The organism is Comamonas sp. GCA5, from assembly GCF_036541385.1.
GTDB lineage: Bacteria > Pseudomonadota > Gammaproteobacteria > Burkholderiales > Burkholderiaceae_C > Comamonas > Comamonas aquatica.
This window is the reverse complement of the sequence record NZ_JAZHFR010000024.1, coordinates 1-45,906: the sequence shown is the minus strand read 5'-3', so window position 1 is coordinate 45,906 and position 45,906 is coordinate 1. Positions and strand designations below refer to the sequence as shown.

56 protein-coding genes and 2 pseudogenes are annotated in these 45,906 nt (G+C 59.9%); 36 read left to right on the top strand and 22 right to left on the bottom strand.

The genetic code is table 11. From position 1 onward, the window contains the following. Positions 1–162 precede the first annotated feature (162 nt). The 10 genes from SJH88_RS08255 to SJH88_RS08210 all read right to left on the bottom strand — a co-directional run bounded on the left by SJH88_RS08255 (position 163) and on the right by SJH88_RS08210 (position 4,922). Positions 163–468: an IS3 family transposase gene (locus SJH88_RS08255; RefSeq protein ID WP_043008792.1), complete on the bottom strand. Its 306-nt coding sequence runs from the start codon at positions 466–468 to the stop codon at positions 163–165. A 159-nt stretch (positions 469–627) separates the two neighbouring features. Next, complete coding sequence (locus SJH88_RS08250) at positions 628–960, bottom strand: hypothetical protein (protein ID WP_274754162.1); 333 nt, start codon at positions 958–960, stop codon at positions 628–630. Positions 961–997: 37 nt separating this feature from the next. After that, a complete protein-coding gene (locus SJH88_RS08245; protein ID WP_274754161.1) occupies positions 998–1,180 on the bottom strand; it encodes a hypothetical protein in 183 nt (60 codons plus the stop codon). Positions 1,181–1,208: 28 nt separating this feature from the next. Then, positions 1,209–1,919: a hypothetical protein gene (locus SJH88_RS08240; RefSeq protein WP_274754160.1), complete on the bottom strand. Its 711-nt coding sequence runs from the start codon at positions 1,917–1,919 to the stop codon at positions 1,209–1,211. A gap of 64 nt (positions 1,920–1,983) precedes the next feature. Beyond that, positions 1,984–2,886 carry a DUF2303 family protein gene (locus SJH88_RS08235; protein WP_274754159.1) on the bottom strand — a complete coding sequence of 301 codons (903 nt, stop codon included), beginning with the start codon at positions 2,884–2,886 and terminating at the stop codon, positions 1,984–1,986. A gap of 82 nt (positions 2,887–2,968) precedes the next feature. Next, positions 2,969–3,322, bottom strand: a complete 354-nt coding sequence (locus SJH88_RS08230) for a hypothetical protein (protein WP_274754158.1) — start codon at positions 3,320–3,322, stop codon at positions 2,969–2,971. 3 nt (positions 3,323–3,325) lie between these two features. Next, positions 3,326–3,496, bottom strand: coding sequence for a hypothetical protein (locus SJH88_RS08225; RefSeq protein ID WP_274754157.1), 171 nt, complete (start codon positions 3,494–3,496; stop codon positions 3,326–3,328). 13 nt (positions 3,497–3,509) lie between these two features. Then, the gene (locus SJH88_RS08220) at positions 3,510–3,680 is read right to left on the bottom strand and encodes a hypothetical protein (RefSeq protein ID WP_239224524.1); all 171 of its coding nucleotides are present in this window, start codon (positions 3,678–3,680) and stop codon (positions 3,510–3,512) included. Between the two features lie 37 nt (positions 3,681–3,717). Beyond that, positions 3,718–3,978: a hypothetical protein gene (locus tag SJH88_RS08215; RefSeq protein WP_260673730.1), complete on the bottom strand. Its 261-nt coding sequence runs from the start codon at positions 3,976–3,978 to the stop codon at positions 3,718–3,720. A gap of 386 nt (positions 3,979–4,364) precedes the next feature. Further along, positions 4,365–4,922 (bottom strand): DUF4124 domain-containing protein, encoded by a 558-nt coding sequence (locus tag SJH88_RS08210; RefSeq protein ID WP_274754156.1) that lies wholly within the window; start codon positions 4,920–4,922, stop codon positions 4,365–4,367. Positions 4,923–5,488: 566 nt separating this feature from the next. Between SJH88_RS08210 and SJH88_RS08205 the strand changes: the two genes are divergently transcribed. Together SJH88_RS08205 and SJH88_RS08200 are read left to right on the top strand one after the other, a co-directional pair. Further along, positions 5,489–5,947, top strand: coding sequence for a hypothetical protein (locus SJH88_RS08205; RefSeq protein ID WP_274754155.1), 459 nt, complete (start codon positions 5,489–5,491; stop codon positions 5,945–5,947). Positions 5,948–6,281: 334 nt separating this feature from the next. Further along, positions 6,282–6,404 carry a hypothetical protein gene (locus SJH88_RS08200; RefSeq protein ID WP_274754154.1) on the top strand — a complete coding sequence of 41 codons (123 nt, stop codon included), beginning with the start codon at positions 6,282–6,284 and terminating at the stop codon, positions 6,402–6,404. A gap of 41 nt (positions 6,405–6,445) precedes the next feature. Here the strand turns inward: SJH88_RS08200 and SJH88_RS08195 are convergent, their stop codons facing one another. From SJH88_RS08195 to SJH88_RS08180, 4 genes are all read right to left on the bottom strand, one after another. Beyond that, positions 6,446–6,823 (bottom strand): hypothetical protein, encoded by a 378-nt coding sequence (locus SJH88_RS08195; protein WP_274754153.1) that lies wholly within the window; start codon positions 6,821–6,823, stop codon positions 6,446–6,448. Then, complete coding sequence (locus SJH88_RS08190) at positions 6,765–7,349, bottom strand: helix-turn-helix domain-containing protein (protein ID WP_274754152.1); 585 nt, start codon at positions 7,347–7,349, stop codon at positions 6,765–6,767. The genes SJH88_RS08195 and SJH88_RS08190 overlap by 59 nt, the downstream gene beginning before the upstream one ends. Continuing rightward, complete coding sequence (locus SJH88_RS08185) at positions 7,315–7,758, bottom strand: hypothetical protein (RefSeq protein ID WP_274754151.1); 444 nt, start codon at positions 7,756–7,758, stop codon at positions 7,315–7,317. The genes SJH88_RS08190 and SJH88_RS08185 overlap by 35 nt, the downstream gene beginning before the upstream one ends. A 75-nt stretch (positions 7,759–7,833) precedes the next feature. Continuing rightward, positions 7,834–8,508 (bottom strand): S24 family peptidase, encoded by a 675-nt coding sequence (locus SJH88_RS08180; protein WP_274754150.1) that lies wholly within the window; start codon positions 8,506–8,508, stop codon positions 7,834–7,836. Between the two features lie 83 nt (positions 8,509–8,591). Here SJH88_RS08180 and SJH88_RS08175 point away from each other — a divergent pair, with 83 nt between their 5' ends. Next, the gene (locus SJH88_RS08175) at positions 8,592–8,849 is read left to right on the top strand and encodes a transcriptional regulator (protein WP_274754149.1); all 258 of its coding nucleotides are present in this window, start codon (positions 8,592–8,594) and stop codon (positions 8,847–8,849) included. A gap of 19 nt (positions 8,850–8,868) precedes the next feature. Here the strand turns inward: SJH88_RS08175 and SJH88_RS08170 are convergent, their stop codons facing one another. Both SJH88_RS08170 and SJH88_RS08165 read right to left on the bottom strand, forming a co-directional pair. Next, positions 8,869–9,180 (bottom strand): hypothetical protein, encoded by a 312-nt coding sequence (locus SJH88_RS08170; protein WP_274754148.1) that lies wholly within the window; start codon positions 9,178–9,180, stop codon positions 8,869–8,871. Positions 9,181–9,279: 99 nt separating this feature from the next. Beyond that, positions 9,280–9,531, bottom strand: a complete 252-nt coding sequence (locus SJH88_RS08165; RefSeq protein ID WP_239224553.1) for a hypothetical protein — start codon at positions 9,529–9,531, stop codon at positions 9,280–9,282. Positions 9,532–9,558: 27 nt separating this feature from the next. Here SJH88_RS08165 and SJH88_RS08160 point away from each other — a divergent pair, with 27 nt between their 5' ends. The 7 genes from SJH88_RS08160 to SJH88_RS08130 all read left to right on the top strand — a co-directional run bounded on the left by SJH88_RS08160 (position 9,559) and on the right by SJH88_RS08130 (position 15,758). Beyond that, positions 9,559–10,086, top strand: a complete 528-nt coding sequence (locus SJH88_RS08160) for a phage regulatory CII family protein (RefSeq protein ID WP_274754147.1) — start codon at positions 9,559–9,561, stop codon at positions 10,084–10,086. A 148-nt stretch (positions 10,087–10,234) separates the two neighbouring features. Next, entirely contained in the window at positions 10,235–10,621 is a 387-nt protein-coding gene (locus SJH88_RS08155) for a hypothetical protein (RefSeq protein ID WP_274754146.1), read from the top strand. Between the two features lie 22 nt (positions 10,622–10,643). Beyond that, complete coding sequence (locus tag SJH88_RS08150; RefSeq protein ID WP_274754145.1) at positions 10,644–11,738, top strand: YdaU family protein; 1,095 nt, start codon at positions 10,644–10,646, stop codon at positions 11,736–11,738. Continuing rightward, a complete protein-coding gene (locus SJH88_RS08145; RefSeq protein ID WP_274754144.1) occupies positions 11,728–12,546 on the top strand; it encodes a hypothetical protein in 819 nt (272 codons plus the stop codon). Before SJH88_RS08150 ends, SJH88_RS08145 begins: the two co-directional genes overlap by 11 nt. Positions 12,547–12,688: 142 nt before the next feature. Beyond that, positions 12,689–13,255, top strand: coding sequence for a hypothetical protein (locus SJH88_RS08140; RefSeq protein ID WP_274754143.1), 567 nt, complete (start codon positions 12,689–12,691; stop codon positions 13,253–13,255). After that, the gene (locus tag SJH88_RS08135; protein WP_274754142.1) at positions 13,252–15,321 is read left to right on the top strand and encodes a phage terminase large subunit family protein; all 2,070 of its coding nucleotides are present in this window, start codon (positions 13,252–13,254) and stop codon (positions 15,319–15,321) included. The genes SJH88_RS08140 and SJH88_RS08135 overlap by 4 nt, the downstream gene beginning before the upstream one ends. 80 nt (positions 15,322–15,401) lie before the next feature. After that, positions 15,402–15,758, top strand: a complete 357-nt coding sequence (locus tag SJH88_RS08130) for a Mor transcription activator family protein (RefSeq protein WP_274754141.1) — start codon at positions 15,402–15,404, stop codon at positions 15,756–15,758. 26 nt (positions 15,759–15,784) lie between these two features. Here the strand turns inward: SJH88_RS08130 and SJH88_RS08125 are convergent, their stop codons facing one another. From SJH88_RS08125 to SJH88_RS08110, 4 genes are all read right to left on the bottom strand, one after another. After that, positions 15,785–16,030, bottom strand: coding sequence for a hypothetical protein (locus SJH88_RS08125; RefSeq protein WP_274754140.1), 246 nt, complete (start codon positions 16,028–16,030; stop codon positions 15,785–15,787). A gap of 43 nt (positions 16,031–16,073) precedes the next feature. Next, entirely contained in the window at positions 16,074–16,625 is a 552-nt protein-coding gene (locus SJH88_RS08120; RefSeq protein ID WP_274754139.1) for a deaminase, read from the bottom strand. An 8-nt stretch (positions 16,626–16,633) separates the two neighbouring features. Further along, positions 16,634–17,221 carry a hypothetical protein gene (locus SJH88_RS08115; protein ID WP_274754138.1) on the bottom strand — a complete coding sequence of 196 codons (588 nt, stop codon included), beginning with the start codon at positions 17,219–17,221 and terminating at the stop codon, positions 16,634–16,636. Between the two features lie 83 nt (positions 17,222–17,304). Further along, positions 17,305–17,649, bottom strand: coding sequence for a hypothetical protein (locus SJH88_RS08110; RefSeq protein WP_274754137.1), 345 nt, complete (start codon positions 17,647–17,649; stop codon positions 17,305–17,307). 600 nt (positions 17,650–18,249) lie between these two features. On the opposite strand from SJH88_RS08110, the gene SJH88_RS08105 reads away from it, so the two are divergent. The 4 genes from SJH88_RS08105 (at position 18,250) to SJH88_RS08090 (ending at position 22,406) form a co-directional block, all read left to right on the top strand. Then, on the top strand, positions 18,250–19,314 hold the full coding sequence (locus tag SJH88_RS08105; protein ID WP_274754136.1) for a hypothetical protein: 1,065 nt from the start codon (positions 18,250–18,252) through the stop codon (positions 19,312–19,314). A 279-nt stretch (positions 19,315–19,593) separates the two neighbouring features. Further along, a complete protein-coding gene (locus tag SJH88_RS08100; protein WP_274754135.1) occupies positions 19,594–20,424 on the top strand; it encodes a Rha family transcriptional regulator in 831 nt (276 codons plus the stop codon). A 225-nt stretch (positions 20,425–20,649) separates the two neighbouring features. Next, positions 20,650–21,207 (top strand): hypothetical protein, encoded by a 558-nt coding sequence (locus tag SJH88_RS08095; RefSeq protein WP_274754134.1) that lies wholly within the window; start codon positions 20,650–20,652, stop codon positions 21,205–21,207. Beyond that, positions 21,207–22,406, top strand: coding sequence for a hypothetical protein (locus SJH88_RS08090; RefSeq protein ID WP_274754133.1), 1,200 nt, complete (start codon positions 21,207–21,209; stop codon positions 22,404–22,406). The genes SJH88_RS08095 and SJH88_RS08090 overlap by 1 nt, the downstream gene beginning before the upstream one ends. Here SJH88_RS08090 and SJH88_RS08085 read toward each other — a convergent pair. Continuing rightward, on the bottom strand, positions 22,403–22,534 hold the full coding sequence (locus SJH88_RS08085; RefSeq protein WP_274754132.1) for a hypothetical protein: 132 nt from the start codon (positions 22,532–22,534) through the stop codon (positions 22,403–22,405). The two genes, SJH88_RS08090 and SJH88_RS08085, sit on opposite strands and share 4 nt — an antisense overlap. A 398-nt stretch (positions 22,535–22,932) precedes the next feature. Here SJH88_RS08085 and SJH88_RS08080 point away from each other — a divergent pair, with 398 nt between their 5' ends. From SJH88_RS08080 to SJH88_RS07975, 22 genes and pseudogenes are all read left to right on the top strand, one after another. Next, positions 22,933–23,175: a hypothetical protein gene (locus SJH88_RS08080; RefSeq protein WP_239224609.1), complete on the top strand. Its 243-nt coding sequence runs from the start codon at positions 22,933–22,935 to the stop codon at positions 23,173–23,175. 92 nt (positions 23,176–23,267) lie between these two features. Beyond that, entirely contained in the window at positions 23,268–24,836 is a 1,569-nt protein-coding gene (locus SJH88_RS08075) for a phage portal protein (protein WP_274754131.1), read from the top strand. After that, entirely contained in the window at positions 24,833–26,221 is a 1,389-nt protein-coding gene (locus SJH88_RS08070) for a S49 family peptidase (protein WP_274754130.1), read from the top strand. Before SJH88_RS08075 ends, SJH88_RS08070 begins: the two co-directional genes overlap by 4 nt. A gap of 39 nt (positions 26,222–26,260) precedes the next feature. Continuing rightward, positions 26,261–26,647 carry a head decoration protein gene (locus tag SJH88_RS08065; RefSeq protein WP_274754129.1) on the top strand — a complete coding sequence of 129 codons (387 nt, stop codon included), beginning with the start codon at positions 26,261–26,263 and terminating at the stop codon, positions 26,645–26,647. A gap of 24 nt (positions 26,648–26,671) precedes the next feature. Next, on the top strand, positions 26,672–27,715 hold the full coding sequence (locus SJH88_RS08060) for a major capsid protein (protein ID WP_274754128.1): 1,044 nt from the start codon (positions 26,672–26,674) through the stop codon (positions 27,713–27,715). A gap of 6 nt (positions 27,716–27,721) precedes the next feature. Then, complete coding sequence (locus SJH88_RS08055; RefSeq protein WP_274754127.1) at positions 27,722–28,057, top strand: hypothetical protein; 336 nt, start codon at positions 27,722–27,724, stop codon at positions 28,055–28,057. Next, a complete protein-coding gene (locus SJH88_RS08050) occupies positions 28,044–28,454 on the top strand; it encodes a hypothetical protein (protein WP_274754126.1) in 411 nt (136 codons plus the stop codon). The genes SJH88_RS08055 and SJH88_RS08050 overlap by 14 nt, the downstream gene beginning before the upstream one ends. A gap of 71 nt (positions 28,455–28,525) precedes the next feature. After that, positions 28,526–29,269 carry a phage tail tube protein gene (locus tag SJH88_RS08045; RefSeq protein WP_274754125.1) on the top strand — a complete coding sequence of 248 codons (744 nt, stop codon included), beginning with the start codon at positions 28,526–28,528 and terminating at the stop codon, positions 29,267–29,269. Between the two features lie 105 nt (positions 29,270–29,374). Beyond that, on the top strand, positions 29,375–32,170 hold the full coding sequence (locus SJH88_RS08040; protein ID WP_274754124.1) for a phage tail tape measure protein: 2,796 nt from the start codon (positions 29,375–29,377) through the stop codon (positions 32,168–32,170). Next, positions 32,170–32,553, top strand: a complete 384-nt coding sequence (locus SJH88_RS08035) for a hypothetical protein (RefSeq protein ID WP_274754123.1) — start codon at positions 32,170–32,172, stop codon at positions 32,551–32,553. Before SJH88_RS08040 ends, SJH88_RS08035 begins: the two co-directional genes overlap by 1 nt. 19 nt (positions 32,554–32,572) lie before the next feature. Continuing rightward, positions 32,573–36,088: a hypothetical protein gene (locus tag SJH88_RS08030; protein WP_274754122.1), complete on the top strand. Its 3,516-nt coding sequence runs from the start codon at positions 32,573–32,575 to the stop codon at positions 36,086–36,088. A 44-nt stretch (positions 36,089–36,132) separates the two neighbouring features. Next, the gene (locus SJH88_RS08025) at positions 36,133–37,290 is read left to right on the top strand and encodes a hypothetical protein (protein WP_274754121.1); all 1,158 of its coding nucleotides are present in this window, start codon (positions 36,133–36,135) and stop codon (positions 37,288–37,290) included. Continuing rightward, entirely contained in the window at positions 37,287–38,750 is a 1,464-nt protein-coding gene (locus tag SJH88_RS08020; protein WP_274754120.1) for a LamG-like jellyroll fold domain-containing protein, read from the top strand. Before SJH88_RS08025 ends, SJH88_RS08020 begins: the two co-directional genes overlap by 4 nt. Beyond that, a complete protein-coding gene (locus SJH88_RS08015; protein ID WP_274754119.1) occupies positions 38,747–39,190 on the top strand; it encodes a hypothetical protein in 444 nt (147 codons plus the stop codon). Before SJH88_RS08020 ends, SJH88_RS08015 begins: the two co-directional genes overlap by 4 nt. A 3-nt stretch (positions 39,191–39,193) precedes the next feature. Continuing rightward, positions 39,194–40,276 (top strand): hypothetical protein, encoded by a 1,083-nt coding sequence (locus tag SJH88_RS08010; RefSeq protein ID WP_274754118.1) that lies wholly within the window; start codon positions 39,194–39,196, stop codon positions 40,274–40,276. 29 nt (positions 40,277–40,305) lie between these two features. Beyond that, on the top strand, positions 40,306–41,085 hold the full coding sequence (locus tag SJH88_RS08005; protein WP_274754117.1) for a hypothetical protein: 780 nt from the start codon (positions 40,306–40,308) through the stop codon (positions 41,083–41,085). Beyond that, positions 41,082–41,318 carry a hypothetical protein gene (locus tag SJH88_RS08000; protein ID WP_274754116.1) on the top strand — a complete coding sequence of 79 codons (237 nt, stop codon included), beginning with the start codon at positions 41,082–41,084 and terminating at the stop codon, positions 41,316–41,318. Before SJH88_RS08005 ends, SJH88_RS08000 begins: the two co-directional genes overlap by 4 nt. Before the next feature lie 10 nt (positions 41,319–41,328). Continuing rightward, positions 41,329–41,622: a hypothetical protein gene (locus SJH88_RS07995; RefSeq protein WP_274754115.1), complete on the top strand. Its 294-nt coding sequence runs from the start codon at positions 41,329–41,331 to the stop codon at positions 41,620–41,622. Then, a complete protein-coding gene (locus tag SJH88_RS07990; RefSeq protein WP_274754114.1) occupies positions 41,619–42,257 on the top strand; it encodes a lysozyme in 639 nt (212 codons plus the stop codon). Before SJH88_RS07995 ends, SJH88_RS07990 begins: the two co-directional genes overlap by 4 nt. After that, a complete protein-coding gene (locus SJH88_RS07985; protein ID WP_274754113.1) occupies positions 42,241–42,777 on the top strand; it encodes a hypothetical protein in 537 nt (178 codons plus the stop codon). Before SJH88_RS07990 ends, SJH88_RS07985 begins: the two co-directional genes overlap by 17 nt. 498 nt (positions 42,778–43,275) lie before the next feature. Beyond that, on the top strand, positions 43,276–44,547 hold the full coding sequence (locus SJH88_RS07980; RefSeq protein ID WP_154165004.1) for a tyrosine-type recombinase/integrase: 1,272 nt from the start codon (positions 43,276–43,278) through the stop codon (positions 44,545–44,547). A gap of 40 nt (positions 44,548–44,587) precedes the next feature. Further along, a pseudogene (locus tag SJH88_RS07975) lies at positions 44,588–45,380 on the top strand (IS5 family transposase). 99 nt (positions 45,381–45,479) lie between these two features. Here the strand turns inward: SJH88_RS07975 and SJH88_RS07970 are convergent. Further along, a pseudogene (locus tag SJH88_RS07970) lies at positions 45,480–45,794 on the bottom strand (integrase core domain-containing protein); the annotation flags it as partial. Positions 45,795–45,906 lie beyond the last annotated feature (112 nt).

Here is a 45,906-nt window from a genome sequence, read left to right as displayed (position 1 = left end):
TGCGTGAGCCCGCAAATGGGTGGGCTACATGTAACGCATCCAAGGTGTGGGCCAACGAAACTTGCTCACTGTTTGGTGACTTGCGGCGGTAATAAATAGAGCCACGACTGATTTGCATAAGTTGGGCTTGGCGAGCCAGCGACAAGCTATGACCGCGGTCAATCATCGACCTACGCTGAGCAATCCCGCTTTGCTCAGCGCACCTTGCAAAAAATCCTTCTCTAAGGTCAGTTGACCAATCTTGGCGTGAAGCTCTTTAAGGTCGACCGCAGGGGTTGTGGGCGCAGGAGCTGCGCCAAACACGTCAGCAGCCCGCTCCAGCAGCATGCGTTTCCAATCTGCAATCTGGCTGGGGTGAACTTCATATTGCTGAGCCAGCTCAGCAACCGTGCGCTCTCCGCGCACGGCTTCTAGTGCCACCTTCGCTTTAAATACGGGGCTGTGCTTGCGTCGGGATTTGATGGTCATAGATCTCTCCAGGTTCGGCCTGTTGTCAGGTCATTTTTACGGGGAAAGATCTCGCTTAGCTAGCTGTTCAAAAAACTGGAACCACTTCTCAGCATGCCGGCGACGGTGTCCTTGCCTGCACCGTTGGCGCCGGTCAGGCCGATGATGATGGGTGCGTTCTCAAGCATGTTGGCTGTGCTGGTGTTGGGCGGTGGCGGGTTGCACGCGCGGCACGTACTCCATCTGGATCACGCGGGCGTGCACGATGGCTTGCGGCGGGCGGCTGAAGATGGTGTGCAGGCGGGCATGCTCCAGCTCGACCTGCAGCACGGCGCCGGGTTTGAGGTTGTGCTCGTGCTGCTGCCAGAAGCGATGGGCGGCCGGGCCGGTCCAGGTGATGCACCAGGGCTCTGCCTGGTGGTTGCCTAGTCGGTCGTAGACCTGCAACTGCACCTGGAACGCCCCGCACCTGGTGCGGCCGGCCAGTGGGCGGTGGCGGCTGAGAAAAAGCATGCCGGTGTGTCGCATGGCTACTCCAGTGGTTTTGCTGTTACTCGGGCTTCGTGGCGTCTTGAATGTTTTCGACCACCTTCTTGACGGCGGTTGCTGTGTAGGGTTCTGCCTTGTCGGTCATAGAGCCGCCAAGCGTGATGACGTCAGCTACCACTGCCACGGGCGTCTCCACTGCGGCGCCGATGGCGGCCTTGGTCAGTGAGGCAAGTGCGTTCAGCATGTCTGTGCTCCTGTGTGATGAGGCATGGTCAGCAACCTTTCCCAGGCTGATAGGGCGCCCGGCTGCTGCCGTTGCAGATGCGGTGGTCGCGTGGCAGGTCTGGCAGCGGAATGCGCTGCACCTGCACGTGGGGTGGCCACACGATCTGCGCCGGCGTGGTGCTGGCAATGCTGGTGCGTGTGGGGGTTGTGCCCATGCCGGCCTTGGCGGGTGCGCCGGATGGGCGGGGGTTGCGTGGGCTGCTGGGTTGGGGCGTGCGGCGCGCCGGGCCTGGCTTTGCCGGCTGGGCGGTGATGTCGAAGCGGTTCAGTAGGCGGTACATGTGCGCGACATCGCAGCGGTATTTGTCGGCCAGCTGCTGTGCAGTGTGGGTCTTGGCGTATTCCTCCAGCTGCGGCCGGCGGTCAGCCCACACGTTGCGCTTGACCTGTACCGCCTTCAGGCCCAGGCGCGTCAGCTCCTGGCGGATGGCGCTCACGGTCTTGCCCTCGCGGTCGGCAAGCTGCGTGGCCGTCAGCTTGGCGGCCAGTACCTGCAGATGCGCCTTGCGGGCGGCGGTTGCGTTGTCGGCGGCGCGCGACTTGATGCCCAGCTTGTGCAGCTGGTTCCGGATCTGCTTGGGCGTGGCGTTGTGCGCTGCGGCCAGCTTGTCGTTGCTCATGGTCTCGGCCTGCTTGGCCAGCAGGGCGGCGTTCTGTTTCCAGTAGCGCTTGGGCTTGAGGGTGACGGTGTGGGTCATGGCGTTCTCGCATCCAGAAATGCAAAGCCCCGCGGGTGCGGGGCTGGTTGATCCCAATCAGCGCTTAGTTGGTCTTTTGGTAAGCGCCAATCAGCACGGGGATTTGGCCTTCTGCGGCTTCGCGGATTTGCACCGCGAACTCGGTGGCCATTTGCTCGATGTGTTCTTCCAGCGCGGTGATGCGCAGCTGAAAGCGCGGAGTTTTGTCGTTGGTCAGCACCGACAGGCGCAAGGCAAACTCACGCTCTTGCAAGTCGGGGTAGGGCTTGCACTTGAAAATGATCAGGCTGGGCAGGGTGTGCTCGCTGCTGGCTTTCACGCTTTCAAAGGTGCTGCGGCTGGCGCTCAGGCTTTCTTCCTTGTGGTCGGCCTTGATGGCGGCCTCCACCGTCAAGTTGCGGATGGCAAGCACCGCCTGGCCTTGAGGCAGCGCAGGTTCGCCCTTGACTGCGTATGCCCACCAGTAGGGCAGCCAGTCTTCCAGAAACTCGGCCATTTCGCGCTGGGGTTGTGGGCTGCGGGTGATGTTGCGCAGGGCATCGTAAGCCGCAGTGCGCTTGGGGGCCAGCTTGGCCAACTGGTCGGCATGGCCTGGGGTGGTGGGTGTGCCCAGGTTCAGCACCGCGGTGGCAGTGATGTTGTCTGCATCCACAAACACGCTGGCGCCATCTTCTTTGTGCTGTGCGGCGTAGGCCACAAAGTCGTTCATGTAGGGCGCGGTGAACGTGCCACGGGCGCGAATGCGGGCGGGCAGATAGTTTTCAACGTCGTGGCGGCTGAAGTCATTGGGCAGCGCGACCAGTGGAGAGATGCCGCGACTATTGCCTATTGCGTAAAAAATAGCGGCGTTGGCCTGATCAATCGTGGTGTCGCGCTGGTCCAGCACGGGGTTGCCAAGGCTAAATGGCAGTGCCTCACCTTGTACGGCTTCGGTATTGGTTGCTTGCGCTTGAGTTGCTTTGTTCACGGTAATTCCCTATTAGGGTTGGGTTGGTAAAGCGGAAAAAACAAAGCCCGCCAAGGTGGCGGGCTGGGTTGGGTTGCTGGCGTTACACCTTGGAGGGAACGCCGGGAATGCTCAACTGGCTTTGTGGCACCAGGCTCATCACGCCGTTTTTGCCCACATGCATGACGGTTTTGCGGGTGGCTTCTTCACCGGCCTTGCCGTCCAGCGTGGGCTTGCTGAACTTGAGCGAGTGCTTCACGTTGACCTGGTGTGTGCCGGGGATGCGCTCAATGGTGAACTTGACGGCCACTTCACCCACCTTGTTGTTGTCCACCACGCCTGCGGCCACTTGGCCAAGGGCTACGGACAGCATGCGGTCAAACTGGCCGCCATCCAAGTCGGTGATGAAGGCGCTCACATCGGTTTGTGCTGCGCTGGTGTTGGGGACTGCGTGCATGGTCTATCTCCTGGGGTTGTGCCTTGCGGCGGGTTGGAAAAAGTGAGCGCTTTGCTTGCGCTGTTGTTGCGTTTGAAAGTAGTTTTCAACCGAAAGTGATGCTTCAAAAGCACTGTGTGCTTTTGTTTCGATAGCGTTCAGAATCGCGCTGCGGCGGCGGTCCTGGCGGGCCATGGCCGCCAGCAGCTCATGCAGCGCGGTAGCTGTTGATGGGCTTGGTGCTGACGCTGCGCGCCCAGGGGTAGACGCTGAGTGCGTAGGTGGCGGCATCGCCGCCGCTGCGTTGCTGGGTGGTGAAGCTGATGTGCTTGCCGCCGTCCAGGACGGTGACTTGGTAGGTGCGTAATGCCTGGGCCATGGTGGTGGTCCTCCTGGTTCGTTGGGTGGGGTCTGGCTCATATCTGGGGCAGTGCCAGGTGCTGGCCCTGGGCCAGCCCGGCGCGCAGGCGGCGCGGTGGGGCTTCGGGCACGCCGGGCAGGGCGGGCTGGGCCTTGGCTGCAGCCAGGCGCTGCTGCAGTGCCTCCTGCTCCTGCAGGTGCCGCGCGCGCTGCATGGTGGTGCGCACGTCGGTGGCGGCGCTGTTGGTGTAGACGAAGGCCCGGTCCGTCAGCAGAACGCGGGGCAGGGTCAGGCGGCCGGGTGGGTGCTGGTGCATGGTGTGGCTCCGGTGCGTGGACGTGAAAAAGCCACCTCGGTGGGTGGCTTGGTTGGTGGATGGGCAAGCCATCAGGTGAAGCTGCGGACCACCGTGCACGGGGTTGCACGGCCGCAGAACCTCCATTGCTGCGTTGATCTGCAGCTTCGCCAGATGGCTCGGTGGGTGGGATGCCATGGGTTGAACCTTTTGCCCGCTGCGCCGGCTATTGAGAGGGGCGCCGGCGCGGCCGAGACCCGCATGGTGGGCAAAGGGCTCAGTGCATGGCCCTGCTGACGCTGCAGGGGTTGCGGCGCTTCAGGCCCGCGTGGCCGGTGTTCACATTTCAAAATCTCCAGGCGAAAAAAAGCCCACCGGGTGGTGGGCTGGGGGTGGATGGTGGTCGGTTACTGCGCCAGTTCCTGCTCTAGGCGGGCTTTCTCGGCAAGTAGGCGATCGAGTGCGGCGTTCAGGCGTGTCTGCTCTGCAGTGCATTGGGTCGCAATCGCCTGCATTTCAGTGCTGAGAGATTGCTCCCAGGTGGCGCCTGCCAAGTTGTTGTTGGCGTAGGACTTCATGCTCTGAGCGCTGCCCATCTTGCGTTCGCACTGGTTGGTTGCGTTCCGGATACGGCTTTCAGCGGCGCTGATTTCGCGCTCGTTCAGGTCGTTGAGGCGGCGTTGCTTGCGATCGCGCTCGTTCAGTCTGCGCAGGCGCTCGGCTTCGGTCTGTGGTGCATCGGCGGTGGGTGCAGAGGCTGCTTGCGCGCTGGTAGGTGGCGCAGCCGCAGGCGCTGGGCCTGCAGCTGGCTTGACCTCAATCTGATTGCCTTGCGTGCCGGTGGACTCGCAGGGGCGCTCTTGGAATGCCGTGCGGCCGTTGGCGTCTTTGCATTTGTACATGGCCAATGCGGGTGATGTGGCGATCGCTGCAGCTGCAACCAGGCTCCATTTCAGACTAGGCATACCTCTCTCCATGCTTGATTTGCATGGGGTTTTAGCACAGTGGGCTTACGCAATTGCAAACCAAAGCGTCCTGTATTCAAGGCGCTTGGGTTTGCGCAACACCCGCCAGCCCGGCGGGTGTCGTCGCAGCCTGCTGTTACCGCGCCACAGCAGGTGGGCGTTCCTGGTCAGCGGGCCTGCCTGGCATGTGGGGCAGGGCGGCTGGTCTGGGAAACATCCCCTGTGCTGGTCACTGGTGCACGCGGTGGACTTGGTGCAGCCTGCAGCAGGGAGGGGGTGATTTGCGCCTTTTCTTTCACTGCTGGCGCGGTCATGGGCAGGCCCCGCAGTCGCAGGCGCTGTCGCAGCGGCTGGCTTGGGGGCTTTTATCAAGCAGTTTCGAGAGTGGATAGAAGAGGGTAAGGGTGGGGTCCGCTTGCTGTAATAACATCTGGATTCCTACTCCATAGACTTCTTACAGAAGGGACCCCATGAACGCGCCAATCATTCCAAACACCCAGTCACCACTGCACCGTCCCAGCTCGCCTCCACCTCAGCCGCAGCCAGGGCAAAAATAAGGACCTTCCATGCAGCGCTACCAGATTGAATTCGATGTCCACTACGGATATTGGTACAACACGCTTTGCGAGTCGTTCTATCGACGTGTGGACTTTGGTTGCAATCTGGTTCAGCTCACTGGTGGCTCGGTAGCAGCGGCCGGCGTTATCGCCTCGTACCCTTGGTTGGTGGGATTCAGTGGCATTGCCTTAGCTTTATGTGCTGCCTTTTCTCTGGCCATGCAGCCAGCCGTGAAGGCTGAGCGGCACTGCCAAATCAAGTCTTCTTGGCTGGATTTGCAGGCAAGCATGCCGATGCTCTCAGATGCAGAGCTACTGGCAAAAGTTGCCGAGAAGAAAAAGTCGGATCTCGGAATGCTGAGCATGAACTTGCCAGCTAGCAATGCAGCAATGCGATCTCTTGGGTATACCGATGGCTTTGCACACCTGAGCGCATGGCAGCGCTTTGTGCAACGCTTGGCGATGTAGCCCTCTTCTATCCACTCTCTTGTTAACGATCCGGGGCTTGGCCCCGGTCGATGCCGTGGTGCCCATCGCGGGTGCACCTTGCTGCGCGCCGTGGGGCGCTAGACCTTCCTCTTGCATCGATTCGGTACGGGGCGGATCGCTTCCCCTGGGTCATGTCGCGGTTGGTGCTGCGATGGAAGTAATTTACCCAAGGGTAATGTTTATTGCAATACCTTTGGGTAAATTTATTGTGTACTTCGCAAAGTCAGGGGAAAGGATGGTTGGCAGAGCTAGGTGTTCTCTGACTGCTCGTGCTGTGCATGTCGGCTACAAACAACCAAAGGAGGCAATAGCCATGCAACTGGACCCCAAAGAACCGCGCAAGGAACAAGAACCCACACCTGAGCCGATTGACCCGCCCAGCGATGCTCCGCCAGTAGAGCTGCCAGGTGAGCCGATGGATAAGCCGAATGTTTAGGGTGTAAAAAAGCCCGCGTGGGGCGGGCTTGTGTGTGGTTGTTAGTTGCCACTTGTTTCTGGATTTTCCAGGTGGGTGATTAGTTCTGATAAGTTTTTGTTCCAATCGTTGCCAATTGCGCCTAACTGGTCTTTACTCTCTATCAGAGACTGAATGATTTGTTTGGCAAGTTCAGCCAACCCGTTAGTGGGTAGAACAACTTCGGTAGCTACAAAGTGAGTTATCTCTTTGCCATCTGCAGAGCGTTGCGGAGGTTGACTTGCAAAGATAAGGCGAGAAACGGGGTAGCCTACCGCAATTTGGGAGATGCCCTCGCAAAAAATAGGTTGATGGCGGGTTGCAGAGAACCTGTGCGACATCTCATGAGCTGGTGTAGACGGTTGCTGTTTCTGCTCGGGTTTGTGGGTAGAAGAAGTCATGGTGATCGTCTCTTGATGCATCCGCGTTGACAGTGAGTTGCTGCAGGTAGTCGCAGCGCGAATAGCGTTCCGTAATGGATTCAGCCAGTAGCGAGGTGCTGATGGCGGGTATCGTTTTGGACTGCAAGGTCAGCGTGCTTTGGTTCGGAGTGTGCTGTGCAGGGGTGTAAAAAACGACATCTTCAGCCTCTTCCTCAAAGCTAGCAATGTGGCGTGCAGCCTCGTTGGGTTTGTAGGTGGCATTCAGCATGGCGAGCGTAGAGACGAACTCCACGCGCAGCCCAGTGTCAAAAGCGTGGCTGAGCTTGAACAAAGTCTGCAGGGTTAACTGCCCATAGCTGGGGTCTTCCAGGCGCGAGATTGCAGCCTGGGTGGTTTTCATTTGTTTGGCCAGCTCGGCTTGGCTAAGGTTCCGGTCCATGCGCATGGTGCGGATTTGGTGCGCAAGCGCAGTGGTGATTTCTGCTTCTACATAAGCGTCGCGTGCTTCTTTATTCCTCTTCATCTTGAGGAAAGTCCTCTCCATCAATTTGGAGAGTGCGACTGGATGCTTGCCCTTCTTTGTGCGCTTTGAAACGCTCGAAGGCGATGTCGAAGGCGTTAGCTGGGTCATAGATCTTTTGCTTATGGTTGCAGATAAGGAGGATGACAAAGGCGCCTTTTCCTTCTGGGAAGTAGCCAAAAGCTCTTTCGGCACGGTTGTTAGCTTTGTAGCGGATTTCATAGAGTTTGAAGCCTGCAGATTTGTACTTGGTGTCGCTTGGCGTGACGTCTTTGGCCTGTGGTTCATTCCATTGAATGCGTGGTGTCACAGCAAGGTGCTCTACAGCACGTTCAAACGCCATGTTGTCTTTTACGTTGTAGTCATCTATAGCCTTTTGGCTATCGCAACGACCGCTAGCACTTACGAAGACTTCAAACTTCCAGAGCATCATATCAATTTTGCGATATTTTTTTGTAGTTGTTAGCCTGATGTATTGCTTTGGAGAAGGTCTTGCCGCAAGTAGCGCTTACAACTTCTTTCCATTCCATGCCCACACCACACGCCCCAGTACACGCAGCTGGTGGTCGCCGTTGAGTACATCCACAGTCTTGATGTTGACGTTGTCAGAGCTGACTTCCATAGCGCCATCCATGCGGATGCGCACGCGTTTGATGTAAAGCTGGCCGCGCACTTCCAGCACGTAGACGCCTTCCATGCTGGATGGGTCGCGTGAGCCCACGTCCACCAGCAGCACATCGCCGTCGCTGAAGGTGGGGGCCATGCTTTCGCCGTGAGCGTGGATGAACTTCAGCTCTCGAATATTGCCGGGGCGGATGTGCTGGTTGATCCAGTGCGAGGACAGGGCCAGATCGCCCACCACGTAGTCGGCATCCAGCGCCTCATTGCCTGGGCCCATGCTGCCGCAGTTAGCAAGCAAGGGGATGCGAATCAGATCATCAGCGGTAGGTGTTGACAGCCCCTCGGAGTTGTGCTGGGCAAAGTGCGTGGGGTATGCACGGGCAAGTGCCTCTGCGGTGTCCTCGCCAATTCTCTTGGCGCCGCTCTTGCCTGGCGGGTAGAGCATCCGTGAGACGTAGCTGGCGTCCTTGCCAATTTGCTGTGCAATGCTTGCAATGCCGCCGCGGCCCAGTTCATCAACAAGGGCTTGAAGTGTGGTGCGGCGTTGTTCGTACTTATCCATTCGCAGATTCCAGCAAATCATTACCTATAAGTAAATGACCCTTGGGTATTGCATTAATAGTTACCACTGGGTAATATTTGTGCATGGAAAAACTCCTCGCCTATCTCAATAGCTTGCAAAAAGCACCGCGACAGCGGTTTGTAGAGCGTTGCAACACGTCCGAGGCTTACCTGCGCAAGGCCATCAGCAAGGGGCAACGCCTGGGTGAAAGCCTGTGCATCAAGGTAGACCGGGAGTCCGGCGGCGCTGTGCGCTGCGAAGACTTGCGCCCCGACGTGGACTGGGCCTATCTGCGCATGGCTTGCCGCGAAGCTGCGACCCAGGAGGTGCCCCATGGCTGATCCACTACTTTCTTGCGAGCTAACTCAATTCGCCTTTTTGAATAGCTTCGTTTGCACAGTGGTTGGCGAACGCCATGCGAGCCTTGGAGTCGATGTTCAGGCCCCGACTTTGGCACCAGTCTTTGAACTCTTGCGGGCGAATGATGGCCCGCACGACGACACCACCCGCTCGACGTTGCTGTTCTTCTCCAAAGGTGGCGGCCTTGAGCCATTCGGCGTAGGTGCGGTGCAGGGTGTGGCCATCGGCCATGAGCCGTTTGATCTGCTCGAAATCCTCTTCCAAGTACCAAGCCATTCCAATGACTGATACGCGCATTGGTTCTTTGTTCATGTCCGCCCTCCTTGGCGTCGTTGGTTGTGTCGGAGCTTCCATCGTAACCAGGGCCAGGGCGGGCGCCATTTCGTTTTGGTTTGGTGGTCCGCATGACCATCATCCCACCACGATGCCCTGCAGTCGGCGCAGGGCTTGCACTTCTTCCAGCGTGGCGCTCCCGGTCATTTGCATTTTGGCGGTCGCCATGTCCAGCCATGCATTCATGCGTTCTGCGGTGAAGCCGCGGCGCTCGCATTCCAGGATGGTGGCCATGTGGGCCAGAAATTCTTCCAGCGCTGCAACGCGCAGCTGTAGGGCGGCGAATTGCTCGGCGGTGGGGGTGGTGGCTGTTGGCTGTTTGTTTGCCATGGTGTCTCCGTGGAAAGGGGTGTTGCTGTGACGGGATTCAGTTTCTCAGCGGCGGCTTGGCCGGTCTATGGCGAAAAGCAGCTCCACGCCGACATTGCCCGTGGCATGGATGTTTTGGATGCCGCGTTCTTGATCGCGCAGGAGTGCCCCGGCGGGGTTGCTGCCCTGGCCCAGCGCATGGGCGTGTCTGCCAACACGCTGCAGCACAAGTTGAACCCCAACAACACGTCGCACCACTTGACGCTGAAAGATGCGTTGGCGTTGCAGGTGGTGTCTGGCTTGCCTTATGTGCTCTATGCCATGTCGGCAGCGCTGGACCATGTGTGCCTGCGGTCGCGGCCAGATGTGGCTGATGGCGATGCCTGGGAAGCCTATCGATTCTTCCAGCAGTCGATTGGCGAGTTGACGGCGGCCGCTGCTGATGCCTTGAAGGGTGATGGCCCGACCAGCGCGAATGCCCTGCGCAGGGTGGAGCACCAGGCCAATGAGGCGATTGCCGGCATCAGTGCGCTGGTGAACGCGGTGGCCGTGCGCGTGCCAAAGCGCGAGGGCTGAGCTGTGCGCTCGATATCTCAAGTTTTCAACCCCCTGACCAGTAGATCCCAGGCCTTGGCGTGGCTGTCTTTGTCTCCGGCAGCATTCGCGCGCCAAGGGCTGGTGGTTGGGGTTTTTTCTTCCTGCACTTCGATATCGGAGGTGTCTTATGCAAGCTGAAGCAATGGGTGCTGCGCCTGCAGTGCCGCCTGGTGCTGGGCGTGGTGGTGTGGCGTTTGTCACGTCGCTGGATGCCCGGGCCCAGGCGTATTGGGGGCTGAGCCCCAAGTTGATGTCCCAGCTACAGGGGCGGCTGCTGGCAGTGTTGGTGCAAGAGCACCAGGCCGGGGTGGTGAACCTGTCGGGCAAGGAATTGCGGCAGGCGTACTTCAAGGCCACGGGGGCCTGGGTGGACATGTCCAGCATCAGCAGCACGGTGCACGGCCTGGTCAAGGCTGGGAAGGTGGAGCGCCTGCCGATCTTGCGCAAATGCAGCGAGACGGGGCACGACATCACGCCCATTCGGGCTGTGCCGCAGCAGCAAAAGCTGGTGTGAGTGGGGCGGAGACACAAAAACTATGCACGCATATACCCACCACATTGGCGACTTCAATACAGCCACGCTGCATTTGTCGCGCCTGGAGCGCTCGATATACCGGGATGCCCTGGAGTTTTACTACGTGAACGAGTGCGGGCTGGATGCGTCCGACTTCGGCCTGCTGGCGCGGCGCTTGCGCTGTGACACGCCGGAAGAGAAGGCGGCCCTGCAGTTCGTCTTGGATGAGTTCTTTGATCTCGATATTGAAAGCGCTCAGTACGTGCAACCACGGTGTGAGCGTGAGCTGGCCGACTACCGTGCTGCGGTCGCTGCCAGTGGTGCGGTCAAGGCCAATGTGAACAAGCGGCAACAGCAGCACCGCGATGAGCGCAAGCAGATGTTTGCAGCACTGCGCAAGGCTGGGCAGGTGTTGCCGTGGAATGCGAAGGTGGCAGAGGTGCGGGCAGCGTATGCCAAGCTGAAAGCACAGCAAGACCTGTCACGCACCAGTCACGCACCTGTCACGGCTAACCATTCCCCTTTCCCCATTCCCCTAGACCAAGAGATACCCCCCAACCCCCCTGCCGGGGGGGCGGATGCGGGGCAGGCTGCGCCAATCGATGACCAGCTGGCAGGTCGACAGCCAGCCGTGAAGGTCCAGCTGATGGAGAACCCGGCAGCTGTCGTGGCCCAGCTGATGGGCTGCTTCCCCGAGCAGCGGCGCACCCAGGTCCAGCTGGTGGGCCGCAAGGTGGTGGAGCTGGTGGAGGGTGGCGTGGTGACGGCGGAGCAGCTGCTGACGGCGGCCAAGGCCCAGTCAGCCCTGCTGAACAAGGATGACGGCAAGGCGTGCCCGCGGGTGATGCGCTGGCTGCGTGAGGCGCGTTGGTTGGACGCTGCTGTCACCGTGACAGGTGGCGTAACAGGTGGTGTGACAGGCGTTACAGGCGTCACAGGTGTCGATGCGAACTGGCGCAGCGGGCGTGCGGGTGTCGAGGCCATGGGCATCCATCTGGGCCTGGGGCCATGGGATGAGGGCAGGGAGCGCCTGTTCTCCGCATACGAGCAGCGCGTGGTGGCGGCGTTTGATGAGCGCATGCGTTCGCCGGTCGATGGAGGTGTGTATGCACATTAAGTTGGATGCGCGTGTGATCGGGCAGGCCGAGATGCTGCGGCAGTTGCATGGCATGACCGGGCAAGAGGCGGCGCGGGCTTATGCCAAAGCGCTGAACGATGTGGGGTTTGAGGTGCGGCGTGCCATGCAGGGGGAGATGAGGGACGTGTTTGATCGGCCCACCGACTACATCCTGCGCTCGCCCCGCGTGAAGATGGCCACGGCCGACCGGCTGAGTGTGACCATCGAGCCGGCCTACATGGGTGGCAAGGGTGTGGACCCGCAGAAGATTCTGAATGCGCAAAGCTGGGGCGGGCGCCGCAGTGACAAGCGCAGCGAGGTGGCGCTGCGCCGTGCAGGCATCTTGCCCACTGGGTTGCAGACGGCCATTCCCACCAGTCCATACCCCGGAAGCGATGACGGCCGAGGGAACCTGAAGGGCAGCTTTCTGGTGCAGATCATCAGCTACTTCCAGGCCTTCGGAGAGCAGGGCTACCGCGCCAACATGACGGACAAGCGCAAGCGCAGCATTCACAAGGGAACCAAGCGCGCAGCTGGTCGGCGCTACTTCGTGAGCTATGGCGCGATGCGTGCGGGTGCGCGGTTGACTGCCAAGGGTGATCCGGATGAGCGCATGCAGCACCTTGCTCCAGGCATCTGGGCGGCAAGCGGTACAGGGGGTGTGGATGTGCGGCCTGTGATCTTGTTCGTGAAGCAGGGCAACTATCAGCCCAAGCTGGACATGGACAAGGTGGCCAAGCGTGCGGATGCCGAGAGCTATCTGGCAAGGCGCATTCGCTTTCGCATCAGAGAGGCGGCTGGGGTATGACGATTGATTGCCGTTTGTCGCTCCGCCCATCGGGTGCCGGCCGGTCTGGCGGTGGGGTCGCGGGTCCTTCCCGGGCTTCTGCCAAAGCGGGTAATTCGAGCCGCGTTGTCGGACTGTTGTGTGGGTTTGCTAGGGGGGTTAAGTGAAGGTTCTGCCTTATCTGGATGCTATCGTTTCGCAAGCAGAGTTCGCGCAGATGATCGGCGTGAGCGAAGCCAGCGTCAGCAAGCGCGTCAGCGACGGCGTGCTCACCCGTGGGGAGAGCGTGCACGCCTGGCTCATCGCCTACTGCGAACACCTGCGCGACCAGGCCGCGGGCCGGCTGGGCGAAACGCTGGGGCTGGACCTGGTGCAAGAGCGCGCCGGTCTGGCCCGGGCCCAGCGCGAGGCGCAGGAGCTGAAAAACGCCGTCGCCCGGGGCGAGTACGCGCCCATCGGCATCCTGGCTGACGTGCTGGCGCTGGCCAGCTCCGCCATCGTCGATCGGCTGGACCAGCTCGAAGGCCAGCTGCGCAAGGCCTGCCCCGAGCTGCCCGAAGACGCCCGCCAGGTCGTGCTGCGCCTGATTGCCGACTCGCGCAACGAGTGGATCCGCGCCACCTCCCAGCTGGTCAACAAAGAGGTGGAGGCCATGGCGCTGGCAGATGCAGACGAGGCCGCCACGCTTGATATCAGCGCTGGCACCGACGAGGAGGGCGACGCACGATGAGTGCACCCCTCAGCCCCGAAGCCATGGCCGCCATCCAGGCCGCCAATGCCCTCGGCCTCTCCAGCCTGCGCGCCGAGGTGCCGCAGACCCTCAGCGAATGGGCGGCTGCGCACTTCATCCTGGCGGGTGAATCCAGCCACCAGAAGGGCGGCTGGGTGGGCTGGCCCTTCCAGCAGGGCATTCTGGACTTCATGAGCGACGACCGCATTGAAGAGCTGGCCGTCAAAAAGTCCAAGCGCGTGGGCTACACCAAGATGATCACCGCCTTCGTCGCCTACAACATCGCCCACCGCCGCCGCAAACAGGCCCTGTGGCAGCCCACCGACGACGACCGCGACAGCTACGTCAAAAGCGAGATTGAACCGGTCTTGGACGGCGTGGCCGCCGTGCAGGCCGCCCGCCGCCGTGGCAAGGGCTTGGAAGACACCATCAAATACAAACCCTTCCGCGACAGCGTGCTGCACCTGCTGGGTGGCAAGGCCGCCCGGGCCTACCGCCGCATCACCGTGGCCGTCTCCATCCTGGATGAGTGGAGCGCCTTTGACCAAAGCATTGAAAAGTCTGGCGACCCCGGCAGCCTGGCCAAAGGCCGCCTGGAAGGCGCGCCGTACCCCAAGTTTGTGGGCGGCAGCACCCCCCGCATCAAAGGCCTGTGCCATGTCGAGCGCGCGTGTGAAGACGCCAACGCCTATGTGCAATATCAGATCGAATGCCCGCGCTGCGGCGCAGAGCACCCGCTGACCTGGGGCGCCAAAGAGCTGCCCTACGGCTTCAAATGGGTCAAAGGCCAGCCCCACACCGTGCGCCACGTCTGCCCCCACTGCCGCGAAAGCATCGCCCAGGGCGACTACCTGCCCGGCGGCTGGCCCCTGGTGGGCACCTGGGTGTGCCGCAAAACCGGCATGCGCTACGGCGCAGACCACATCTGGCGCACAGCCACAGGCCAGCCCTGCCGCCCGCCACGCACTCTGGGCGTACACGTCTGGGCCGCCTACAGCCCCCAGCGTACATGGGTCAGCATTGTTGATGAGTTTGAAAAAGCCCACCGCGCCCTGCAGGCCGGGGACGTGGGCCCCATGACCAGCTTCACCAACGAAACGCTGGGCGAGACATGGGAAGTCAAGGGCGAAAGCACCGACGAACACGTCCTGCAAGCGCGGGCAGAGGAATACCCCCTGGGCCGCGTGCCCACCGGCGCGCTGCTGCTCACCGCCGGGGTCGACGTGCAGCGCGACCGCTGGGAAATCGCTATCTGGGGCTGGGCCCGCGGGCTGGAAAGCTGGGCCGTCACCCACCACATCATCCACGGCAACCCCGCCAACGATGCCGACTGGGAGCCCGTCACCCACTACCTGCAACAGCGCTTTGTGCAGGCCTGGCACGGCGGCAGTCTGGGGCTGTCTGCCATCAGTATCGACTCATCCGACCAGACGCAGGCCGTCTACAACTGGGTGCGCAGCGTGCAGGGCCAGCTGCCCGGCCTGCGCGCCATCAAGGGTGACAACAACGACAACCGCAACATCGTCGGCCCCAGCAGCCTGCAAGAAGTCAACTACCGTGGCCGCAAGATTGCCCGTGGCATCAAGCTGTGGCTGGTGGGCGTGGACAACGCCAAGGATCTGCTGCTGGGCCAGCTGGCCATCACCCAGCACGGCCCCGGTTATGTACACACCAGCCAGGCGCTGCCGCGTGAGTGGTATGAGCAACTGACCGCCGAGCAGCGCATTCTGGCCAAGGTCAACGGCAAAGACACCTACCGCTGGGTCAAGCGCCGCCCACGCAATGAGGTGCTCGACGCACGAAATTATTCTCTGCACGCCGCCATGGCCCTGGGCATCCACAAATGGCCAGAGGCCCGCTGGCTGCAGCTGGAGCAGGCCGTGCAACCCCCGCAAGACCTGTTCAGCCCCGCGCCCGCCGCAACGCCTGCGGCACCCAGCATCAGCGCAGAACAGGCCGCAGCCACCACGTCCCATACAGCCCCCCAGGCCACGTCCCACACCGCCACCAGCCCACCGCGCCGCGTGGCCGATGAAGCACTGTTTGCCCCCATCAGCATGTACTGATCACACCAAGAAATACAAGCCAAAACAGCCTGCAACGCACACCAGACAAGCGCTACCAGCTATTAAAAAGAGATGCCACCATGCACCAGCACAACCCAAGCACCACCCCCTCTGTTGCCAGCACCAGCACGCCCGGCAGCGGCCACAAGCTGGATCCCATCGCCGTGCTGCGCGAAGAACTGGCTGCCGCCGCCATCTGTCACGGTGTGGAGCGCGTGGAGGATTTGACCGAAGCGTTGGTAGACCGCTACGTGCAGCGCCTGGGCGGCAGCACCGTGTACGTGCGCAACGCCCGTGTGCTGCAACGCGAGCGTTTGGCGCAAGAAGTGCGCGCCAGGTTCAACGGCCGCAACACCCGCGCTTTGGCGCGCGAGTACGGAGTGAGTGTGCGGTGGGTGCAGAGGTTGCTGGAGGCCTCGCATAGGCAACGAGGTTAAAAAAAAGCCCGCGTAAGCGGGCTTTCTTAAAAGTACTGCGATCTGCTCAGAATCTGAGCAAGTAACTTTTGATCTAGCGAAGAAGGCGTACTCAGCTCTTGCGATTTTTTCTGCCGATACAGGGAAAGTTGAACTACCTCTGCACTTCCTAGTTGGGTGACGTTAGTGTCTTGGTCCTGCGCGTGGACTTGTGTCTCAAAGATCACTTGTACATGCGCTGGGTTTGGATCTGCCACCTCTGGGAAGAGTTGCAATTGCACCTCATAGGTCATAGACGGCTCCTTTGTTCGGCTACCCGAGATCCTGTTCCCTAGGCTAGGGTTGGGGCCCTGCGGATGCCAAGCCAGTTGATTCTAGCTCACGAACAGCGAAGGATTCGAGCGTCGATATCGCTTCCATCGTGATGGATGTAACAGGATGGGGGACGAGCGGAATCATCTTCCCGCTCTTGTCCTTCCGGCCACCTTCACGCATGGAGAAAAATTTCAAGAATCTAGAGGGGGCCACCCCATCAAATGGCATCAATCGCACCTTGTCGACGGCATCTTCGCGCTCAGTGATCGCGTCTGCGTGAAGTTTGGTAGCAAGGCTTTTTCGGTATGGCTCCAAAAAATATACTTCACTGATTCCCGCTGCAACAATATGTCTTGCGCATGAATGGCAAGGGTAGGTGGTTACAAATAACTTACCACCTTTAATTTGAGTTCCATCATTATTTCCTGCATTAATCAATGCATGCATTTCAGCATGAACTGCTCTTGAAAACTCGATCAAACTTTTTAGTTGAGAATCATCTCGAATAGTGTTGAAGACTTTCTTTTCGTTATCATTTTCGATGATTTCATTTTTTATTAATAGATCAACCATCGTTGATGCTATTTTATTTTTTCCTCATCATTAAAGCAACCTCCTTCATTCAGATTCCAGCATCGATGATCTGAATCATTGTTGGATTTTTTATCCCCAGTTTCATAAAGTCCACCGAAAGGACGTGGTACATCATTCCAGCCAGTGGAAATTATTTCCCCATCACTGGCTGTAATTGCTGCTCCAACTTGTCTAGATAAGCACGCGGAGTTTCTTGCTGCTGAATAAGCAGCGTACATTGCCCTTTCATGTGGTGTTGGCGTCATGATGGCAGTGCCTAGCATAAGGTCAAGAAATCTTTTGACTCTTGACTTTCTTTCGGAGTCTGTCTCTGAATCTACACGAAGAAAAAAGTCAGCATGAGGGAATGTTGTCTCTACGCGTTGTCCGTGTTTAACCTCTTCACCAGAATCACGATCAATAAGGGTGTGAATATCATCTTTTTTGCCCTTTTTCTTTTCTAATTTTTCTATTCGTTTTTCAATTGGCGAATAAACGCCAATTACGTGTAGCATATCGCCGTAGATAGACCTTAAAAGTCTTAATTCATCAATATGCTTTATCGAATCAATGATGTGGCAGTTTTTTTCTGACAAGGTAGGAATGACTATATCCTGATTATCAGAAGATTGATCTGTTTCTGAAAATAAGTCTTTTTGCTTTTTCTCTAGTTTATCTTTTAGTAATTCACGAGCAAAAGTAATTTTTTTATGGCAAGGCGTGCTAAAACATCGTTGCCATGTTCTTCTCTTAGATTGTTTCCTGCATCAATTAATTCATTGATTGAGGGAGAATCTGTTAGTGTACCTTTGGGTGTATTTTCTTTGATTAATTGACTAAGGCGAATGATTTCAACTTTGTCATAAGAATAATCTGTTGTTTTAAGGAGTTTTTGGAAAGTTGCAGCAACCTCGTGAAGAGGCGTGCCTAATGGACCGCACAAAGCAATAACAATCTCTGAGGTTAAAGATTCTTGAATTGCCTTCTTGGCATTAAAATTTTCTTTTTTCCCTTTAGATGGCAAATTTGCACTGGTGCTACTGCTAGGTTGCTTCTGGTTGCTGCCATGTCTCCTCCTTTAGCTTCTTTAAATAATAGCAATAGCTCGTAACAACATACAAGCTTGATCACTTCTTGATCAACTGAAGTATCAACCACAGCAGCCGTGCCATAGGGGGATCATCTGTGGTTTTTCGCCGACGAATGTGTGCATGGCGACCCGAATACGATAGTCGATGTCAGGTGTTCTGTGAGGTCCATAGTCTGCTTCGGCCTACGACCTAGCTCTCGCTGCCGCCTTCGATTGGGTGGGGTGACTATGGCTTAATTGCCATCGATAGAAAATGCGCCATCTCTGGATTAACTTTCACATTTTTGCTTATTTTTTTGTGATAGCCCTCATGCAGAGTATCGGTAGTGTTCACGGTGTGCAGAATGGTTGCTTTGCCAAAAGATAAGTATATTTTTTTGTTGTGCATGATAAATAACGAAGCTTGTAGAAAAAATGGTATCTATTTTATATAGTATGATGTCAATGGTGGCATTGTAAATGCATTTGATGTCTAATAAAGCATCATGTCACTAAGGTGGTTTTTAGAATCAATTAAATATGAGGGGGGCGATAATGAGTCAGTCTAAAGATAATTCTCAGAGTTCTAATACGAGATGGTGGGAATCATATTTGGTAAGATATCTTTCCGGATCAATAATTGGTGCTTTTTGTATATTGCTAATGGTTTTTGTATTTTTGTCGTATGCCGGTCATAAATTAAATATTGTTTCTGCTATTGGTTCAATAGAGTATAAGTATTTTCCAGCAACTGGTTTAATTTTGGTTTTGATAATTTCTGGCCTTATTTATTCTTATCTAATTAGTTCTCCAATTACTGTAATTCATTATGGTAGAGGAGGAAAACAGAAAATAGAGAAGGTTGTTCGATATATTTGGTTTGGATGGATCGTATCTGTTTTGTGTTTTATTTTTACAAAAGGCAATTTTTATTATGGCTTGATAATTATGGGTGCTAGTCTTTTGTTTTTGTATTTTAACTATGCATTTAGGAAGCCTGGTATATTCTCTGAAGCTTGCATTAAAGGTGTTTATTATAAAAAAGTAAGAAGTAGGCATGTTACACCAATAATGTGTATTTATTTTGGTTTAATGATATGGGTTAGTAGTTTTGCTATATTTGAGTATTTTGATATAAATAATTTTAATAGAGGTGTTTTTTTGCTTGGATTCCCAACTTTATCTGTTGGTGTAATGCAATACGTTACTCTTTTTCGGATACTTAATTCGGAAAGTCAAATATTTAGGTTTTATCGAAAACTGGTTAAATCAAGATTGAAAAATGGGTCTAAAGATGTACGAGAAACATATTCCCATCTAAGAGAGCACTCAAATGCAACTTTTATAGTTTTTTTGGAAATATGCGTAACATGTTTCATAATTTTTTTAATTTATTTTGTTGATAAGAATGATTCTTTGAAAACAACTGAAGGTACAAATAATTTAATAATTTATTTAATTGGTTTTTTTGCTTTTTGGCTCATGCCTAACTTGTTTATGTGGTCAAGAGCAAATAATCTTGAGAAGGATTTTATAAATAATAATGAAAGATATTTAATAAAAGAAAAAGAAGATTCTCCATCGGAAAAATCATGGTCAGACACTGGTGGATCTAAATAGATTAGGTTAGAATGCTCCATCACGCCCGTAAGCGTGGTCTGGGCTTGGCGGCCCGGTCAACCAAGGCGCAGCAGCCGCGCCATCACTTCATGGTCTGCGGCTTTTTGCTTTCTAGAGCATGCCTGCGCGCGCACGGCGCCATTTTTACGATGGACCGTGTGGGGACACCCGCAAGGGTGTGCCGGCTCCTTGGTCCGGTCCGCCAACCCTGCACGGTCCATCACCTTTGCTTGGCGGCCTGGGTGATGGGTTGAAAACCTCGTCACCAAGGAGCCTGTCATGGCTGGCATTTCTTCTGCTTTGTCTTCTTCCGTTGCCTCTGCTCAACCCGAGCTTTCCATCCACAACGGCATCGTCACCACCACCAGCGTTCAAGTTGCACAGTTCTTTGGCAAGCGCCATGACAACGTGCTGCGCGCGATCCGTGTTTTGCTCCGTGAAGGTGCGTCTGCGGATTACCTCCTCAATTTTGAGGAGGTAATCATGGACTTCACTAACGGCAAAGGTGGCGTGCAAAGCGGGACTGCCTACCGCATGACCCGAGAAGGCTTCATGCTCCTCGCCATGGGCTTCACCGGCAAAGAGGCGCTGCGCTGGAAGCTGGCCTTCATCGCCGCCTTCAACCGCATGGAGGCCGAGCTGCAAAAGCCCGCCTACGACCCCGCACGCATCCAGCTGGCCCACAGCCTGGCCGCGCAGGCCGCCGCGCAAGTCACCCAGACGGTGTTTGACGCTATTGCCTCCGGCCGCGACAGCGACTGGCGCCGCGTGCGCTACCTGCTCAGCTTCGGCTACGACCGCGATGGCCAGCCCACCATTCCCCAGGCGCAGGTGGTGGGCGACGACCAGATGGTCACCTCCCTGAACGCGCTCATCCAGCACATCACCAAGCACGACGTCATCCCCTCCGACGCGCAGCTGGCCGCGTTGGTCACCGCCTGCGCCCAGCAACTCTCCGAACGCGCCCAGGTGCGCGAGCTGCGCGCCGCCACCAAAGCTAGTGCCGCACCAGCCACCACCTCCACCGCCGTGGCCGCGCCCATACCGCCCCACATCGGGAATGACGGCAAGCCACTGCCCCCCGGCACTTTCCGCGCCGTGTTTGTGTGAGGGGGCTGCACGCAGTTGCGGTTTTGATAGCTGCTAGCGCTTGATGGGTAAGCGCTAGCGGGTAATTTGGCTTGAAGTTTTGAATGTGGAAAAGCCCCTGCTGGCGTTGGCTGGCAGGGGCTTTTTTGTTTTTGAATTTATGGGTCAATAAACAAAAATTTGCTTTGTGTTGTTTCTTGTTGATGTTTTGATTAATTGGGTCATAAATCATCAAGAATGTAGAGCATGAATGACGTCACTTCATCACGCGGAGGTGCTGGGCGAGGGCAGGGGCGCAAGCCCATTTCCCCCGATGGTGCCAAGGCATACAAGCTACTGCTGACCGATGAGCAGCGTGCCAAGCTGGAAACACTGGGTAACGCAGGGTGGATTCGTGAGCAGATTGATTTTGCAACCCATCTTGAGCAAATTGACATGACCAAAGCTGTAAACCTTAGTGCCCGCTACATCAATGCGTTGCGGCAGTTAGAGCAGTTCCATTCCGTGCTGCCTTTTGATGGCCCTTTGACCCACATGTACAGCGGTGTGCGAGTTCTGCCGACCGGTGATTTGACTGATCCTGACGACGATAGCGGCATCTTGCAGTTGGTATTTCCAGGTGGTCACACGGTGGACGTGATCGGAGCAGCGTATCTGGAAATGATGGCCAAGGAGTCTGCCGAGATTGAGGTGGCTACTAAGCCTGATGACTTGGGTATCCCAGAGCGAAAGATGACACACGTACAGTTGCGCACCGCCGATTTGCTAAGGCACCTTAGCGGCAAGCACGGGCTGGATCTGTGATGGCCGATGCCGATAAGTTGAGCTCCCATCATCAGATCAAGCAATGGGTGCAAGGCATGCAGTTTTATTCGCTGGGGATCTTGTTGCCCGGGATGAAAATGAACTACAACACTTTTTTGCGGGACTTGGGAGGGTTGTCGGCTGGAAGGGTAGCTCAAGGAAATTTTGACCAGTTGCGGCCATCAACTTGGGAGAAAGTACATAAAAATACACAAGAGTGGGCACTTGGACGCATAAAGGCGCAGGGTTGGTCGGAAGAAGAAGGCCGAGAGATGATTCAAAGTAGGCCTGTTTGCAGCAAGGGGCGTGAAGCAGGATTTGCGGGGTTGCTCCATTGCATGCAAAGGCCTGATGGATTGCAGCTTCCACTAAGCATTGGATTTGGCTTGGCTGTGGATGAGTTGCTGCACAGCTTGCAGGCTGCGCTTGCGGCGGATGACTGCATGATGTTTGGTGACCATGTGGTCCAGTTTTTGGAGCAACAGAAGTGGTCTGAACTGGAATCGTTAGGTGACAAGCAGTTCGATGCGGCTGTGCAGGAGTGGATGCTCGCGACAACTTGGGATGCAATACTGCCACTTGCAGATAAGTTCTTGCAGGAAGCGCTGAGCTCCTTTTTGGCGGCTGCAGATCTGGAGTGGGGAAATTTCTATTTCTCAGGTTTTATAGACACACCTGTGTTGCCGTTGGTAGCGCCGAAGCCTGCCGATGGATTGCAATTGGGTGAAAAGTTGAAACCTAAGCAGCAGTTGCTGCGCCGGCCTGTGCGCAGATTGTTTGAATTGAGTGCTACGTTAATTTATCGAAAGTATTTCAAAGCTTGGCCTGAGCACAGGCCCACAGTGCAACAGTTGGCAGCTTGGATGTACGAAGATGAAGAGGTTGTCTACAACTACCTAGACGGCAGTAAATTACTCACTATTGATGATTTCAGAGTGCGCTGGGATGAAATGCACCGCTGGATTGCTCTGGAAGCCAAACAAGATGAGCCTGAGCAAATAGAAGCACCCAACCTGTTGCTGCTATTTGCAATTGGGTGGCAAGCAACGTTGATCCAACGCGGTGAAAACAAAAAAATTAAGTCGTTTATTTACTTCGGTGACGAAATTCAGCGTCACTGGAATATGTACAGAAAAAGGTGGAGCAGCCATCTCCAGCGTGTAGAAGAGACGCTGGAGTGGCCTGTTTGGCTCAGTTAGTCTTCGTCATCAGCGATGCGATCTTCCCAGTCATCGGGGCGCTCATCATCTCCACGTGAGTGCCAGTACTCATCGTTATTGGGGTTGCATTGGTTGGAGTGGTTGTCCAGATCAGATTGACGGCTCATGGTTTGTTCCTGTGGTGTGTTTGATTAGTTAGTAGTTTTTTGACGGTCATGAACGCTCTGCAGCTTGGCTGCGAGAGAACCTTTCGGCGTTTTTCCGTCGTTTTGGGCTGCAACAGCTTGTTGGACACGCTTAACTGCCTCTGCAGTCACTGGCGTGCGGCTGCTAGGGGGAGCCTGCTTTGTCATGTTGGTTCCTTTCGTTGAGTTAGAGGTGTCATCGAGTGACGAGCGAAGTCTCTATCGAACGTACACAAACACCCTTCCTCAAAATTTTCACTTTTGTTTTGCTATCAATTTGATTGATTGTTTCTTTGCTGCACAAGCCCTAGCAGCCTGCGACAAAATTTAAAGAACTAGTTCGTCTGGTTTGTTCGCAGCACCCCGCCGACCATCGGCGCATGGGTATCTACAGCCACCTCACCAACGAACAGCTCACCACGCGGCGCGACAGTTATCTGGCCGCGCTGGATGCGCGCCTGACCGGCCCCACGCAGGCCAGCAGCAGCGCCGAGGGGGCGGGTGCCCGTTCCGTGCAGTTCAACGCCGACACCACGCAACTGCGCCAGGCGATTGACGCCATCAACGCCGAACTGCAGCGCCGCGCAGGCGTGCAGCCACGCAGGCCCATCTATCTGGTGTGAGCATGGGCCGCAACGCACGCCACACCCGCCCAGCGCGCCAAGAGCGCCAAAGCCGCGCCCCGCAGTCTTTGCTGGCCCAGGGCGGGGCCGCCATGTCTGCGCACCAAGGCGCATCGCACACCGATTTGGCGCTGCGTGACTGGCACCCGTACGGCGGCAGCGCCGATGCGGATCTGCTGCCCGAGCTGTCCACGCTGACTAACCGTTCCCGTGACCTGGCCCGCAATGACGGGCTGATGGCGGGCGGCATCCAGACCCACCGCGACAACGTGGTGGGCGCGGTGCTGCGTCTGTCGGCCGTGCCCGATTACCGCCTGTTGGGCTGGTCGCCCGAGCAGGCCCGTGAGTGGGGCAACCACGTAGAGGCGCACTTTCGCAGCTGGGCCGACACCACGGATTGCGACGCGGCCCGCACGCTGGATTTGCTGGGCCTGACGGTGCTGGCCCTGGGCGGCGAGATGGTGAACGGCGATGCGGTGGCCATTCCCCACTGGCTGCCCCGGCCCGACAGCCCCTGGGCCACGCGCCTGAGCGTGATTGAGTCCGACCGGCTGGAGACCCCGCCGCACCTGGAAGGCATGGCCCGCATCCGCCGTGGGGTGGAGCTGGACCGCCACGGCGCGCCTGTGGCCTACCACTTCCGTGCAGCACACCCCGGCGATGCGTTGTACCTGCGCGGCGATGAGGCGCTGGACCTGAACCGCTGGGAGCGCGTGCCCGCCTTCACCCCCTGGGGCCGCCGCCGCGTGATCCACCTGCACGCCAAAGAGCGCACGGGCCAGACGCGGGGCAAACCCATCGTCAGCGCGGTGATGCGTGAGTTCCACATGGCGGGCAAGTACGCGCAAAACGAGCTGCAGGCCAGCCTGGCCAATTCGCTGGTGGCGGCGTTTTTGGAGTCGGATTTAGATCAGGAATCTGCCTCTGCCCTGTTTGGCGACCAGCCGCGTGATGCCTGGGCCACGTCGGTGCGGCAGGCGCAAAGCATCGGCAAGCTGCAGGGCGCGGCGGTGATCCCGCTGCCCGCAGGGGCCAAGATGAGCAGCTTTACCCCCGGCCGCCCGAATGTGGCGTTTGAGGCCTTCATGCTGGCGGTAGAGCGGCGCATTGCCGCAGGCATGAACCTGCCGTATGAGCTGTTTGCCAAAGACTTCAGCCGCGTCAACTACAGCAGCGCCCGCGCCGCCTTGCTGGAGGCATGGCGCTACTTTCATGGCCGCCGCCGCTGGCTGACCAGTACCTGGCTGCGCCCCATTTATGAGCTGTGGCTGGAAGAGGCGGTGAACGCCGGCGTGATCGACGCGCCGGGCTTTTACGCCAACCGTTATGCCTATACGCGCTGCCGCTTTGTGTTTGGCGGCAAGGGCTGGGTGGACCCGGTCAAAGAGATCACCGCCGCCAAGCTGCGGCTGGAGATTGGTGTCTCCACCCTGGAGCAGGAATGCGCCGAGCAGGGCCTGGACTGGGAAGAGGTGCTGCACCAGCAGCGCATTGAAGCCCAGCGCCGTGCAGAGCTGGGCTTGCAAGCCCCCGCGCAAGCCACCTGGGTGGCCGGTGCTGACACCGCAGACAAGGCCGACCCGGACGACAGCCAGACACCCGCCACACCGCAGCGCAACCGGGGTGCCGAGCAACAGGCGCAGCAAGGGGGCCCAGCATGAGCCAGCGCACCTATCCCCATCTGGCAGACCGCCTGCTGAACACACCACTGTTGCTGCACCCGCAGAAGCTGGACGCCATCATCGCCGGGCTGGGCCAGCGCCTGCTGGGCGTGGATGGCCTGCACCTGGATGCGGCAGAGCTGACCGCCCGCGCCGTGCTGCCAGCCGAGATGTTCACCACCCGCCGTGGTGAGCGGTCTGACCGCGGCTATCGCGTGGTGGATGGCGTGGCCGTCATCAGCGCCATGGGCGGGCTGGTGCACCGCACCAAGCTGGCGGCCGACAGCAGCTTGCTGATTGGCTACAACGACCTGGCCGCCGACCTGGAAGACGCCCTGGCCAAGGCCGACGTACACGCGATTGCGCTGGTGTTTGACAGCCCCGGCGGCGAGGTGTCTGGCGCGTTTGAGCTGGCCGAGCGCATTTACGCAGCCCGGGGGCACAAGCCCATGGTGGCCGTGGCCGATGGCATGGCCGCCAGCGCTGCCTATCTGGCCGCCAGTGCGGCGGATGAGGTGGTGGTGTCTGCCACGTCGTACGTGGGATCGATTGGCGTGGTGATGCGGCATGTGGACTTCAGCCGTGCGCTGGCCAATGACGGCATCACCGTATCGCACATCTTTGCTGGCGAACACAAGATCGACGGCAACCCCTACCAGCCCTTGCCCGACGCCGTGCGCAATGCACTGCAGGCCGACATTGAAGGGCTGTACCAGATGTTTGTGCAGGCCGTGGCGAAACACCGCGGCCTGGACGAGCAGGCCGTGCGCGACACGCGTGCGGGCGTTTACCGGGGCGTGGCCGCAGTGGCTGCGCGTTTGGCCGACCGCATTGGCACTGTCGATGCGGTGGTGGCTGAACTGGCGGCCCGGCGCAACCACGCAGTAGCCGCTGCCGTGGGCATTTCACTCCAACCTTGGGAAACCTCTATGTCTCATGCATCCGCGACTGCAGCGGCCGCAGCTCCTGCTGCGCCTGCTGATGCCTCCTCCACCACGGCGGCCACCACCGCCGCCGCCGCCCCTGCAGCGCCCGCCACGGGCAGCCAGGCTGATCTGGACAAGGCCCGCGCCGAAGGCGCAGCCGCCGAGCGTGCCCGTGTGGCCGCCATTACCGGCCACCCCAACGCCGCCGCCAACCCGGGCATCACCCAGCAGTGCATTGCCACGGGGCTGAGTGCCGAGCAGGCCAAGGGCTTTCTGGATGCCGCGCCGGCTGCGGCCACCACCACGGCCAGCGCGCAGGCGGGCAACCAGTTTGCCGCTGCGATGGCGGCCATGGGCAACCCCAATGTCTCTGGCGTGGAAGCCGCCGCGCCCGACAGCGCGGCCGCCACCGCACAGGCCGCTGCGGGCTGGGGCAAGGCCTTTGGCATTGCGCAGTAAGCCAGCACGCAACCCGTTGATACACAAGGAGCACACACCATGAACGTGCAAGAAATGGGCCCCGGCACGGCCTGCTATCTGGTCAGCGAAGCCAATGGCACCCGCTCGCGCGAGGTCATCACCGTGGCCCAGGGCCACAACCTGCTGCCCGGCGCGGTGCTGGGCGTGGTGGCTGCCACCGGCAAGTTTGTGCCGGTAGACCCCACCAACGGCAGCGGCGAGGGCGAAACCCCTGACGGCAGCCAGACCGCCGTGGCCGTGCTGTACGCCGGGGTGGACACCACCGAGGCCGAAAAGCCCGGCGTGATTACCGCCCGCGATGCCGAAGTGGCCGCCCACGCGCTGGCGTGGCCCGCAGGCATGACCGAACCCCAGAAAACCGCCGCACTGGGCCAGCTGGCCAGCGTGGGCATTGTTGCCCGCTAAAGCGGCGCAGAAAGGCAAACCAACATGGCAGACATCACTCTCTTCAGCCACGGCGCGTTCAGCATGACCACGCTGTCGGCCGCCATTCAGCAGGCGCCCTATACGCCGCAATTGCTGGGGCAACTGGGCATTTTTACGCCCGACCGCGTGCGCACCACCACCATTGCGGTGGAGCAAAAGGGCGGCGTGCTGTCGCTGATCGGCACCAGCGAACGCGGCGCGCCCATTGAAGAAGGCAAGGGCGAGCAGCGAGACATTCGGCACTTTGCCACCAGCCGCATTGCACGTGGCAAGACGCTGATGGCGGCAGAGCTGCAGAACATCCGCGCCTTTGGCCAGACCAGCGAGATGCAGGCCGTGCAAAACGAGGTGGCCGAGATCATGAGCGGCAAGACCGGCCTGCGCGCGGCGGTGGAGCTGACGCACGAGCACATGCGCCTGGGCGCGGTGCAGGGCAAGGTGATGAATGCGAGTGGCAAATTGCTGTACGACTGGTTTGAGGCGTTTGGCATCGATCGCCCAGCCACCATCAACTTTGACTTTGCGGCGGCCACGGCGGAGGAAGGCAAGGTGCGCGTGAAGTGCAGCGCAATCATCCGCGCCATGATGCGCGGCAGCCACGGTGCATGGCTGCCCGGCACCACCTATGCCGTGGGCCTGTGCGGGGACGACTTTTTTGACGACCTGACCAGCAACCCCGAGACCCGCGCCACCTACCTGAACCAGCAGGGCGCCAGCGAGCTGCGCAACGACATCGGCCAGGTGTTTGGCAGCTTTCGCTACGGCAACATCCTGTTCATCAACTACCGGGGCACGGACGACAAGAGCACGGTTGCCATCCACAACGATGAGTGCCAGTTCTTCCCCGTGGGCGCGCCGGATGCGTTCAAGGCGGGTTTCTCGCCTGCGGAGTTCCTGCCCTTTGTGAACACGCCCGGCCAGGACGTGTACGCCATGGTGGTGCCCGACCTGGATCGCCAGGCCTGGGTGCGCCCTGAGGTGTACAGCTACCCGCTGTTCATGTGCACCCGCCCCGGCATGCTGCAGCGCGGCAAGCGCAAGGCGTAAGCGGCCATGACGGCAAGCCTTGCCCCTTTTGCTGCGGTGGACGCCCTGATTGCCCAGGGCGTGGGCCAGGCCCTGTCCAACGCCACGGCCACGTGGCACGGCGGGCCAGCCTTTGGCGTGCACCTGTACCAAAGCGCTGTGGATGGCTTTGGTGAAGTGGTCACCACCCAACGCCACACCGTCAGCCTGTGCGTGCTGAACGCGCCGGGTGTGGCAGAGGGCAGCAGCGCTTTGCACATCAACGGCCAGCCTTGCCGCATCACCGGCCCAGTGGTGCCGGATGCCGGTGGCTGGGCCACTTTCCCGATTGTGTTCACGGAGGGTGCCGATGCTGGCCCTTGAAACCTTGATTGCCCAGCGCCTGCGGGAGCAGGGCGCCTTGGCCGGCTGGCAGGTGCGCGAGGGCTGCCAGGACACGGACCGCCGCGGCGTGCCTGCGGTGGATGTGCGCATGGGCGGTGCCAGCGTGCCCCAGGTGCGCAAGCCTGCCGCCACGCTGCAGCCCGAGTGGGCCATCACCCTGGTGGTGCGCCGTGGCCCGGACGCGGCCCAGCAGCTGGATGCGGCGCTGGCGGCCGCCATCACCAGCCTGCACAACTGGCGCCCTGCGGACACCAGCGGCCGCGGCTGGACAGAGCTGCTGGTGGCCAACGTGCTGCCTGCGGACTTTGCCGACGTGGCCCTGGTGGGCTACCAGATCACTTTCACCACGGCGGCTGTGTTCCACGGCCAGCCCTGATCCACCAACTTTGCGGAGCAACCCATGCCCTTGATCCATGAGAAAAGCCAGTACCTGATCCCCGGGGGCGGGTGTACTTTGACCCGTTTGATGCCTCTGAACGCCTGACCGGTGAAATCGACCTGGGCAACTGCCCGGGCGTCACCCTGTCGATCGAGACGGAGAAGTCCGAGCACTTCAGCAGCCAGGGCGGCCTGCGTGAAAAGGACGGCAGCTGGGTGGTGCAGGTGCAGCGCACCGGCGCGCTGCAATGCGACAACTTCAGCCCGAGCAATGCCGCGCTGTGGTTGAGTGGTACGCACGAAGTCAAAACCCAGGCTGCCACGCCGGTCACGGGCGAAGAGCGCACCGTGCTGCCCGGGCGCCAGTACCAGCTGGGCGCCACCGCTGCCAACCCGCTGGGCGTGCGCAACGTGAGTGCCATCACCGTCACCCCCAAGGCGGGTGGCGACGCTTACGTAGCGGGCACTGACTACAACGTGGACACCGAGACCGGCCGCGTGCAGATCCTGGAAGGCGGCGCCATCACACAGGCCACCGCCGTGCTGTTTGGCTACACGCCTGTGGCGGGCAAGTTTGAGTCGGTCAAGTCCGGCGCCAAGTCGGAGCTGACGGGCGCGCTGCGTGTGGTGTCTGACAACGCCGCTGGCGGCAACCGTGACTGGTTCCTGCCCAAGGTGACGCTCAGTGCCAGCGGCGACCTGGCCCTGATTGCTGAGGGCACGGACGTGATCGTGATGGAGTTTGAGCTAGAAGCCCTCAAGCCCGCCAATGCAGAAGCCATCTATTGCGATGGCCGCCCCGTGGCCGTGTAACCCCTGGCCCTTGCACCACCGCCCGGCAGCCCGCCGGGGCGGTTTGCCCTGCGGCTGCGTTGGCTGCAGCGCAAACCGTTAGCCACCACTTGCTTTCAAAACACCATGGCTTTTAAACCCATTCAGATCGTCATCAACGCCAAAGACAACGCGTCTGCGGTGCTGGGCCGCCTGGAAAAAGGCGTCAAAGCCGTGGGCCTGGCCGTGGCGGGTTACCTGGGCATTCGGGCGTTTGCCAGCGGCATTCAGGGGGCGGCTGAGTTTGAAGCCGCCATGAGCCGCGTGAAGGCGGCCACCGATGGCACCGCCGAGGAAATGACGGCGCTGACCCAGGCCGCACAGAACGCGGGCAGCAATACCAAGTACACCAGCGTGCAGGCCGCGGGCGCGCTGGAGAACCTGGCCAAGGCAGGTTTGAGCGCGGGGGACTCCATCAAGGCACTGCCCGCCGTGCTGGCCCTGGCGCAGGCGGGCGATGTGGAGCTGGCCACCGCCAGCGAATACGTGACCAAGGCCGTCATGGGCATGGGCCTTGCCTTTGATGACGCCGGGCGCGTGGCGGACGTGTTGGCCAAGGGTGCCAACGCCACCAACACCAGCGTGGAGGGCCTGGCCCAGGCGCTGAGCTATGCCGCGCCCGTGGCCAATTCGCTGGGCGTCAGCCTGGAGAGCACGGTGGCCATCATTGGCAAGTTTGCCGATGCGGGCATTGACGCCAGCCGCGCGGGCACGGCGCTCAACAGCATCATGAGCCAGTTTGCCAACCCGGCCAGCAAGTTCCGCCAGGAGCTGGGTGCGGCAGGCATAGTGACCACCGACTTTGACAAGGCCTTGCGCCAACTGGCCGCCAGCGGCCAGGCGGGGGAGAAAGCCATCAACGCGGTGGGTTTGGAGGCCGGTCCAGCGTTCCGAGCACTGCTGAACCAGGGTATGGGCGCCTTGGATGGTTTGACGGAGAGTCTGAAAAACGCCAAAGGTAGTGCGGCTGAAGCGGCTAAGACCATGTCCAACAACCTTAAGGGTGCGCTGACTGGTCTGGGTAGTGTGTGGAACTCTGTGGTGGTGGCGTTGAACACGCCGGTGCTGCCGGTGTTGAAGCAGGGGGTGGATGCGCTGGCGGGGTCGCTGCGCCGCCTGGTGGACGATGGCTCAGTCACCCGCATGGGGCAGGTGCTGGCCACGGCGTTTGACAACGGCATCCAGGGGGTGCAGAAGTTCCTGGGGGCGCTGGACGTCAATCAGATCATTTTGCGCATGCAGGTGATGGCCAGCGAGGTGGGCGAGGCCTTCCAGCGCATCACCACCTTTGCCACCAATGCGGGCAACGCCGTGCGCATGGCCTGGGGCGTCATGTCGGCCGGCACCAATGGGGTGATGGCCGTCATCTACAAGGTGGGCGAGGCGTTTGCCGGCGTGGCCAGCAATATCCAGTCTGGTGTGGCGCTGATCATGGACGGGCTGAGCCGCATCACCTTTGGCGGTGTGTCGGCATCGTTCAAGCAGGCCGCCGAAGAAATCCGCCTGAGCGCCGAGGCCACCTGGGCCTCGTCCCAGGCCCTGGCTGCCAAGGCGGATGAATCCTTCAACGCCATGGCGGAAGGTGCAGAGCTGGCACGCGATGGCTGGGCGGGGTTGACTCGGGAAGTGTCTGCTGCAGTCCCGGTCGTCAAAAAAGCTGGCGATGAGATTGAGCTTCTCAGCGAAAAGATGCGGCAAGAGGCTGAGGCTGCATATGTTGCTATGGAGGCGCAGGAGAAAAAGGCGGAAAGCGCTGCGGCCGCAGCAGCGGCTACAGCAAAGCTCAAGCAGGAATACAACGACCTCATCAAGTCCGGCAACTTGCAAGCAGCGGCGCAAAAGCTGCTGGAGATTGATCGTGCGCAGCAGGCCCTGTCCAAGTCCGGTGCGCAGGCAGCAGATGCAGCAGCGCTACTGGAGCAGGCCTACAAAGACCTTGGCCTTAAAACCAATCAAGAGTTGCAGGAGGCTGCTGACAATGCGCGTGCCGCTTTTGAAACCTTGGCAAAGGATGGCACACAAGCACCACAGCGCATCGCTGAGGCTTGGAAGGTGATGGCTGATCGTGTGATCGATGCCAATGCTGGCGTTGCACCAAGCTGGCTGAAGTTGGAAGCAGCCGTCAAGGGTTATGAAATTGCTGTGAGCAATGCTGGCAAGAGCGTCGTCAGCACCGAGGAGGCCACGTTAAAAGCCACAGGGCGTATGGCACAAGGCTATGAGGCTTTGGGTAATGCGGCCGAGGGTGCAGAGCGGCGCATGCAAAGAGCGGGCAAGGTGCCAATGCCTGATAACAAAAAGCCGGGCGACCGCGATGTGGGGGCAGAACGTAGGCCGAGCCCCGTGCGCAAGCCTGATCCAGATTTCAATGGCTTGGAGTTAAAGCCGGAGGACGCTGAGCGCATCAAAGAGTTGCAAGACTCTGGAGATCACTTGGTTGCTGCTAATGAGCTTCGCAAGATTAAGTGGCAGCAAGAGCTGGAGGCAAGTCGGAAGGCGACGGAGCAGCGCAGCGCAGAAAACGCTGAGCGCTCACTGGCAGCGCTCGACAAGGTCAAAGACCTCAAAACGGGCGGCAGTGACCGTGATTTGCTGCAGGAGATGGTTGGCAAAAACGCTTTGCAATCTGCTTTCCCCAAGGGTGCCATCACATTCCAGATGCCTGCGGCCCCTGCGCCGGGCGGTTTGCCTGGTGCACAGGGGGCAGGTGCTCAGCCTGGTGCGCCAGTCATGGCAGGGGGCGTTATCACACAGCGCCATGAGATTGTGATCAATGGCCGTGACATGGGGGCTGTACCCACCAACGAAGAAGGCGGCGCAGCGTTAGAGCGTCTGCTGCAAGAGCTGGAGCGCGGCGCGATGACTTCTGGAGGGGTGCACTGATGTCTGGCCACTTGTTGAACGGTATTGCACTGCCCCGCGGCATGGTGTGGGTGGATGAGTTCGCCTGGGCTGCCGCGCAGCGCAGTGTGGAGCGCGGCATCACCGGCGCGCAAATCATTGATGTGGCCCCCAAGCTGGCGGGCCGCCCCATCACCTTGCAAGGCGCGCAAGACCAGGGCTGGATACGCCGCGCCACGCTGCTGGCCGTGCGCGCCCTGGCTGATGTGCCCGGCGGGCAGTACCCGCTGCAGCTGGCCAGCGGCGAGACCTTCACGGTCATGTTTGCCCCGGACGATGCCATCGAGGCCCAGCCCATCAGCCGCCCCGAGCTGCCCGAAAACACCCACCCCTATGTCGCCACGCTGCGACTGATGACGGTTTGAAGACAAGGACACGCGCGCAATGACGACGACTATCCGCGACGGCGACATCAAAATTCTGGCCTCCAAAGTGATGGACGACGTGCCCGAAGGCGGCGGCGGCCCCACGGGCCGGGTGATTGAGTGGGGCCAAAGCAACCAAGTGTTTGACGACATCACCGAGGTGGCCCGCGCCGGGGGGCAGGTGAGCATTCGCCAGACCTTTGGCGCCGTGCAAACGGGCAACACCGCCGCGCTGATGGATGCCAACATCATCATCGAGCAGCCCGCCACAGACCCCAATGTGAGCGTCACCATTGCCGCCTGCGGCCCCTTTGCCCAGCGCAGCGAGATTGCCACGGCCATTGCCAACTACCTGATTGCGGGCACCGAGTGGAATGGCATCTTGCTGGGCAACCACGTGCAGGGCCAAGGCAACGTGCAGATCATGCACCGCGTGGGCACCGCTGCCCCGCCCATTGGCCGCACCATCGTGCTGGTGCAAAACGAAGGTCAGCCCACCGAAAAGCGCCAGTATGTGCGTGTGATCCGCACCGACACCGTGGAGCGCACCTTCACCTATATGACCTCTGGCGGCGAGGCCAAGGACTACCAGGCACTGGTCACCACCTGCGACATTGCCAGCCGCCTGGACTTTGCTTTCACGGGCAGTGAACCAAGCCGCACCTTTACCCGGGAGGCGAATGCCGCACGCCTGCGCGACACCACCGTGGCCGATGCCATGCAGTTCTACGGCGCATCGCCCATGACCGCCGCCTACACCCTGGGCGACCCGGCCCGCCAAGTCAAGGTGGCCAGCATCTACACCCAGTTGGTGCCCAGCAGCCGCACCGAGCGCGTCACGCTGGACCAGCGCCCGGCGGCCATGCGCAGCATCACCTTGGCCACAGGCCCGCGTGAAGTCACCGCGGGCATTACGCCCCACACCAAGCGCTTCACGGTGGGCCAAGAAAACCGGGGCTATTCGTGGACCAGCATCCTGCGGCCCTTTCCCAGCCCCGGCACCGTGGTGGTCAGTTTCATGGTGCTGGGCACCTGGTACACCTGCCAAGACGATGGTGCAGGTGCCCTGGTGGGCGATGCCGTGGGCACGGTCAACTACGCCAATGGCTCGATTGCCATCACGCTGCCTGCCTTGCCCGATGTGGGCTCGGCCGTGCTGCTGCAGTGGGGTGAGACCACGGGCTTTGTCAATCGCAGCGGCAGCGCGGCCACGGTGCGCCAGCCGGAGTTTGCGCTGCAGCTGCCCCACAAGCAGCTGGTGCGCGGCAGCATCACCGTCAGCTGGACCAGTGGCGGCGTCACCAAAACGCTGGCTGATGGGGCCACAGGCAACGCTTTGACCGGCAACGGTGGCTCCGGCCTGGTCAATCATGCGTCTGGCCAGATCCTGATCCGGCCCACGGCCTGGATCGATGCGGGTGGTCAGTTCCTGGTGCAATACCGCCGCAGCACCACCGTCACACACAACATTCCTGCGCCGGGCGTGGATGCAGCAGGCTATGCCAGCATCGTGCTGCCCACAACGCCAGCGCCGGGCTCTATTGAGCTGCGCTGGATCACCGTGCGCGCAGTCACCAACAGCAGCGGGGCCAGCAGCGGCGGCAGCACCTCGCGCAAAAGCTCTGCCGATTACGCCAGCTCTTATGGCAATGGCTACATCAACCAAGGCAGCAATGGTTGGTCCACCCAGTCGCAGCGCATCAACCAGACGCAAGACCGCGTAGCCCATACGCTGCTCGATGACGGTGCAGGCGGCATGTACGGCCGTGGCACGGTCAACTACGGCAGCAAGACCATCACGGCCAAGCTGGTGGATCTGGATGCCAGCAGCGAGGCTTACCAGTCTGACTATGAGAAAAGCTCGGCCTTTGAAAGCCAAAGCGGCCCTGGCCGCACAGTGAGCGTCAGCGGCAGCGGCTCCAGCATGAAGGGTGGCACTTACAGCCAGGCGGCCGTCAGCGAACAGGTGCTGGCAGCCAGCACGCTGGAGGTGACCTACGCTGAATCATTTGACACCACCTTTGAAGAGTCATTCAGCTGGACACCGCCTGAGCTGTACATCGACCTGTGCCGCCTGACCGAAGACTATGTGGTGCCCGGATCGGTGCAGTTCACCTGGCTGGGCCACACCTACATCGATGTGGACGGCGACATCATCCGCGACCGCACCAGCACCAGCGCTGGGGTGGTGGCCGGGCGCATGGACTACGAAGCAGGCCTGGCGTTTTTGACGGACTGGCTGGTCACCAACCCGGCGGGCACGCTGCAGCTGCAAAGCCTGTGGACTACCCGCAAGCAGTGGACGGCCGCCAGCGTGTTCTTTCGCACGCCTGCCGCGCCGGTGGCCGTGCAGGGCATTACGCTCAACCTGGCGGACTCGCATGGCAACGCCATCACCCTGACGCCGGATCTGGAGGGCTACTTCACCACGGCCCAAAGCCGGGGGCGCATTGACTACCAGGCGGGCCTGACCGAGATCCAGTTTGGCCGCTTTGTGGCCGTGGAGGATCTGACCGACGCGGACCGTGCCGAGTGGTGGTATGACGCCGCCGACATTGGCAGCGTGCAGGCAGGCAAGATCTGGAAGCCGCTGGCCATTGACCCCACCACGCTGCGTTTCAATAGCGTCACCTACGTCTACCTGCCGCTGGATGCCGACATCATCGGCATGGACCCCGTGCGCCTGCCCAGCGATGGGCGTGTGCCGGTGTTTCGCAATGGCTACTACGTGGTGGTGGGCCACACCGCCGCGCTGCCGGCGGCCACGCTGAGCAATGGTCAAACCATCAACTGCGCCCGCACGCGCCTGAGCCGTGCGTGGATCGTGGGGGCCGATGGCAAAAAGATTCAATCGGGCTGGACGGTGGATTTGGATGCAGGGCTTGTGAGCGTGGTGGATGTGACGGGCTGGGTGCAGCCCGTGCGCGTGCACCACCGCATCGAAGAAATGGCCCGCGTGGCCGATGTGCAGATCAACGGCACGCTCACGCTGACCAAGTCGCTCAGCCATGACTTTCCCGTGGGCAGCGTGGTCAGCAGTGCGTTGTATACCGGCACCATCCGCGCCCGCGTCAGCCACGCGTTTGACCAAGCCAGCTGGGACGGCGTGACCTGGGCCGACAGCGTAACCGGCAACCCCGCGCCCGCCCAGTACAACGACACGGCCTTCCCCCTGGTGGTGACCAATGCTGGCGCTGTGTCAGAGCGCTGGGTGCTCAAGTTCACCAACACCACCACGGTGGAGGTGATTGGCGAGCACGTGGGCAACCTGGGCACCTTCCCGATTGCCAGTGACATTGCCCCCCTCAACCCCAACACCCGCACCGATGTGCTGGCCGGGGTGCCGTACTTCACCGTGCCCGCCGGAGGCTGGGGCGCTGGCTGGGCGGTGGGCAACGTGCTGCGCATCAACACCGTAGGGGCCATGCAGCCCTTTGCCTGCATTCGCACCGTGCAGCCCAGCGAGGCCGCAGGCACCGACTACACCTTTGGCCTGACTGTGCGCGGCGATGTAGACCGCGCCGCCAGCAACTAAGACAGAGAAGGATCAGCAATGACGACAGTCAGTACATCAGTCAAATGGGCCGTCTCCAGCATGACGGCGCGCCCACGCTCAATGGCACCGCAGGCGCCCTGATTGCCTTGCTCGATGCCTTTTTAGTCAATGGCTTTGGCACCAAGGCCGTGGACAGTGCCACGGTGACCGATGGCATCTGCCGCATGAACATCACAGGCGGCAGCGCCGCACAAGACCACTGCGTGATCCAGGTGGCAGGCATTACAGGTGACGGTGTGGCCCTCAACGGCCCCCAGCGCGTGAAGGCGGCCACGGCCAGCTATGTGGAGTTCCCCTGCGATCTGCCCGATGGGCCATTGACCGGCACTATCACTTTCAAGATTGCGCCTGCAGGTTGGAGTAAAGAATTTACAGGCACTAATGTTGCCGTGTACCGCAGCAATGATATTTCCGGCACACGTATGTTCTTGAGGGTGGATGACACAGGGGCGTTAGACGCGCGTGTCACAGGGTATGAGGGAATGTCTGATGTCAGTAACGGTGTTGGGCCATTTCCTTCTGCTACACAAGTTGCTGGTGGTGGCTACTGGCCAAAAGCTAGTTCTGCAGGTGCGACACAACGGGCATGGACAGTAGTAGCCGACAGTAAAAGTTTTCTCATTCACACGCACACAGCCGCCAGTAGCTTGGGAGTCAGCGGGTCGGTTTGGGCTTTTGGCGACTTTGATTCCCTGAAAAATGGGGATTCCTATGCATGCGCACTGCAGTGCGCTGAGTCAAGCGTGTCGTCTTCACCATCGGTGCAGACATCTTCAGTGGAGTACATATCTCCTGCTTCCGGTTCGTCTACGTTCATCGCCCGATCATTCACCCACGTCGGAAGTTCGATCCGAGGCATTCATGGTGTGGAGGCATTTATCACTGGGGCTGGTGTGTCAGGTGCAGTTGCAGGCTCCATGACGCCAAATTATCCGAATGGTCCAGGTAACGCATTGTTGTTGACGCGTAAGCTCATAGGTGAAAGTGCGGTTGGGTTACGAGGGCGTCTGCGTGGGGTGCACATACCCGCACAAAACTGCCACGCGTCATTTTCCTGGTGCGACACGGTGGACGGACTAGGGGGGCGGAAATTATTGGCTGTGAAGTGCGGCTCTCCTGCTGGTACAGCCAGCGCTGGCGTACTGTTTTTTGACATTACCGGACCATGGGGTGATGAATGACCGCCGCGACCACATGGCGCTTGATCGGGTTAGATGCGCTCTCGTCTGACCAGGACGTGGAGCTAAGCGTTTTGCAACCAGCGGTGGTTGCCCCGGGTGATACCCAGTACGACAAAGTGTGGCTATTGCTGCAGCGGGAAAACGGCGCTTTTGTTGACGGTGGCCCGCAGGGTCGTACGTTCACTGTTTCTGGTGCAGTGGGCAGTTCTGATGTGCCAAATTCCAACTATCTAGAGTCTGGTAGGTTTGGTGCGTCGAAGTCGGTTTCTGTGGCTGCAGGCAAATGGGGATTCCCAGGTGATTTCACGATTGAGTTGTTGTTTAAGCCGCTCGCTGCGTTTGGTGACCTCAACAGTGTTATCACGCGGGGTAGAAATGGGGCTCCGCTGGGTTCATTTACGATTTTCAGATATCAAGGAAAATTTCAGCTTTATTGGGTCGCAACTGGCTCCGGTGGAACTGGTGGTAATTACCCACTTGGGGAGTTTGGGGATGTGCCGGTCGGGACATGGGCGCACTTGGCGGTGACTCGCGCCAATGGTGTAGTGCGTTGCTGGAAGGATGGTGTGCAAACGTCTTCCAAATCTGGCCCGGAGACATCTGGCCCCACCAATCAGCTTTCTGACAATTTAGAGATCGGTGGCACTGGGTTTTATGGATCGAGTCCGCCCGACTTCCTGGTGAATGACCTGCGCATTACCATTGGTGTGGCTCGCTATACAGAGCGATTTAAGGCACCAAGCGCACCGTATCCTGATTTTTTTTCTGATGGGTCAATTACGGTGCACCCAGAGTCAAGCTACGTCGTATCTTCTGACACTGCCGGGCAACTCGTTGAGGTGCTGTCGGAAGGAAACCCAGCAGCGGTAGTTAGTTTGCCGTCTAGGGCGAGCGGTTTTTCTCTGCAGTATGCGTTCTCCGAACCTTCGGTATTTAACGCCATCAATGTTGGAGCCACGGCTAATAAACTGCGGTTTTTAGCTGGGTGTACGTTGCAATACCTGTCTACCCAAGGGGTGTGGGTCACGGATGCCGATATAGTAGGTATTCCGTGGCCAGGAAATCAGAGCGCGGTGTTGTGGGCGCAGTACGTACCTCGGGCGCCATCTATACATACCAAAACTCAGGTTCAGGTCCAGCTTGGGAGCGCAGAGTCTGATTTTGGTACACGCCTGGGTGCCAGCAGCGGTTGCGACATGGAGAACGGCGGGAACTTCCGTATCTACGGCTCGGTCGAGCAAAAGCTCGCAGGCGATGCCACGCTCCCATTAAAGCGCAGAGTGCGCCTGCACCGCAGCCGTGATGGTCTGCTGGTGCGTGAGACATGGAGCGATGCACAAGGCAACTACCGCTTTGACGGCATCACAGATCGATACAAATACGACGCGATTGCCTGGGACCACGAAGGCCTGCAGCGGTCCGTGGTGGCGAATGACCTGACCCCCGAGGTGATGCTATGACGGCCCCGGCCTACTACGAGTGGCGCCTGGGCGACGTATTGCTGCTGGCCCAGCTGCAGGCCACGCTGGCGCGTCTGGACATTGGCGCCACCGGCAACGCCGCGGTGCGCCTGTACACCACGGCTCGGCCAGACACCATGGGCGTCAGCCCCGCGCCCTGGCTGGAGATCCCCCTGGCACGGCCTGCAGGCGTCGTTGCCGATGGCCTGCTGTCGCTGCAGCCACAAAGCGTGGCGGGCACGATGGTGCTCACAAGTGGCGTGCCGCGCTGGGCTGAGCTGGTGGCCGCTGATGGCGCCGTGCTGGCCGAGGGCGGTGTCACGGCCGCAGGCGTGGGTGGCTGCTTTGAAGTGGCGGGCGGCACCGTGCCGGAGGGTGAGGTTGCGCCCCAGTTCTACGCCGGGGGCATCGTGACCCTGACCGGCTCTGCACTGGGCTAAGCCATGGCCAGCACGCGCCTTATCTTTGACCAGCAGCGCCCGGCGGCGGGCAATCCCGTGCGCCTGGTGTTTGGTGCGGGCGGTGATGCGGAAGTACCCACCTATGCGCTGTCGGCCCAGGGGCGCATCACCGGCCTGCGTGGCCAGGTGCGCATGGCCAGCGTGCTGCAGTTGCGCGCCCAGGGGCGCATCACGGGGCTGCGTGGCAATGTGGCTGTGCGCTGGAATGTGAATGTGAGCCGCCCCATGGTCGGCAGTGCCCAAGAACGCGGGCAAGACGCCCTGCCGCGCAGCATGCAGCTGCAGGCCCTGTGGCAGCAGTCGCAGCGCACCCAAACCGCAGTCAATCAGATCTGGCAAGACGCCCGCCATGTGTCTCGCCAGGTGCGCGCCCTGTGGCAGCAAGCCCAGACCGTGCGCGGTGCAGGCGCTGACAGCGTGCAAGACGCCGCCCCCATGCGCGTGGCCATCATCAGCCGCTACCAAGAGGGGCAGCGCAGGCATGCGGCGGTGCTGGATGCTGTGCAAAACGCGGCAGCCCTGCAGGCCTTGGCGCTGGTGCGCTTTGAAGAAGCGGTGCGCCTGCGTAATGCGGTGCAAAGCCACTTTCAGCGCGGCCAGGCTGCGTCAGGCCACTGGCTGGCCAGCTTTGGTCAGGGCAGCCCCGTCAGCGCTGGTGGTCTGAGCAGGTTTGAAGAGGCCATACGCCCCGGTCCTGGCATGTGGCAGCGACCACCGCCCCAGCCGCCGGAGCCTTGCTATGTGCCGGGCCTGCCCGCCAAGCTGATCTTTAAGCAAGCGTATGCGGCTGGGCTACCTGCACACCTGGTGTTTCGCTGCTGGAAGAGCGGCGGCCAGGAGCCGCAGCCGGTTGCGCAATACGTCATCCCTCTTTTACGGGTTTATATGCAAGTACACACCCTCACGGCGCACCTGCTGCCAAGCATGGAGCCGGTGCAGTTGACCGGCGTGACCATCGCTACCAACGACGATAGCTGCTATTGGAGCTTGAGTGCCAGCGGCCCTGAGCACCTGATGGAGCAGCTGGCCCCTGTGGCGGGTCTGCCTGCCCGCATGCGGTGGTGATTGATGGCATCCCCTTTGTGTTTGCTGTGATGTCTACGCCGCGCACGCGGGCCTTTGGCAATCACCGCGTGCAGGTCAATGGGGTGTCTACCACGGCGCTGCTGGCTGCCCCCTATATGCCGACGCAGGTTTGGAGCCCGACTGCGGCGATGACGGCGCAGCAAATTGCGCTGCAGGCGCTGGAGTTCACGGGCGTCGGCTTGAGCTGGGACATTGATGACTGGACGGTGCCCGGTGGTGCCTTCAGCTACCAAGGCACACCGCTGCAGGCCGTCATACGTGTGGCGGAAAGCGTGGGCGCGGTGGTACGCAGCCATCGTACAGATGAGCAACTGATCATCGCTCCACGCTATCCCGTGCTGCCGTGGGAGTGGGCGGGTGCCGATGTGCAAGTGCAAATGCCAGCGGCTGTGATCGTGACCGATGACCTCAACCCTGAGCCGCGCGCTGCCTACAACGCGGTGTATGTGACCGGTGGCCCGGTGGGTGGCGTGCATGGCCACGTGGTGCGTGCCGGCACGGCCGGCGAAAAGCTCTCGCCCCAGATTCAGGATGACTTGATCACTCAGGCTGTCGCTGCGCGCATGCGCGGCAGCTGGGCTTTGGCTGCCAGCGGTGACAAGCTGATGCAGACCATCAACATGCCCGTGCTGACCGGCGGCACCAACCCCGGTGTGCTGCAGCCTGGCCAGTTGCTGGAAGTTGCTGACCTAGACGGCACTTGGCGCGGCCTGGTGCGTGGTGTGAGCGTGAGTGCTGCGCTGCCCAAGGTGCGCCAGCAAGTAACAGTGGAAAGGGTGGCTGCATGAGCACGAATCTGTACAAGCGGCTGCTGAGCCTGTTGCCCGATGAGCCGGTGCAGACCGGATCTGTCACGGCGGTCTATGCCGATGGCACAGCGGTGGTAACGCTGGAGGGAGCTGGTGGGCAGCTGCGGGTGCGCAATCCGCTGGGCAAAGCGCTGGCGGCCAAGGTGTATGTCAAGGCAGGGGAGATCACGGGCGATGCACCCGTGCTGCCTTATGTGTTGATTGAAGTGTAGGAGGGTGGGGATGGTCGACGATCACGGTAACGAGCTGCCAGCAACCACGCTGCAGCAGATCAATCAAAAGTTTGACAACGGCAGCGCACGCATGGCCGGCATCGAGCGCGAGTTGACAGCCACGCGCAAAGAGTTGCATGAGCTCAAGCAGCAGTTGGCGGACCTGCTGGAGTTCTTCTCGGCCATGACGGGCGCCATCAAGGTGTTCAACTGGGTGGGTAAGCTGGCGCGGCCGGCAGCTGCCATCGTGGCCTTTGGTGCGGCCTGCGTCACGGCGTGGAGCGCCTGGAGGGGGCTGCGATGAGCAAAGTACCTGCAATCTTGCGCAACAAGCTGCTGCAGGTGGCATTGGGTTTTGCTGTGGGCGCGACCACCTACATGGCGGTCGACCAGCCTGCCAAGCCCAGCCAGGGCGTGCAGCTGGCCATGGAGCTGGGCGCCCACTATGAAAGCAGTGGCCGGCACATCGGTTTGCCCTACGTTGACAAGCTGGGCAAGGGGCAGCCGCTGACCGTGTGCAACGGCGTCACTGGGCCCGAGGTGGTGGCTGGGCGCTACTACAGCAAAGACGACTGCTACCGGCTGGAGCTGCCCAAGTACCTGGAGGCTGAGCGCGCAGCCAAGCGTATGTTCAAGCACTGGTCCACCTACAACGTGTGGGTGCAGGCCAGCTTCATCGACATGATCTACAACCTGGGCGCGCCGGCCGTGCAGGGCAGCACGCTGCTGGCCCTGGCCAATGCCGGCGATCTGGATGCCGCCTGCGCCCAAATGCCCCGCTGGGTGCGCGGCACCGTCAACGGTCAAAGCGTGCGCCTGCCTGGTCTGGTCGACCGGCGCACCACCACGGCCGAGCTGTGCCGCGACTGGGGGCGCGATGGGCATTTCAGCACGATTGCCATTCGTGGCTTGGAGGGCGGCCATGCTCAAGCTGATTGATGGCTTCATGCCCGGGTTGTGGAAGTGGATGGCGTTGGGGTTGGCTGTTTTGGTCTTGTTGCAGCAGTTGCGCGTAGATGGCCTGCGGGTGGAGGTGAGCAGGCTGGAGGCATCGCATGCAAAGGCTGGCCAAGAGCTGGCTCAGAAATCTCAGGCTGCTACTGAAATTAAGGCTGCCGCCTTGCTTGATCACTCTGGAAACACTCAGGACAACATCTATGAATACACGCAAACCATTCAAAGGTTGGAGGCTGGCCGTGCTGCTGATGCTGGCCGCATTGCAGGGCTGCAGCGCAGTCTCCGCGCCACTGCCACCCAGCACGCACAAGCTGCAGGTGACGCCGCTGCCTGCAGAAATCTCGCAGATCAGCACCAGCGACTCGCAGAGCTTGCTGGACGAAGCGCGGGCGTTGTTGGCGGACTTGTGGGATTGGTCGAACGGCGAGATGCGCAAGTGACTGTGCTGAAGCGCCAGGTGGACTTGGATAGGGGATTGGCTGGTCGATTGGCGGCCCCTTGATGAATTCTTGTTTGTGGCCGCAACGTGTCACCTAACTAAGTGCTAAGTGATTGTTTTTAATTGCGCGAAAAGCAATGAATCACAGCCGTTTTGGCCTGTGCGAATCGGTTTTTAACCTGTTGTTTTTAAAGGAGAACGGCTTGTTGATAAATCGTTTTCGTTGGCATGCTGCCCATGCAGACCATCAGAACGGCGTAGGGCAGGGGGTCAAGGTCATTGGTCATACGGGAGGCCGAAAATGCGCAGAGACTGCGCGGGAGGCAGCATGCATTTGTGTTAGATTAGCGTCCGCTTTGCGCGCTGCCGTCAACCGGCAGTCCGCCTGCAAGGCGGGTGTAGTTCAATGGTAGAACTGCATTCCCCTCTGAAAACACTTTAAAAATCAGAAAAACTACACCAAAAACTACACCAGCCTTATACTTGATCGCATCCGAGCGTGGTTGAGCTTGGTTGATTCTATCTTTCAGTATTTGGCAAATTCCCGTAGCGAGGTGGCGAATGGTGTTTGACCCGAGGGCAGCAAAGCTGCTCAGTGATGGCGAGTACATGGCAATCGAGGGGTTCCCTGGGCTGCGGTTGCTGGCCAACAAAAAGGGCAAGACCTGGACCTATCGGTACAAGGGTGCAAGCGGGCTGAAGCAGGTGAAGCTGGGCGCCTGGCCAAGTATGCCTTTGCACGAAGCAATCCGGGAGTGGGACAGCGCGCGCGCATCCAAAGAGGCAGGGGTCGACCCGGCCGAAAAGAAGAAGGCAGCCAAAAAGCCTGTTGTGCAGGAGCCCGTTGACGACGAGTACAGGGTGCGTCAACTGGTGCTGGATTTCATCCAGGGGCACATCGAGCAAGAGCGCAAGCCAGCCGGTGCTAAAGCAGCTGCACGCATCCTGCTGTCCGCCCTGGATGGTTCCCCCGAGCTTGCGGCGATGCCTGCCAATCTTGTGAAGCGTCAGCATGCGTTTGCCCTGCTGGATTCGCGCAAGCACGTTCCAACGATTGCCCAAAAGCTCCGCTCCCTTATGGGGTCGGCCTGGGACTATGCGCTCGATGCCGGCCGCCTGGATGGGGATGTGCCCAACTGGTGGCAGGCCGTGATGAAGGGACGGCTGAAGTCCAAGGGGAAGATCATCGGCGGCAAGCACGTTGGCCAGAAGCGTCGGGCGCTGACGGAGGAAGAGGTGGGGTTGCTGCTGCGCTGGCTGCCCAACATGCACAAGGTTGGGGCTGACACAGTGGTGATGTACCTGTGGACAGGCACGCGGGGGTCTGAGATTTTGGGAATGAAGCCCGAGCACCTTGCAGAGAAGGAGGGGGTCTTGTGGTGGACGGTTCCGAAGGAACTCACAAAGAATGCGCGATTCAAGGATGCAACCGACTTGCGTGTGCCGTTGCTGGGTCGCGCAAGGGAGATTGTTCTGCGTCGGCTGCAAGATACCGACAAGGGGGAGTTCTTGTTCCGCGGCGTGGGCGACAAGCCATACACGCAGCACACGTTTTCGACGTATATCTACGACCTGCAGCCCTACAGTCCGAAGTCGAAACGCGAGGGGAAAACCAGGGGTGTGCTGCCAGTCACAGACTGGACACCGCACAACCTGCGCCGGACGACCCGCACGATGCTGCCATCGCTTGGGTGCCCGAGTGAAGTGGCAGAGGCCATCCTTGGCCACGTGCCATCCGAGATTGAAGCCACGTACAACGCCTACAGCTACGATGCGGAGCGCCTGCTGTGGTTGTCGAAGCTGGCCGATAAGCTGGAAGCCCTGGCCGCTTAGAACGTGTTCAAAGTCTCGTCTGATGTGAGAAGCTTGCGAGATGAGAAAAGGTTACCCGAGCGATATCAAGCGCGAGCAGTTCGAAGCGATCCGTCCATTGCTGGAGAGTGCGCGCAGAAAGACGGCGCCCCGAAAGGTGGAGTTGTACGAGGTGTTCTGTGCGGTGCTGTATCTGCTGCGCACAGGCTACCAGTGGCGCGCACTGCCCGGCGACTTTCCCAAGTGGCGCACCGTGCACTCGTACTTTGCGATCTAGAGCGAGCCACGCGAGGGTGGCAGCCTGCTGGAGCAGGCTTTAAAAAAATCAGGTTGGCGCGGCCCGCGCGAGACGGGTGCGCAACGCCTGCAGCGCGTTCTTGATGATCGATGCGCAGAGCGTGAAGAACACGGACACGGCGGGCCTGAAGGGCTATGACGCGGGCAAGAAGGTCTCGGGCATCAAGCGTCACATTGCGGTGGACACCCAGGGGCTGCCGCACGCAGTAGCCGTGACCACGGCCGAGGTGACGGACCGCAAGGGCGCGCTGCAGGCACTCAAGCGCTGCAAGCTCTCCTTGGTCAGGGTGCAAAGCCTGTTGTGCGACAGCGGCTACACAGGCAAGCCCTTTGCGCAGGGTGTGCAGGAGATTGTGGGTGGGCACGTCACGGTACAGATTGCCAAGAGAAGCGAGTTGCACACCTTCAAGGTCATGCCCAAGCGCTGGATCGTCGAGCGCAGCTTTGCCTGGCTGGAGAAGAATCGGCGGCTGTGGAAGAACTGCGAGCGCTGGCTCAACACCAGCCTGCAGTTCGTCCACTTGGCATTCTTGGGCCTTCTGCACAGGAGACTTTGAACACGTTCTTAGAACGTGTTTACGATCTCCGCAGAAGCAGAACGACAAATGCCAAGTGAACGAACTGAATCGCACCGGGTTTTGAGGAGGCCGATTGGTTTAAGTTGACACCTCTGCCGAGGTGTCGCTGACGGCTAGTTGCCTCCAGTAGTTTGCCTCAGCTTCTGCCGGAGGGATGCCCCCAATCGGCGTGAGTAGTCGGACATGGTTGAACCAGTGCACCCACTGCAAGGTGGCCAGCTCCACGGATTCCCTGGTCTTCCAGGGGCCCCGGCGGTGAATCAGCTCGGCCTTGTACAGACCGTTGATGGTCTCGGCCAGCGCGTTGTCGTAGCTGTCACCCCGGCTGCCCACCGAGGGCTGTATGCCCGCCTGGTCCAACCGTTCGGTGTAGCGGATGCTGACGTATTGGGTGGATTCAACCGGTCGTCGCAACACCTTTAATCAGGAGGTGTTTATGGGACGTCCCGCAGGATGGATGAAGCAATTTACTGGCAGAGACGCCATGCGATCTCCTGGTGCTCCG

Coding starts and splice junctions, on each gene's coding strand:
- SJH88_RS07985 (WP_274754113.1), top strand. CDS start 42,241: ATGCTCAAGCTGATTGATGGCTTCATGCCCGGGTTGTGGAAGTGGATG.
- SJH88_RS08090 (WP_274754133.1), top strand. CDS start 21,207: ATGGCCGATGCCGATAAGTTGAGCTCCCATCATCAGATCAAGCAATGG.
- SJH88_RS08000 (WP_274754116.1), top strand. CDS start 41,082: ATGAGCACGAATCTGTACAAGCGGCTGCTGAGCCTGTTGCCCGATGAG.
- SJH88_RS08255 (WP_043008792.1), bottom strand. CDS start 468: ATGACCATCAAATCCCGACGCAAGCACAGCCCCGTATTTAAAGCGAAG.
- SJH88_RS07990 (WP_274754114.1), top strand. CDS start 41,619: ATGAGCAAAGTACCTGCAATCTTGCGCAACAAGCTGCTGCAGGTGGCA.
- SJH88_RS08010 (WP_274754118.1), top strand. CDS start 39,194: ATGGCCAGCACGCGCCTTATCTTTGACCAGCAGCGCCCGGCGGCGGGC.
- SJH88_RS08215 (WP_260673730.1), bottom strand. CDS start 3,978: ATGCACCAGCACCCACCCGGCCGCCTGACCCTGCCCCGCGTTCTGCTG.
- SJH88_RS08055 (WP_274754127.1), top strand. CDS start 27,722: ATGACGGCAAGCCTTGCCCCTTTTGCTGCGGTGGACGCCCTGATTGCC.
- SJH88_RS08060 (WP_274754128.1), top strand. CDS start 26,672: ATGGCAGACATCACTCTCTTCAGCCACGGCGCGTTCAGCATGACCACG.
- SJH88_RS07980 (WP_154165004.1), top strand. CDS start 43,276: ATGGTGTTTGACCCGAGGGCAGCAAAGCTGCTCAGTGATGGCGAGTAC.
- SJH88_RS08210 (WP_274754156.1), bottom strand. CDS start 4,922: ATGCCTAGTCTGAAATGGAGCCTGGTTGCAGCTGCAGCGATCGCCACA.
- SJH88_RS08185 (WP_274754151.1), bottom strand. CDS start 7,758: ATGATGCTCTGGAAGTTTGAAGTCTTCGTAAGTGCTAGCGGTCGTTGC.
- SJH88_RS08065 (WP_274754129.1), top strand. CDS start 26,261: ATGAACGTGCAAGAAATGGGCCCCGGCACGGCCTGCTATCTGGTCAGC.
- SJH88_RS08015 (WP_274754119.1), top strand. CDS start 38,747: ATGACGGCCCCGGCCTACTACGAGTGGCGCCTGGGCGACGTATTGCTG.
- SJH88_RS08105 (WP_274754136.1), top strand. CDS start 18,250: ATGAGTCAGTCTAAAGATAATTCTCAGAGTTCTAATACGAGATGGTGG.
- SJH88_RS08030 (WP_274754122.1), top strand. CDS start 32,573: ATGACGACGACTATCCGCGACGGCGACATCAAAATTCTGGCCTCCAAA.
- SJH88_RS08165 (WP_239224553.1), bottom strand. CDS start 9,531: ATGGCAAACAAACAGCCAACAGCCACCACCCCCACCGCCGAGCAATTC.
- SJH88_RS07995 (WP_274754115.1), top strand. CDS start 41,329: ATGGTCGACGATCACGGTAACGAGCTGCCAGCAACCACGCTGCAGCAG.
- SJH88_RS08035 (WP_274754123.1), top strand. CDS start 32,170: ATGTCTGGCCACTTGTTGAACGGTATTGCACTGCCCCGCGGCATGGTG.
- SJH88_RS08100 (WP_274754135.1), top strand. CDS start 19,594: ATGGCTGGCATTTCTTCTGCTTTGTCTTCTTCCGTTGCCTCTGCTCAA.
- SJH88_RS08190 (WP_274754152.1), bottom strand. CDS start 7,349: ATGGAGAGGACTTTCCTCAAGATGAAGAGGAATAAAGAAGCACGCGAC.
- SJH88_RS08180 (WP_274754150.1), bottom strand. CDS start 8,508: ATGGATAAGTACGAACAACGCCGCACCACACTTCAAGCCCTTGTTGAT.
- SJH88_RS08025 (WP_274754121.1), top strand. CDS start 36,133: ATGGGCCGTCTCCAGCATGACGGCGCGCCCACGCTCAATGGCACCGCA.
- SJH88_RS08195 (WP_274754153.1), bottom strand. CDS start 6,823: ATGACTTCTTCTACCCACAAACCCGAGCAGAAACAGCAACCGTCTACA.
- SJH88_RS08245 (WP_274754161.1), bottom strand. CDS start 1,180: ATGCTGAACGCACTTGCCTCACTGACCAAGGCCGCCATCGGCGCCGCA.
- SJH88_RS08095 (WP_274754134.1), top strand. CDS start 20,650: ATGAATGACGTCACTTCATCACGCGGAGGTGCTGGGCGAGGGCAGGGG.
- SJH88_RS08020 (WP_274754120.1), top strand. CDS start 37,287: ATGACCGCCGCGACCACATGGCGCTTGATCGGGTTAGATGCGCTCTCG.
- SJH88_RS08120 (WP_274754139.1), bottom strand. CDS start 16,625: ATGGTTGATCTATTAATAAAAAATGAAATCATCGAAAATGATAACGAA.
- SJH88_RS08170 (WP_274754148.1), bottom strand. CDS start 9,180: ATGAACAAAGAACCAATGCGCGTATCAGTCATTGGAATGGCTTGGTAC.
- SJH88_RS08250 (WP_274754162.1), bottom strand. CDS start 960: ATGCTTTTTCTCAGCCGCCACCGCCCACTGGCCGGCCGCACCAGGTGC.
- SJH88_RS08005 (WP_274754117.1), top strand. CDS start 40,306: ATGTCTACGCCGCGCACGCGGGCCTTTGGCAATCACCGCGTGCAGGTC.
- SJH88_RS08050 (WP_274754126.1), top strand. CDS start 28,044: ATGCTGGCCCTTGAAACCTTGATTGCCCAGCGCCTGCGGGAGCAGGGC.
- SJH88_RS08125 (WP_274754140.1), bottom strand. CDS start 16,030: ATGACCTATGAGGTGCAATTGCAACTCTTCCCAGAGGTGGCAGATCCA.
- SJH88_RS08070 (WP_274754130.1), top strand. CDS start 24,833: ATGAGCCAGCGCACCTATCCCCATCTGGCAGACCGCCTGCTGAACACA.
- SJH88_RS08240 (WP_274754160.1), bottom strand. CDS start 1,919: ATGACCCACACCGTCACCCTCAAGCCCAAGCGCTACTGGAAACAGAAC.
- SJH88_RS08145 (WP_274754144.1), top strand. CDS start 11,728: ATGCACATTAAGTTGGATGCGCGTGTGATCGGGCAGGCCGAGATGCTG.
- SJH88_RS08155 (WP_274754146.1), top strand. CDS start 10,235: ATGCAAGCTGAAGCAATGGGTGCTGCGCCTGCAGTGCCGCCTGGTGCT.
- SJH88_RS08225 (WP_274754157.1), bottom strand. CDS start 3,496: ATGGCCCGCCAGGACCGCCGCCGCAGCGCGATTCTGAACGCTATCGAA.
- SJH88_RS08130 (WP_274754141.1), top strand. CDS start 15,402: ATGCACCAGCACAACCCAAGCACCACCCCCTCTGTTGCCAGCACCAGC.
- SJH88_RS08080 (WP_239224609.1), top strand. CDS start 22,933: ATGGGTATCTACAGCCACCTCACCAACGAACAGCTCACCACGCGGCGC.
- SJH88_RS08150 (WP_274754145.1), top strand. CDS start 10,644: ATGCACGCATATACCCACCACATTGGCGACTTCAATACAGCCACGCTG.
- SJH88_RS08205 (WP_274754155.1), top strand. CDS start 5,489: ATGCAGCGCTACCAGATTGAATTCGATGTCCACTACGGATATTGGTAC.
- SJH88_RS08085 (WP_274754132.1), bottom strand. CDS start 22,534: ATGAGCCGTCAATCTGATCTGGACAACCACTCCAACCAATGCAACCCC.
- SJH88_RS08200 (WP_274754154.1), top strand. CDS start 6,282: ATGCAACTGGACCCCAAAGAACCGCGCAAGGAACAAGAACCCACACCT.
- SJH88_RS08135 (WP_274754142.1), top strand. CDS start 13,252: ATGAGTGCACCCCTCAGCCCCGAAGCCATGGCCGCCATCCAGGCCGCC.
- SJH88_RS08175 (WP_274754149.1), top strand. CDS start 8,592: ATGGAAAAACTCCTCGCCTATCTCAATAGCTTGCAAAAAGCACCGCGA.
- SJH88_RS08230 (WP_274754158.1), bottom strand. CDS start 3,322: ATGCACGCAGTCCCCAACACCAGCGCAGCACAAACCGATGTGAGCGCC.
- SJH88_RS08220 (WP_239224524.1), bottom strand. CDS start 3,680: ATGGCCCAGGCATTACGCACCTACCAAGTCACCGTCCTGGACGGCGGC.
- SJH88_RS08040 (WP_274754124.1), top strand. CDS start 29,375: ATGGCTTTTAAACCCATTCAGATCGTCATCAACGCCAAAGACAACGCG.
- SJH88_RS08075 (WP_274754131.1), top strand. CDS start 23,268: ATGTCTGCGCACCAAGGCGCATCGCACACCGATTTGGCGCTGCGTGAC.